This window comes from Legionella sp. JM-2024 (assembly GCF_055389095.1).
This window is the reverse complement of sequence record NZ_AP039388.1, coordinates 3,550,687-3,608,357: the sequence shown is the minus strand read 5'-3', so window position 1 is coordinate 3,608,357 and position 57,671 is coordinate 3,550,687. Positions and strand designations below refer to the sequence as shown.

The following is a 57,671-nucleotide window of genomic DNA, read 5'->3' as shown; positions in this document are numbered from 1 at the left end:
GAGTTGAAACGAGCAGATTGTGTTTTACTGGTTATCGATGTCAATAGTCTTGATCAAGAAAGTTCTTTAATCAATGAACTTCAATTAACAATACCAAAGCAAGTGCCCATAATTACTGTATATAACAAAATTGATACTATAAAAATCCCAGCGAAATGTAATGAACAAACAGTTTATCTGTCTGCAAAGTCTGGGGATGGAATTGATGGACTTAAAAAAGTAATAAAACAATTAGTTGGATATCAACCGACTGAAGGCCAATTTTTAGCTCGAAGGCGTCATCTACAGGCTCTAGATGAAGCAAAAGCCTTATTACAAACTGGCCAAACGCAATTAACAAATCACAAAGCAGGTGAATTATTAGCAGAAGATTTGCGTTTGGCTCATCAAATCTTATGCGAAATTACCGGTGAATTTACTTCAGATGATTTGCTAGGGAAGATTTTTTCCAGTTTTTGTATTGGCAAATAATAGACAATAGTCTCATTTTAATCACAAAACAATATGTAAAATAATAATACAAAAAAGCTTGTCAAAATACATATCAAGTGGTAACGTATTATTAAAAAACTTCCTGTATAATTTTTGTGAGTTATTGTTATGGTCTACTCAAGTCAAAGTGCTGCTTTTCGTAGGGACAAACAACAGTTTTTTTCTCAAATTCCTATGAAAGGAAAATTAGATTCCAAAATTACAATAATTAATGATCGAGTAGAAACCATAGATTACACATTTATATTACGTCATAAGCAAGATTTAGAAACCGAATTCACTCAAATGTTTACCGTATTGCAACAGCAAGAAGACGAAAATAAGGAAATCTTTTGGCTGTATTGCTATTACTGCGCTTCTTTACTGGAAGCTTTTTATAAAGCTTATTCACAAACTGGTAAACAAGCTGAATATGCCAAAATAAAACAAAAAATTAAAGATCGTTTAAATAATGTCAAAATGGACGAGCCAGAGTCTGGGTTTATTCAATCTTTGTACGACTCATTTCTTAGTGGATTTCGTAATTTAATCAGTTCTCCCTTTCATGTATCCAAGATCAGAGATTACGTAGCTTATTCCAATCTATGCCGTATCTACTGGGCATTTTGTCGATTGACTTTAACCAATGGGTTGACCTTGGCAAGAGATCTTAAAATTATTGATAAACTGGATGCTATTTTAGGAACCCATACTGATGTAGATAAAATTATTTCAGTTTTTCAGGCTCCTTCTGGGGTTATAAATTATTTCAGTGTAGGGTTCTTTTTGATTCGATTCATGATAGATGGTGGTATGTTATTAAGACACACCTTTTTCCCTACCGAATTAGAAAAAGGGGCAGAAAATGGTTGTGAAGTTCATCATATGGACTATTTACCAGGTCCTGCGAGCCTTGAAGCGTATAGGAACAGTTATATTCTAGTTCACGAAGACGATGAGGAAGAAGTAGCACTCTATTACATTCCAAGAAGTGGTAAAGCAGAAAAATTGAATATAAATGAAAATAACAAGTTAAAAGATGCTTTACTGAAAAAAATGAATAAGGATATATCCATTCGTTTAAATTCAGAAGAAGTGAAAGAGATAATAACCAAACAAACAGGACATATTCCAGAAGTTACTTCTGCCTGGGATCGGTTTAAACACGAGCTTTATAAGAGGCATTGTAATTTTGCAAATGATTTAGTTTGGGCTACGATCAATTTGCTTACCAATTTTAATTATCTTTTTCATATTTCAGGACCTGCTGCAGGTATAATTACTTCTGTCTTTTTAGGGTTCGACGTTTGCATGGCTTTATATAAATGCAACCTGGCGAAACAAGAGTATTTAGTTAAGAAAGCCCAGTATTTACAGGAAATTGAAGACTACAATAATCCGGAAAAATTTAAAAAAATGACTGCTGAACAGCGATTGTTGCATATAGAGATGTTAAATAAACAGCTTAGAGAACTTGAGATTAACTACAAAACTCAGGAAGCTACTTTCTATTTTGTTGCTGCGGCAGCGGCATTATTGATGATGGGATTTACTGCATCCATGTTAGTCAGTCCTCCTGTATTGGTTGTTGGTTGCTTTTTTGTATGTACCCTTGCTGTAGCGATGTATCTTTCTACAGGAGCTTATTCAAAATACATGGAAAAAAGTTTGTATTTAGAGGAAGCTCAATTAACTGGTAAAAATCTTCCTGTTGCTCTTAAGGAGTACGAAGCAGCTCGAAATGATTTTATTTTTACTATGGTAAAAAATACAGTTATGCCTATGGTGTTGATAACTACCTTCGCAATTTGTTGGCCTGCTGCTATTGTCTTAACTGCCATGTATGTTGGCTATGAAATTTTCCATGCTTATAATCAACACTCTGATGCTAAAGCGGCTAAACAACTTGCTTTAGCCGCTCCTTCAGAGGAAAAAGATGGGTATATGGCGTTAGCAACTACTCCAAATTAAACTTCAGGATACATTGCTTTAATGGCGGCGATGTCTTTTTCACTCAAATGAGTTCGCTGCCCTATCTCAACTCCATCAATTAAAGGTATGATGGTTGATTGGCCATTTTTAGAAAAAGCAAGTCGGCCATAATGCATAATAGATCCATAGTCGTATTCACCAATATCCTTCCCATCTGTTAAATGTTGATCAAAATTGAATTTATGATCTTCATCAATATTTTCCCAAACGATACGAATATATTGATTTCTATCAGCTCTTGATTGCTCATGCCACATACCCAAAGCATGTCCAATTTCATGTACAGTATTCATGGTAGTGCAACGTGGCGCCAAATTAATCTCTTGTTTTCCACCTTGGCGGCCAACGTAGGAAGAGCAGGTTGTGCCTTCAGCGGGAATAAAGGAAATATAATCGCGGTAGTCATAACGATTTTTAGAAGTTAATTCAACAAACTCGATATTAGTATTCTTTTGCCAATGATCAATGGCTTGAAGAATGGCTAATTTATTTATGAAGGGTAAGTTTTCGGAGATTTCATAAGGGATGACACCATTAGGCCAACGCGTTCCTCCCACTTTGGGTGTAATAACAGCCCCTTGGTTTTTAAGATTAGCTGCTTTCCCGATGAGAATATCACCTTCAACTACAGCAAATTCACCAATTTGTTCATAAGTAATGGTACGACTACCCATTACTGGATTAGATACTGTGATTTGATCCAGATTAATTGCATAGGAGGGAGATAAAAACAAAGCAGTACATAATAAACCTGCAGTTCCTAATTTGCTTTTCATAATAGTCCTTAAGTCTAAAAAATCGAAGACAGTTTATGGAAAGAGTTAGTAGATTTCCAGATATTTTTTATATCGATTATTCAGTTTTAATTAGGATAAAATTCTGTCGATTAGCTTTGTCAGTTGTGGTGACTGATGAACTTAAAAAGGATTGAAGTGCTATGATAGTGGTATGGTAATCATGGATCAACCGGGAATCACAGGGCGTTTAATGTAACGACTGAGTTTTTCCAAATTTCTTTTGTTGTTGCGAAATTTAGCGCAGGGAATTGATTCATAGTGGATAGGTAGATTTTACAATAGAACAAATTCAGCTTTTTTCATCTTTTTCCAATGCGTTATAAGGAGGGAATGGGTATTGCCTATACTTATTCTTAATTTAATCTGCTCAATTAACTAAGCACAGGCTACCTCTCTGGTTCCTTAATAGAAGTGAAGTAGTTCCACCCAGATCAGGTAAAAGATTTTACGTAATAATCTGAGAACAATTAGGTTGCTATTTTAATTGTGTTAGAAATATGAAAAACTGAGTTTTGTTTTATATATTAAGGCAATCTTTTTGTCATGAAATTAATTAATGAGAGATAGGATGACTCGAAGTCATTTGATTTTGGCTATTTTTGCAGGATTGGTCATAAGTATTGACAATATGATCAGCATCGCTGCATTTTCTTCACTAATTTATCAAGGTGCAATTGAGAGTTATATTCCGCTGGTTATTAATATATTAGCAATTTCAGTAATTATTATAAGCGTTAGTAACTTGCTTCTTTCTTCACCTCCCTATGCGATCGCTCAATTACAAGATGAGGCCGCAATTTTATATTCAGCAATGGCTTTAGTAATAATTAAATCACTGCCATCAGATTCTACAAGTCAGGCTACATTTATTACCGTCCTTTTTTTTCTTGGTATTACAACATTTTTAACCGGGTTGTCATTTTATTTTGTTGGAAAATTTAAGTTTGGAAACATTATTCGTTACCTGCCATATCCTGTGATTTGTGGGTTCATGGCTGCCACAGGTTGGTTAGTTTTATCAGGAACATTTGCATTACTGGTAGGGAAAACATTACAAGAAAATTGGTTTGTTTTTTTTCACAAAAAGGAATTAATGTTGTGGGGTCCTGGTTTTATTGCGGGATTAATAGTCTATATTTTTAAAGAAAAACTAGGTTATCGATATACTCTTCAGTTCGTATTTATTTTTCTTGTAATTTTATTTTATACCCTTTTTTATGTTTTTAATTTTGATTATCTGGTAGACCCAAATGAAGGCTACGTCTTAGGGCCTTTCAATCAAGGTCATATTGATTCGATTATGAAGCCTGAGATATTTCAAATGATTCATTATCCATTCTCGATGACTTTGTTGAATTATATGGGTTTGGTTATATTAGTGAGTTTTATTGCTTTATTATTAAACGCCAGTAGTTATGAGTTGTTTGCTAATAGGTCAATGGATTTAAATAAAGAGCTACGTATTGCAGGTGTTGGTAATATGTTGAGTGGATTGGCTGGTGGTACTGTTGGATATTTGTCTTTGTCCGCATCTTCTCTAGCTAAAGAGTATGGGGAATCTCGCATTATAGGAATTATGGCTTTTGTGCCTATGATACTTATTTTGTTGTTTGGTGCGGTGGTAGTTGAATGTTTCCCTAAAGTGGCCATCGGTTGTTATTTGTTTTATATAGCCATATGTTTTCTATCAGAATGGCTAATTAATACTTGGCGCTTATTAAATTTAAGTGAATATTTAATAGTTTTGTTGATATTAGTTATTGCTATTATCTTTAATATGATTACGGCGGTAGCTATAGGTACAGTTATTTCCATTTTTATTTTTGCTTTTCGCTATAGCAAAATAAATCCAGTTAAGTACTTATTTTCCGGGTCAGACTATAACTCCTCTTTTGAAAGAAATCCGATATCCCAAGCAATTTTATTGGAACAAGGAGATGAAATTCAGTTTTTGAAATTACAGGGATTTCTTTTCTTTGGCTCTATTTATAGGTTACTTCAATTAATAAAAGATATTAAAAAAGCTCGATATATCATTCTAGACTTTGAACTTGTACATAATATAGATTCTTCTCGTATTATTTTAATGAAAAATTTAAAACTATATGCAGAAAAAAATGGTCTTATGTTTGTGTTTTGTTCGTTGAAACCCGTTGTCTATCATGAATTAATGAAAACTAATTTATTACAGCCAGAAACAAATTGGGTTAATTTATTTAATGATCATGAATCGGCTTTGGAGTGGTGTGAAGAGCAAGTTTTAGTAAAATATGCCCAGAGTATGAATCTTGAGGATGCTGCAATTGAGCGCCAATTGCTTTATTTGGGGTTTTCTCTTGAATTAGTAGAATGGATAACTGAAAAAGCCGTAGTAAAATTGTATGGTTCGAATGATGAGATTTGTCATGAGGGAGATGAATCGATGAGTGTTTATTTTATTCATCGTGGCAAGGTTTCCGCTTTTGTTGGTGATAAACGTGTGCTTATCGTCGGTTCAGGAAACGTTTTAGGTGAAATTGCAATGTATACTCATAAAATTCGCACCGCAACATTAAAAACGAATGAAAAAACAATTATTTATGAAATTGACTTGAAATCTATAGAAGAGCTTTCAGAAAAAAAACCATTACTATTGGTTCAATTTCATATGTGCATGGCTAGAATTCTAGCGAATCGTCTGTCTGTTTTAAATAAACGAATAAAAGTGTTCGATTCTGCAGTTATTTTGCAATAACAACCTGGTTTTGCTTTTCAGCACCTATAGCAGTAATTTTTGCTTGCTTTTTAAGCTTGTTCCAACTGATTTAACTTAGCTTTATAAGCTACTACGCGTTTATCCATGACATAATGCCAGACTGGTGGAATTAACGCGATAATGATCATTCCCAAATAACCGGAGGGAAGTTGGGGGCTTTGTTCCATATGACGTAAAATTTGATAAGGTCGTGCGCCGTAGGCATGATGATCGGAATGCCGTTGCAAGTGGATTAACAACAGATTACTAAGCCAATGATTGGCGTTCCACGAATGATTGGGGTTTACTTTTTCATATTGGCCATTAGACAATTTTTTTCGTTCCAGTCCATAATGCTCAATATAATTGACGATTTCTAAAGTTATAATTGCAATAAATGATTGCAGTAAGAAAAAAGATAAAGCAATTAATCCTCCATAGCTTACACAAATTGCGCAAATTATTAATGGAAAAGTTATTATCCACCAGAAATGATTATGAAAACTCCATATAGAATAATTTTGACGCGATAAACGTTTTTCTTCTAAATGTAAAGCTGATTTAAAAGAGCCAAATAGTGTTTTGGGTAAAAATTGATATAAGTTTTGGCCTAGTTGTGCAGTAGCTGGATCATCAGGAGTTGCTACTCTAACATGATGGCCTTTAACATGTTCAATAAAAAAATGACCATAACAAACTGTAATTAATAAAATTTTACTCATTAGTTGTTGGAATTTACTGTTTTTATGCATCATTTCATGAGCAAAATTAATTCCTATTCCACCAGTAATAAGTCCTAAAGATAGAGTAAATCCAAACCACTCATTCCAAGTCAAATGTACTGTGCTAACAATATAGATGCCATAAGCAATCATCGCCATTTGAATCGGTACATAAGTACAAGTAATGCATTTGAAGAAGTTATCTTTTAAGAGCTCTCGCTCTTTTTCTTTTGTGGGGTTAACGGAATCGTGAATAAAACTGTCAATTAACGGAACAAAAGCAAAAATAATCAAGAAGGGTAAAAAACTAAACCAACCACCTAAATGCAAGGAAATAAATGGTAAAGGAAAAAGTAAATAAACCAACAAGAAACTATATTTCTTTAATATAGTCATATTATTATTCCAACAATGTATAGCATATGAACAATATAGTTTAAAATATGATATTCTTGCTTGGCATATGAGGACAAAAAAGAGTCATTTTCGGACATTATTACTGGAAAGAGCACCCAATTTAATCTTTTAAACCCCCTTTAATTTTAATGCCTCCTCATATAGTTCATTTTTATTGGCATTAGTCAGTTGGCATGCAATGGATACCGCTTGTTTTAAAGGTAATTCTTGAAGGAGTATCTTAAGTAATTCTTCATTGGGACGCTCCTTTTTTTCTGTTGGGCGGGGCGGGAAAATTAAAACAAACTCACCTTTTTTATGATCAGGATCTTTTAGTATCCAGTCTTTGATTTCGCGCACTTTGCCAGATACAAATCGCTCAAACGCTTTTGTTAATTCTTTTGCTAAAACAAGCTCACAATCCTGGCCGTAAATATCAGCAATATCGTTAAGACTGTCCAGGATTCTATGTGTTGATTCATAAAATACTAAGGTATAGGGTATTGAGCGTGATGATTCCAATTTATGTTTTCTGGCACTTTGTTTCGCTGGGAGAAAACCTAAAAAGACAAAGGCATCACAAGGTATGCCAGCGGCACTTAAAGCAGTAATTAAAGCACATGCACCAGGAATCGGAACCACTGGTATCTGATGCTGGTGAGCTAGCTTTACTAAAGGAAATCCTGGATCGCTGATTAAGGGCGTCCCCGCATCACTAATCAGTGCAATTGATTTACCATGGAGCAGTAGATCAACTATCTCCTGACTTTTGTCGCCTTCATTATGAGCATGCAATGAACTTAAGTTGTTTTTTATTCCTAAAGAAGTTAATAATTGTTTAGAATGGCGTGTGTCTTCTGCAAGTATTAAATTAACGTTTTTCAATGTATTTAATGCCCTGAAAGAAATATCCTCACGATTACCTATTGGAGTAGCAACTATGTAGAGGGTTCCTAAATCTGTTGCTAGAGTGTTTGTCATGGTTTATCCTCTTGCGAAAACGCATATTTGGCGAATTAACATGTTAATAAAACTATTTAAACTTCGCATGTTGTTATTATTGGCATCTATTTTATTGCTTTGCCAATGCACAAAAACAGTTAACTCAACCGAATCCATGGTTACAGTTAACAAGAAATTAAAAAATCCATACTCATTGCCTACTGCAACTTACTTGGCTATGGCAGGAAGTCAAGACGGCTATGATAAACAAAATTCATTAATTTCCGCTGCGGGTCGACTAATTACTGAAGGGCAGTGGAAACAAGGCACCGCTATTTTAGCACAGACTAAAGAATTAACTGCTGAACAAGTCAATGAAAAGAATCTTTTATTGGCAAAAGTTGACTTTATGCGGGATAAGCCTAGGGATGCTTTGGCTAAGTTAGCCAGGATTAAAGAGCCTGAGAAATTTTCATTATATAATCAAATCCAATTTCATGAGCAATTAGCTAAATCATTTCGTGCGATCGGAAGTTATTCTGAGTCGATTAGCGAACGAATTAAATTAGAATCATTAATACCAGATGACGAAGGCCAAGTAAGTAATCGACGAGCCTTGTGGCTAACTTTAACCAGTTTGCCGTATGCTGAATTGAACACTATGGCTATAGAAGCTGCGGATAACTCGGAGATGGAAGGCTGGTTAAAGTTAGCTGTTATTTCACGTAAATATAAAAATAACTCAAAGTCACTACTTGCTGCTTTAGATCAATGGCAGATGCATTTTAATGATCATCCAGCGAATCATATTTTGCCTAAGCCATTAGATAGCATAACAAATAAATTATTAACTCAACCCAAACAAGTCGCTTTATTGCTGCCATTGAGTGGTGCCTTGTCTGGCCCTGGTAACGCGATACGCGAAGGCTTTATGGCTGCCTATAAGGCAAATAATGGTGATGAGTCAACCAAAATTAAAGTTTATGATACCACCAAGGGTGAGATAATAGACACTTATCAAAAAGCAATTTCAGAAGGTGCTGACTACGTTGTTGGTCCTTTAACAAAAGTCCAGGTAGCTACAATAGCATCAATAGCGCATCCAGTCCCCACCCTGTTGTTAAATGATACCGATACAAGTACACAGAATAACTCTTATTCCTTAGGTTTATCTCCTGTGAGTGAAGCGATTCAGGTAGCGATAAAAGCAAGAAGCAAGGGTTACCGAAAAGCGCTGATTATTGCTCCTGATAATGATTGGGGTAATGATGTAACGAAAGCATTCACCAAGCAGTGGAAAGAAGACGGAGGGCTTGTTATTGATTCTCTTCAATACACGGACAAGGAAGATTTGAATAAAAGAATGAGGGATTTTTTACAAATCACTAACAGTCAGGATCGTGAGAAAAAATTAAAGCAAGTATTAGGTTTCAACTTTCAGTCTACCACTAGCCGAAGACAAGATTTTGATATGATATTTTTATTGGCTTATCCCACCAAGGCTCGCCAGATTATGCCTTTACTGAAATATTATTATGCTGGTGATGTGCCAGTGTTTGCCACCTCAACTGTTTATAGTGGTAGTGCTGACGCACTGAAAGATAAGGATTTGGATGGTATCATTTTTTGCGATATGCCTTGGGTATTTTCTCATCAAATGGGTACAAGAAATTGGCCTGAACAATTTAATAGTTATAATAGACTTTATGCTTTAGGCATGGACAGTTATGCCTTGGCTACTCAGTTGAACCAATTGATATTATTTCCGGCAGATGGATCTAATGATTCGACCGGAATTTTATATTTAAAACCTACTCAACAAGTGGCAAGGGTGCTTGAGTGGGGTCAATTTAAACAAGGTCTTGTACATTCATTGGGTGATACTGTTTAATTAGATTGAGTCAAAAGGTAATAATGAGCAAAGAAAAAGGAAAGTTTGCCGAACAAATAGCTTTAAATTACTTAAAGGAAAATGGCCTTGAATTAGTAGCTCAAAACTATCACTGTCGTTTGGGTGAAATTGATTTAATTATGCGTGAAGAACCTTATTTGGTTATTATTGAAGTTCGTTCTCGTTCAAATATTAGTTTTGGCGGAGGAGCCGCCAGCATTACTTATGAGAAGAGACAAAAAATAATTAAAGCAACCTCCCATTATATGATTAAATATCGCATAGAAGATAAATTTCCTATACGTTTTGATGTGATTTGTATTGATGGAAAATCGAGTAAGATTACTTGGTTAAAGAATGCATTTGATGCTGGATGCTAGAACATGTTGACATGGGGGTCGAGAGCTGAAAACCAAATGTCAACACACCTTAGAACATCATATGAAGAAAAGGTTTTGAAATGATTCAATTAGAAGAAAGAGTAAGACATCTCTTTGGTGTCACTATAGAAGCAAAAATATCAGCAGCTGACATGTTGTCAGACTCAATAGCTAAAGCAGGGCAATTATTGGTTAATTGTTTGCTAAACGATGGCAAAATATTTATTTGTGGTAGTGGGGGATCCAGTGCGAATTGTATGCATTTTGCCAGCTCCATGTTAAATCATTTTGAGGTGGAAAGGCCATCTTTGCCTGTTATTAATTTGAGTTCTGATGCTTCCTGTTTGAGCTCTTTTGCCAATGAGCATCATTTTGGCCAAGTGTTCGCCAGGCAAATTCAAGCATTAGGTCAGGAACAAGATGTATTACTTTTACTAACCACTTCGGGGAACTCCGATAGTATGTTGTATGCTCTTCACGCGGGGAATGAACGCGGCATGGATACTATCGCTTTAAGTGGCCGAGATGGAGGTGTTCTGGCAAATCATATGGGCCCAGAAGACATTGAAATAAGAGTATCTTCCGATAGTACGGCTTTGATTAGAGAGTTGCACTTGTTCATATTGCATTGTTTTTGTGATTTAATCGAGCAGTCTTTGTTTGGTCAAGTTTTAGGATAGAAAATGAAAATAAATTTAAAATGTAAATCTATCGCAGTGATGTTAATTGGTACTTTGTTAACTGGTTGTGTTGCTGTAGTTGTTGCTGGCGCAGCAGCCGGGATGGTTTACGATAGAAGAAGCGTAACAACTATGGAGGCCGATGCCCGATTATTTCATGTCATCCACAAAACCATAATTAAGGATCCTAAGTTTAGGGATTCTAGAATTCTCGTTACCAGTTTTAACCGAGTTGTACTGCTAGTTGGACAAACACCCACTGCCTCGTTACGAGTGTTAGCCGAACGTATTGCACAAAATGCACCCGGAGTAAAAAGAGTTTATGATGAAATAACGGTTGATAATCCTATCCCTCTTACCCAGCGAACCAAAGACAGTTGGATTACCAGTCAAGTTCGAAGTAATATGCTGACTAAAAAAGGCCTTGAGTCAGGTTCTATAAGAATAGTGACTGAAAATGGAGTTGTTTATCTAATGGGTATTGTTTCTGATGATCAATCATCACTAGCCGTTGATGTTGCCAGGCGAGTTAGTGGTGTAAGGAAAGTCGTTAAAATTTTCCAATATATTCGTTAACATGTTTAAACAAGGATGTTTTCTACTATTGCTTTCCTTCATGATGACCTGCTTATCAGGATGTCTTGGTGCTGTATGGACTGGAGCAACTTTAGCCTATGATAGGCACAATGTTTATAAAAAATTAGATGATTATAATTTAATAATTGCTCTGAACGATGCTTTGGCTGCCAATGGAACATTTAAGAACTCAGAGACTGTGTTAGATATTGCGGTATTTAATAAAGATATTTTAATTGCAGGGCATGTTCCATCCCAAGAGTTTTATGATGAACTCTTGCAGCGCCTGGACAAGATAAAAGGGTATAGGCGGTTGTTTAATCAAGTAACTGTTAATCAAAGACCCTCCAGTTCAATCCAGGACAGCTGGATTACTACGAAAATCCGTAGTCAAATTTTTGCAGACGCATCTATTGATCCTAACGCATTTAAGGTGGTGACTTCCGATCACATCGTTTATTTGATGGGAGATGTAAAGGCAGAACAAGCTGAGAAGGTTATTAAAATAGCACGATTTACTGATGGTGTTGAACGAGTAATAAAACTTATGAAGTATTATACGTATCAAACCCGGTCGAATATGGCCTGATCATAATCAGGCCAATAGCTGCACGTCCAATCCAGGAAGTGGCTAACCTGGGAGGATAAGTATACTGTATCAATGGAATCGACCTTTATCCAGTCGTTTTCGCGTTTTTCTTAAATTAAACTCGCGTAACAGCCCCGTAGAACCATTTACAATATTTTCTTCATCTTTGCCGTTGCTTTCATTAGAGGGGTGGGATCTACAATGTTGCCGATATGAATGATGGTTTTTGTTATGTTTGTGGTATAATCCGTCGCTATAGCGATTACTCATTTGTTTTTGCAGCCTGGCTGCTGTATGTTGCATTTTCTCTGACATTTTTTAATCCTTAGGCGAGGTTTATTAGAAGATTGCTTAACATTCTAGTAATGCTAAACCCTACAATATTATTATAGCTCGTAATTTGAATATCGACGTTGCTTATTATGATTGTTTAATTTATAATTCGCGCCGTGAATGTTAGGTGAATATGTGAACAAACAGCTAAATAAGCGTGGAATCACACGGTTGTGGCTGGTGCAGCTAGGAGTTACTCTAATCCTTGCTACACTTTGCGCAATTCTATTTAGTGCTAATGCAGCAAGTTCTGCATTACTCGGTGGGCTGGTGTGCATAATACCAAATGCTTATTTTGCTATTAAACTGTTTAAGCACCAAGGTGCAAGAGCTGCAAAGCAAATAGTTAATAGTTTTTATAAGGGTGAAGCACTAAAAATAATACTGTCCATGTTCCTGTTTGCATTAGTATTTGTATTATGTAGGATCACACCGGCAGCTTTTTTTGCATCATACATTTTGGTTCTTATGACGCATTGGCTTGCCCCATGGATTATTGTCAATAAACAGAATAGGCCAAAAAGTGACTGAAATGGTATCTAGCACAAACTATATCAAACATCATTTAACGTATCTTACCTATAACGTAAGTGATATGAAATTTGGTTCAAGCGGTGGTTTTTGGACTTTGAACCTGGACACAATCTTTTTTTCGATAAGTTTAGGGCTAATTATTTTAGCCATCATGTATTTTGGAGCAAGGAAAGTAACAACAGGTATTCCAGGAAAACTGCAAAATTTTGCTGAACTTATGCTCCAATTTGCTGATAATCAGGTTAAAGATTGTTTTCATGGCAAAAATAATTTAATAGGGCCTTTGGCATTAACCATATTTTTATGGGTATTCTTAATGAATTTTATGGATATCTTGCCAGTGGATGTTCTGCCTATGCTTGCTCAGTTGGCAGGCGTACATTACCTAAAAGTTGTGCCAACTAATGATTTAAATTTAACGTTCGGTTTATCAATTTCAGTTTTTTTACTGATAATATTCTATAGCTTAAAAATAAAAGGCGTTAAAGGTTTTGTTAAAGAACTGACCTTGCAACCTTTTAACCATCCTCTTTTCATTCCATTTAATCTATTGTTGGAATTAGTGGGGTTGATTGCTAAGCCAATTTCACTGGCATTGCGACTTTTTGGTAATTTATATGCTGGCGAATTAATATTTATTTTGATAGCCTTACTAACCTTAAATGCTACAACATCATCACTGATTGGTACTATGACACTAGGAACAGCTCAATTCCTTCTGGCGTTGGCTTGGTCCATTTTTCATATTCTGGTGATAACCTTGCAAGCATTTATTTTTATGGTGCTGACTATAGTCTACTTAAGTTTGGCGCACGAAGAACATTAATCGATTTAATTATCATCATCCATTGTAAAGGGGATAAATATGCAAGCTGCTGAGTTAATAGCACAAGTTCAAAGTATGACCGTTATTGCGGTTGCACTGTTAATAGGTTTGGGTGCGTTAGGCACTGCAATAGGATTTGGTTTGCTAGGTGGCAAATTTCTCGAGGGTTCAGCTCGTCAGCCAGAAATGGTACCCATGCTACAAGTTAAAATGTTTATTGTAGCAGGTCTATTGGATGCGGTAACCATGATTGGGGTTGGTATTGCACTGTTCTTTACCTTTGCTAACCCTTTCTTAAGCAGCCTGGGTTCTTGATAACACATAATTAGGGCGCAAAGCGCCCTCATTGTTACAGGAGATTATATTTTGGATATTAATTTGACATTAATAGTTCAAATGTTAGTGTTTGCTGCATTTGTTCTATTCACAATGAAATTAGTTTGGCCACCATTAGCCAAAGCCTTGGAAGAAAGGCAAGATAAAATTGCAGATGGTCTGGCTGCTGCAGAAAGAGGACGTAAAGAATTAGAATTGGCGCAGCATCGCGTAAAGGACGAATTAAAACAAGCTAAAGCTCAATCTGCTGATATTATTGATAAAGCCAATAAAAGAGCATCTCAAATTATTGAAGAAGCAAAAGAAGCGGCAAAGCGTGAAGCTCAAGTTCAGGCAAAACTTGCACAAGAACAAATTGCCCAACAAGTAAACCACGCCAAAGAAGAACTTAGAAAACAAGTTGCAAAATTGGCTATTACTGGCGCAGAGAAAATTTTAATGCGCGAAGTAGATGCAAAAGCAAATAGCGAGCTGTTAGATAACTTAATAGAAGAGATTTAAAATGTCTGATAGTACTACTATAGCCAGACCCTATGCTAAGGCAATATTCGAACATGCCTTGGCTGAAAATAAACTGAGTCAATGGTCCGATTATCTTACTATACTGGCTGAATCCGTATCGACGCCTGAAATTTCTCAGTTTATTGCAAATCCTGCATCAACAGATGAACAACAAATTGAACTTTTAATAGCTGTGTGTGGAACAAAACTTAAAGAAAGTGATTCTTTAAACAATTTGATCAAACTTCTAGCAATAAACAAAAGATTAATGTTGTTGCCGGAAATTAAAGCACTTTATGAGGTACATAGAGCGGAGCAAGAAAAAATACTGGAAGTTGATGTGGTCAGTTATTCTGAATTGACATCAGCACAACAAAAACGGTTAAGTGAATCTTTAAGTCAAAGATTAGCACGTAAGGTTTCATTAAAAATAAGTATTGATCCTACCTTGCTTGGCGGAGCGTTAATTAGAGCAGGCGATTTAGTTATCGATGGTTCAGTTCGCGGTAAGCTTAACATGCTTAGTACCAGCTTGGCCGCTTAATTTAGAGGATAGTTTTCATGTCAGAACAAGTAGCGTTAAATCCTTCCGAAATCAGTGAATTAATCAGAAAGAAAATAGATCAATTTAGTGTGGTATCTGAAGCACGAAATGAAGGTACTATCGTCAGCTTAAAAGACGGTATCGTGCGTCTGCATGGTCTTGCTGATGCTATGGCAGGTGAAATGATTGAGTTTCCTGGTGGGGTATATGGCTTGGCACTTAACCTGGAGAGGGACTCAGTTGGTGCAGTAATTCTAGGGGATTCTTCCACATTGGCAGAGGGTCAAAAAGGAAAATGTACTGGACGTATTCTTGAAGTGCCTGTTGGAAGAGGTTTATTAGGTCGTGTTGTTGATGCTCTGGGTAACCCTATTGATGGGAAAGGCCCAATAGAATCTTCAGGCATGTCACCAATAGAAAAAGTGGCTCCAGGTGTAATTACTCGTAAATCAGTAGACCAGCCAGTCCAAACTGGATTAAAAGCCATTGATGCCATGATCCCAATCGGACGAGGTCAACGTGAACTTATTATTGGCGATCGTCAAACTGGAAAAACGGCTATTGCAATTGACGCCATTATTAACCAAAAAGGCACAGGTGTTAAGTGTGTGTATGTAGCTATTGGACAAAAAGCTTCTTCAGTTGCCTCAATTGTAAGAAAACTAGAAGAGCATGGTGCCTTGGAACATACTATCGTCGTAGTTGCTGGAGCTTCCGATTCAGCTGCTCTTCAATTCATTGCCCCCTATGCAGGTTGTACTATGGGTGAGTACTTCATGGAACGAGGAGAAGATGCTCTTATAGTATATGACGACTTAACAAAACAGGCGTGGGCTTATAGACAAATTTCCCTACTTCTACGTCGTCCACCAGGTCGTGAAGCGTATCCTGGAGATATATTCTATTTACATTCTCGCTTGCTGGAGAGAGCTGCAAGAATTAATGCTGATGAAGTAGAAAAACTCACTAATGGTGAAGTGAAGGGTAAAACCGGATCACTGACTGCCATGCCTATTATCGAAACACAGGCAGGAGATGTGTCAGCGTTCGTACCAACAAACGTCATTTCTATTACCGATGGTCAGATTTTCCTTGATGTGGATTTATTTAACTCAGGAGTCAGGCCAGCAATCAACTCAGGGTTATCTGTTTCACGGGTTGGTGGTGCTGCTCAAACCAAAATCATGAAAAAATTGGGAGGCGGAACCCGTCTGGCCCTTGCTCAATTCCGAGAATTAGAAGCTTTCTCACAATTTGCTTCAGATCTTGATGATGCGACTCGCAAACAGCTGGAGCGTGGTCAGCGTATTACTGAATTGATGAAACAAAAACAATACTCACCTCTTACTGTAGCTGAAATGGCTGTCAGCTTATTTGTGGTCGAAAAAGGGTATTTGGATGATGTTCCGGTAAATGAAGTCAGTTCATTTGAAACGTCGCTGCATGATTATATGCGCAGTACACATGCTGCTTTGTTGCATGCGATTAATGAGGCAGGTGCCTACGATAATGACATTGAAGCAAAACTGAAAAAAGCAGTAGATGAATTCAAAAGTACTGGAAGTTGGTAAGTGACTATATCCAGGAAATAATTTCCTGAGATATAAAGGCCATTATCACTATTAATAATGGCCTGCAAATCAAATAAAGGCGAAATGAAATATGGCTGGAGCAAAAGAAATCCGTTCGAAAATTTCGAGTATTAATAAAACTCGAAAAATAACTCGGGCTATGGAAATGGTGGCTGCAAGCAAAATGCGTAAAACGCAAGAAAGAATGCGGGCATCTAAACCATATGCGAATAAAATCTATGAAGTCATAAAACATATTGCTCGAGCAAATTCTGAATACAGACACCCATTTATGAATGAGCGAGAAATTAAGCGCAAGGGCATTATTGTAGTAACTACGGACAGAGGACTTTGTGGCGGTTTAAATTCAAATTTATTTCGTGAGACCATTCGTACTATTCGTAATTGGCAAGAACAAGGTAAAGAGGTTGATATCGCGGTTATTGGAAGAAAGGGGCAAGCTTTCTTTAAACGTATAGGTGGCAATATATTAGGTTCTATAGATCACCTTGGTGATACACCAAGCATTAATGATTTTATTGGTGTTGTGAAGATAATGATCGATTCATATTATAGCGGAACCATCGATTCTTTACATATTGTGTATAATGAGTTCATTAACACAATGACACAAAAACCATCTGTAAAACAATTATTGCCATTACCAAAATCAGAAGAAGACACAAAAATAATGGGGCATCATTGGGATTATATCTACGAGCCCGAAGCAAAAGAACTGTTGGATGAAATTTTAGAGCGATATATTGAATTACAAGTGTATCAAGCTGTCGTTGAGAACATTGCTTGTGAACAAGCTGCAAAAATGATTGCAATGAAAAGTGCAACGGACAATGCTGGTGATTTAATTAAAGAATTTCAATTGGCTTATAACAAAGCCCGACAAGCAGCCATTACTCAAGAGTTGGCAGAAATTGTCGGTGGCGCAGCCGCTTTATAAAGAGGGTATATAATGAGCTTAGGAACTGTAGTAGAAGTAATAGGTGCGGTCGTTGACGTAGAGTTTCCTCGTGATAGCGTGCCTAAAGTCAATGATGCATTGAAACTCGTTGATAGTGACTTGGTCTTTGAAGTGCAACAGCAGCTTGGAGATGGAGTTGTACGAACTATTGCTATGGGTACAACCGATGGTCTAAAGCGAGGGTTAAAGGCTAAAAATACTGGTCATCCAATTCAAGTGCCAGTAGGAAAGAAAACATTAGGCCGGATTATGGATGTACTCGGTCGTCCAGTTGACGACGCCGGACCTATCGAGGCAGAGGAGAGCTGGGCTATTCATCGTAAGGCCCCAAGTTACGAAGAGCAGGCAGGCAGTCAGGAATTGTTGGAAACTGGTATTAAAGTGATTGACTTGCTGTGTCCTTTTGCCAAGGGCGGAAAAGTAGGCTTATTCGGTGGTGCTGGGGTAGGTAAGACCGTTAATATGATGGAGTTAATCCGTAACATCGCGATTGAACATAGCGGGTACTCAGTATTTGCAGGTGTTGGTGAGCGTACCCGTGAAGGAAATGACTTCTATCATGAGATGAAAGATTCTAACGTATTGGATAAAGTATCACTCGTTTATGGTCAAATGAATGAGCCACCAGGAAACCGCTTACGCGTTGCGCTAACTGGTCTCACTATGGCAGAAAAATTCCGGGATGAAGGTCGAGATGTCCTTTTGTTTATTGACAATATTTATCGTTACACCCTGGCTGGGGTTGAGGTGTCTGCGCTATTAGGCCGTATGCCTTCTGCTGTGGGATATCAACCAACATTGGCTGAAGAAATGGGTATGCTGCAAGAGCGTATCACATCAACCAAAACAGGTTCAATTACCTCGATTCAAGCGGTATACGTACCTGCGGATGACTTGACCGACCCATCACCAGCGACTACTTTTGCGCATTTAGATGCAACAGTTGTATTGTCGCGCCAAATCGCAGAGCTAGGTATTTATCCGGCCGTAGATCCACTAGACTCGACTTCTCGTCAACTTGATCCTTTGATAGTAGGCCAGGAACATTACGACACCGCCCGCCGTGTACAACAAACTTTGCAGCGATATAAAGAATTAAAAGATATTATTGCAATTCTTGGTATGGATGAATTATCAGAAGAAGATAAGCGAGTAGTAACCCGAGCTCGTAAAATTCAAAGATTTTTATCACAGCCATTTTTTGTTGCAGAAGTCTTTACTGGTTCTCCTGGTAAATATGTATCACTTAAAGATACTATTAAAGGTTTCCAAGGTATTCTTGCTGGTGAATATGATGATTTGCCTGAACAGGCATTTTATATGGTTGGAAGCATTGAGGAAGCTGTAGCAAAAGCTAAAACCTTATGAGGCAAGATAATATGAGTATAACAACGCACTTGGATATTGTTAGTGCAGAGCATGAGATTTTCTCTGGTTTGGTTGAGATGGTCGTTGCCACTGGAGAACTGGGTGAGATCGGGATCACCCCAGGCCATGCTCCATTACTAACTGTACTAAGACCAGGTGAAGTTCGGATCACTTTACATGGTGGTACGCAAGAAATATATTATGTGCAAGGTGGAATGCTTGAGGTTCAACCTCATTGTGTAACAATTCTTGCTGACGTAGCTGAACGTGCGGATCATTTGGATGAAGCTGCTGCCCTTGCAGCTAAGGCAAGAGCTGAGGCTGCAATAGCTAGCAAAGGTGGCGATATAGATTATTCTGTAGCTGCAGCAGAGCTTGCCAGAGCTGTTGCTCAAATACGAGCAATCCAAAAGACCAGAAAAAAGATTAAATAATTTTGTCAACTTTTTGAACGTTAAACCTGAGTTGATCATATCGATTAAGAGGATCATCCCTTCCTTATATTGCGTGGAATCTTCTAAACACAGAAGCTCCGCGCAGCTCAATTAGCTGTGAAATGCACCTGTAATCTAAAACAGACCTCGATTACATGATGAAATATTATTTATCCTATTTCCTGAGAACATTATTCTTGAAATTTGTTAGTTATTAACAACAAGTTAATGTAGTTATTCCATGATTCATTCACATAGTTATCCACAGGTTGAAGTGACACTAAAAATCGATTTATTGATAAATTGATTTAAAAATCAATATGTTATTAATAGTCTATTAAAATAGCGTAAAAAATATGTAAAGTTATACACAGAATATAGAATGATTATAATTCTAACATCATGAATATTCTGTTAAAATTGTTTTGCTTTATCCCATCCGATTGCTCTAGGATGATGGATAGTAATTAATACAGAATGAAAACACATAAAATGAAAGAAGTAACTGAAAAAAGACCCCTTACAGAATTTACAGAAAAAGCTTATCTTGATTACTCAATGTATGTCATTTTAGATAGGGCATTACCTAATATTGCAGATGGGCTTAAACCCGTTCAGCGAAGAATTGTTTATGCCATGTCAGAATTGGGCCTAAAAGCGACAGCAAAATATAAAAAATCAGCACGAACTGTCGGGGATGTTTTGGGTAAATTTCACCCGCATGGTGATAGTGCTTGCTACGAGGCCATGGTGTTAATGGCACAACCCTTTTCTTACCGTTATCCATTTGTTGATGGACAAGGAAATTGGGGATCTCCCGATGATCCTAAATCATTTGCTGCGATGAGATACACAGAAGCGAGATTATCACCCTACGCTGAAGTGTTACTTGGAGAGCTATTGCAGGGAACAGTTGATTGGATAGATAATTTTGATGGCACATTACAAGAGCCTGCTTTATTACCAGCTCGTTTACCTAATATTTTATTGAATGGAGCAACCGGTATTGCAGTGGGTATGGCCACTGATATTCTGCCACACAATCTCACCGAAGTTGCAAATGCCTGTATTTACTTATTAGACAACCCGCAAGCAGATTTGACAGCAATCTGTGAACGAATCAAAGGGCCTGATTTTCCAACTGAGGCGGAAATTATTACCCCAACTGAAGTACTCAGGAATATATATGAATCGGGTAGTGGTTCAATTAAGATGCGGGCAATTTACACTCAAGAAAAACAAAATATTGTAATAACAGCTCTACCTTATCAAGTATCAGGAGCAAAGATTATTGAGCAGATTGCAATGCAAATGCAACAGAAAAAATTACCTATGGTGGAGGATTTACGTGATGAATCCGATCATGAACATCCTACTCGTCTGGTAATTATCCCACGATCAAACCGGATCGATATCGAAAGTTTAATGTCTCATTTGTTTGCTACTACAGATCTGGAGCGCAGCTACCGAGTAAACTTTAATATGATAGGGTTGGATGGTAAGCCAAGAGTTAAAGGGTTACTAACAATATTGACTGAGTGGTTACAGTTCAGGTTAGCCACAGTGAAAAAGCGTCTTCAGTTTAGACTAGAGAAAGTGCTTGAGCGCATTCATATTCTTGAAGGGTTGCTAATCGCCTATTTGAATATAGATGAAGTTATTGCAATTATTAGAGAGCATGAACATCCGAAACAAGGATTAATTTCACGGTTCAATTTGACTGAACGGCAGGCAGAAGCAATATTGGAAATGAAACTACGTCATTTAGCCAAATTGGAAGAGATTAAATTGCGTGGGGAATTGGATGAGCTAAGTGATGAGCGAGATAATTTACAAAAAACGCTTGCTAGCGATTTACTTCTAAAAGAATTGATTAAAGAAGAGATTATTAGAGATCGAAATGATTTTGGGGATTTGCGTCGTTCTCCCCTTATTGCAAGAGAAGATTCGCAGGCATTAAAAGAAGAGGATATTTTACCCAACGAGCCCATTACGGTTGTTTTATCAAAGAATGGATGGGTCAGAGCAGCCAAAGGTCATGATGTGGATGGCAAAGAACTGGGTTATAAGGCTGGCGACGAGTTCAAAGCGCAAACATTGGCGCGTACTAATCAGCAAATTCTGTTTTTTGATGGTGAAGGAAAAGTCTATTCACTTCCAGGACACGTATTACCTTCCGCACGCGGTCAGGGTGAACCCTTAACTGGAAAATTAAATCCGGCTGAAGGAATATTATTTGAAGCGATAGCTGGAGGAGAGCCAGAACAAAAAGTATTACTGGCTACAGATGCGGGTTATGGCTTTATCGCCAGGCTCGAAGATTTATATGTTAAAAATCGTAATGGAAAAGCTTGCATTAAATTAGCTGAAAATAGTCATATATTGCCGCCAAGAATACTACCAAATCGAGATGAGCTATTTGTTGCATGTGCTACTAGCGTAGGGCGCTTACTTATTTTTTCACTCGAAGACTTGCCGGAGTTATCACGCGGAAAGGGAAATAAATTGATTGGCATTCCTTCCAGCAAAGCTATATTGCGTGAAGAATACGTTGTTGATATACAAGTACTATCCTCACAGGACTCACTTATTGTCCATGCAGGTAAACGGCACTTTACCTTAAAGGGAGATGATTTGATTCATTACAGAGGTGAAAGAGGAAGACGAGGAAATCGGTTACCTAGAGGTTTACAAAATGTTACTCAATTACAAGTAACAGGTTCAGAACAAAGTAACAACTAGATCGCTTATGTTTCCCGTGAAACAGTAGGTTTTAGCTAGAGTTATTCTTCAAGAATTTTTCTAAAGAGTTCCTTTGTTTCGTCTGATAAATTAGTCAAGGTTAAGGTAGCTAAGGCCAAGGTTTTATATAATTTGTTGACTTCACGATCCTTAATTGCTTGTAAATGAAGTGAAACTGTCTTTGTATCTCCTCTGGATAAAGGTCCAGTTAGTACTTCTGCAATCCTGCCATGTTGACTCAAGTTTATAATATTACTCTGCATTAGATTACATATCATATTTCGAGAATGTTGCTGATCGATCCCCGCTTTTAAAAGCAATTCTTCACTGTATGAGGCTAAGGTAACCAAGTAATTAGAAGCAATTGTTGCGGCAGCATGATAAATTGCTTTCGCTTCCGATTGAATTGCAATAACATTTGCGCCCAGTTGTTCAAAAGTACCTTTAAGCCAGGTGCAGGCTTCAGAATCTCCTTCCATAACACAATTCACATGCATAAATGCATTGGCGTCTATACAGTCGGATCTAAAGGCCTTTAAAGGGTGCAAACTGGCAATATAGCAGCCTTGCTTTTTCAATGGCTCCAATATACTTGAACTGAACACACCACTACAGTGGAATACTAAACTTCCCGGCTTTAATATTTTTTGAGTACTTAATGTGGCTACTACGTCTGAAATAAAGTCGTCCTTGCAGGTTATCCAGGTAATATCCACCTTTGGAAGGTTGGATAAATTTGGAGTGGCATTTCCTAATCCGATTTCATTACATGCGTTACTGGCGCTTGCCCAATTTGTGTTACAAATAGAATTTAAAGTGGCAATTTGATTAATAGACAATGCTAGGCCTATGTTTTTACCCAGACGCCCTGCACCAATAATATTGAAATTCATAGAGAGATAAGAGATCTGTACCAGATTCTCTTCTATTATAATGAAAAATTTTTTATTGTCTTGTTAAATTATCAACCTGAACTCATCAAATATTGGCAGTTCGATGAGTTCAGTCCAAATGAAAATGAGTATAAATTATCATTCTAGTTATAAAAACAGAAAATTTTATCGTAATTTATATTTTCTGGTTGTTTTTTTTTCGAATTTATAGCAGGATGAAATTTCCACCAAAAATCAGGATGATATTATGAAAAAACGGATTGTTTCATTATTTGTCATTACAACAGTTGCTTCATCGGTAAACGCTGCTACCCAAACGATGGTTTGGGGTGAGCCAACGAAGGCATTACCTCAATTCAAGCAAGCCCATCCTTTTAAAAAACAAGGCTTAATACAAGCGGTAAGAGGACAGCAAAGTGATTATAAACTGGTGTTACAAAATAACTCAAATGGATCGACCAAGCATGCTCGCTATCAGATAACTTATAAAGGGATACCAGTTTGGGGTTACCAAGTCATTTTTCACTCGAAAGATGGCATTAAAGAGACTGTAACTGGCATGAATATTACTGGAATAGAAAAAGATATCAATTCTATAAAAGGAAAATTCAGCGCAGATGATATAGAACAAAAGATTCTTGGCACAGTTGCTGATCCTGTTAAGTTTAAAAACACGGAAAAGGTTATTTACATAGACCAAGACGATAAAGCTCATTTAGCTTACCATTTGTCTTATTATTCCAATAGTGAAAAAAAACATATTAAAGCGCCTAATTATCTCATTGATGCTAATAATGGTGAAATCCTGAAGCAATGGGATGAGGTGCGTCATGAAAAAATAGGTCAGGGTTTAGGTGGTAATGCCTTCCCTCTTCCATATCGCCAAGGAATGTTTCAGCATGGTGAAGCTTTACCAGGACTTCCTTCTCTTGGGAAATTTGATGTTAATATTAAGGACGGTGTATGTCGTGTTGAAAACGAATCAATAAAAGTTATGAATTTGGAAAATTACAATGTAGGCTATGAGTTGTTCCCAATTACTACATTTGCCGAGTCTATTCTAAATTTAAGCGCTTTTTCTTATCCATGTGATGAAACCAATCTATTTTTAAATTACGCAGACGGTAGAACAGGACCAGTGAATTATGCTTTCTCTCCAGTAAACGATACTATGTATTTCGCTCAACAAACATTGGATATGTATCAGAAAGTGTATGGGGTTAATCAACCAATAGGGGATGATTTGCCGATACGAGCTTATACACATCTTGGTGACATGGACAACGCCTTCGCAGTGCCAACTATCAGTATTAATGGGGTGATCTTGGCGCATCAGCAAATCGTTATCGGTAATGGCGATGAGTTTTTAACTGCTCCTGCTCAAACTGTATTAGGTCATGAATTATCTCACAATTTTACCGCATTGCATGCCGGATTAATGTATGAGGGCCAATCTGGAGGCATTAATGAATCTTTTTCTGACATGGCAGCAATTGCATTACTGGATTATTTGCGCAAAGATTATCCATGGTATTGGGATGGTGAAGATTGGACAATTGGACGAGAAGCTGTAAAAAGTGGCCAGCCTATTCGCTATTTAGATGATCCAACCAAAGATGGAATGTCTATAGGACACGCCAGTGCCTATACTGATGAATTGGATGTGCATATAACTAGTGGGGTATTTAATAAAGCATTTTATTTGCTAGCGCATAAATCCGGCTGGTCTATACAAAAAGCATTCCAGCTGATGGTCGATGCGAATATGAATTACTGGTCTCCCATTGCATATTATGATTTTGCTGCGTGCGGTGTGATTCAAGCGGCCATAGATAGACGCTGGGATAAAGCACCTGTTATTGAAGCGTTTGCTGAAGTAGGTGTCGTTTGCCCAATGCATAAAAGTTAATGCTATAGCAGGTTAAATAACGTGAGGTAACTCTTATTAAACTCAATTTTATAGGGATTACTTATGTTACTCTATTCAAAAATCCTGCATTGGCACGAAGAATGTTTCTAAGCATTAGGATCTTACTACCCACCTTCTAACAAGCGCGGCTCCATTTAAATAATAGCCTGACCTGCGATTGTTAGAAGGTGGATGGGATAAAATATTTCAAGGCATATGCTGTCAAAACCTCCCTCAAATATAGGGCTGCTAAGCCTTTAAAAAGAGAACACGACAATAAATTCTAATTTTTTTAAAAAAACTCCCCTTTTCATTACAAAATTGGTTATAATATTTACATTTTGTAGTTTTGATAATATTAAATAATGTTAAAAATAACCAGGTTTGGCATAAGAAAATAGTCTTATTTTCTAACTCACTTTAAAAAGGGTTAATTTATTAAATGAACAAGAGGTTAACTTCCAATGAGTAATACAGCCCAGGAATTGGTAAAACAATACAAGCTTCGTTTGTCTTCTGCGATGGAAAAGGACCTACTGTCAGAAAAAAGCGGATTAAAGAAAGAGCTTGAAACAGTTCCATTTAGTTCCGATGAAAGACTGTATAAAAGTATTTTGCAAATGGTAATCGTATTTTATGAAGAAAATACGTTGGATCAAAATCGCCACTTACTACAAGAGCATGAGTTAATTAGGCAGTTAAGCACTTTGATGTGGGATGATACTCAAATAAAATTAATTCCTTTTTTAATTCAGAAAAGATTCAGTATAAATCAAGTTAAAGAGTTGTTATTTCAAGAGTCTTATTATCGATCGATCTTTAATCTTGTTGAGTTTGGATTCACTCAAGACATACCCGAGTTATTAGCGGATCAAGAAAAGAAAGAACAATTAAAATTTATTAATAATTTAACAGATGATAATTGTAGAAAATTATGTCTTATATTCTGGGTTAAAGGAAACTTATCGATTAAAGAAATACAAGAAGTTGTTAAAGCCTCTAATGAATATCCTCTGTTAGCTGAAACATTGATAGCATTGGATAAAACGAAAACAATTTCTGTCAAACAATTAAAAAAACTTGCTTTGGATCCTCAAAAGCATCAACAGGAATCTATCTTATATCACTACGCTACACAGTTTCAAACATACGGTTTGCGTAAATCTGAATTATCCAAATTGAATTTAGATGATCTTAGTGCATTAAGCAGATCCTTTAAGTTATTAAAAGAGACTGGAATTACTAGTGATGCAGCCTATCGTTTGGTGCTAAAAAATAATGAAAAAGGACAACTACTTCGTTTGCTTTTGCCTCAACTTGCTAAAATTGAGTCTCGCTCTCACAGAGAGGTGTTAATTAACCTTCTGTATACAGGGGTTCAGAAGGGGGTAGTTACTCAAGGTAAGGCTCTTTTGCAAATTACTGATCCTGATTTGTTAGTTTTAGCCAGAAAATTACGAGAGCGTTTCATTTGCGTTCAACAATTGCAAGATCTGGGTTTTAGGAAAGACATCATTTCATTTGCTGGCGAAGAAAACAATGTAGGGGCTAGCCGTTTTAGGTATGTCATCATGAGAGTAGAAGAAAAATGTAAGGACATACATGAAAAATTGCTAAAGTCTTCTATTGATAGAGATAAGGTTGGAAACTGGCAAAATGCTGATGAAAAATATCGGCAAACGCTTTATAGCATTGCCTACGATGGAATAACAAAAACAGGAGTCGATTTGCATCTTAAGATGAAGAATGCAGAGAAGGAAATATTAAGGATTGTTGATCCTGAAGTAAAATCATTGATTCATAAAGTTTTAATAGCTATAGCGAATATCGTCATAACGGCCCTTACTTTAGGGTTTGCCAATGATTTAAAAGAAAGCAACACGGGTAATTATTGGTTTTTTAATCAAACTCGATCCGGCGAGGTCATTAGAGCCTTAAATAAAGAGGTTTTAACCGTCATTGATTCACCAGATCCAATGACAACTCCATAATACTGCTATGGCGAGTTGACGGCTCAACTTTAAAACAGCATATAATATTCATGCCACATTGTTGTTGGTCTTTATCTGTAGTGCATTGGCTTTATCGATGCAGCTGTCAACACGTGCCCAATGACCAATTCAATGTAGTCCAAAATTGGTTAAATGCCATGACCCATCTGTGGGTAATATGATACAAAATATTTCCAAATATCATTTTTAAATCATCTTGAGTGCATTATGTGTGGTTCGTGCGAAGTAAAGTATTATTTTGTATGAAAATTACACTTGAACTTATTGATTATTTCTGCGTAATATGAGGCATAGGAAGGATTGATCAGATTTAAGGGATTTGATATATGGGTTTGCCCAAAAGAGCACTTAAGGAAAGCCAACTACAATTCTTAACAGCAGGGACTGCAGTTAATGATGGCTCTCATAAAATATACAAGGTCAGTTTTATAGAAAATGGCGTAATAAAAAACGCTTTTTATAAAAAATTAGAACCTAAAAATCATTATCCAGAACTTTTAGCAAAATTAAGTGTTGCTGCCTCTTTTTTTAAAAGAATGTTTCAGGGGAGCAGATCAGCTGAAGAACGCTTGGTGTTTGACGATGAAGATAGATTGATAGGTACCTTATCTATTGGTGTAGAAGGATTCAAAAGTTTTATTTTCTCTGATGAGCCAGTTCCAGAAGATAGTATTACTAAAGAACAGGTAATTCCCAGTACAAAGACCCTAATTGAAAAAAATTTTATAGAAATCCTTCTGGGAAGATGGTTCCTTGATGATGATGATGGCCATGGCCATAATATGGGGCTGAAAGGAGATATCGATTTTGATATGTTTTGGTATTGGTTGACTATTCTTATGAAAGAACCAAGGCCAGTAATAGGTATTCCTAAAAAAAGAGTTAATTTAACTGTCCGGGATTGGGAAGGGTTTCCCAATGTCAAAGATTCAAAACCCTATCATTGGCCAACGTACAAACATCCTGGCCAGGAAACCATACCCACTGTTTTGCCTGTACAAGAAAAATTGGTTAAGTTAGTTATCCCCAAAATGTATCCGGATCCGTCTCAATTTGAGCAACTGGCGCACGAGCCGATTGCTCAGGAACAAAAATTCGCTGCCGCATTGAAAATTTTGTTAACTTTTCAACCAGATATGGTAAGGAAGCGCCTGACAGAACTGTTTGGTGATATGACACTGAACTATACTTCCCTGGATGAAACGGATGTGACTCTGCGAACTTTGTATGAGAAAGAATACCCGCATTTGTTTAATGAAGAAAATAATGTGAAACCATTCATCGACTTCATAATGAATGTATATCAAATGCATTATGATAATTTATACCGCGTGGTTGTTTTTTATATGGGGTGCGAAAATAATGGTTATGGAGTGCCTTTGCCTTCAACTTGTTCTGCACTTTACCACAAACCATCGTTCTATAAAAATATTGTTGAATGGGCAAAGACACAGAATAACACCATCTTCAATAAGGATGACACTAGTCTAAAATTTGATGAGGAAGAGTTGCAAAGGCGATATCATCAAATTTGGCGAGACGCTTATGCGCCGACGTTCAAAGAGTTACTGCATGACTCATATACATTGACTAATAAATTATTACAGCAGGTTTCTACCTTTAGCATTATTCTTAATGAAGTGGAAGGGAAAAAAACTACCGATGATACTTTAACTAATGCCTGGGAATTATTTGGCACTATGCCTGAGTTATCACTCGATAAAATTACTCCGTTGATTAGTGTAGATAGAGACAGCAAACTAAGAGCGGCCTTGATATTGCTTGTTGAATTCACAGGTAGATTTCATGAGATAGCCAAGGCGTATTATGAGAAGAATAGAAAGGATTTAACTGAGGAAGACAATATTGAATTCTCTGGGCAATTGCTGCAATTATACAACACTTATAATTTGAAAATTCGTCAAAGTTTAGCCCATACAAGCACTCTGGCCAGCGAATTTAATCGAATTGCTGTTGGGCTAAAACAATACACAGAACAGGCAAATTTCCAATTACATTTAACTACCACAGACGAGCAAATGAAGGAATCGACCGTTGCTACGACTCCCAAAGACGTATTGCCACACACACATGAAGATGTCATTAGGCAATTTAATGACTATTTATTTCTTTGGGCGAAGAATTCAAGACCGGAAGATCTAACCCATTATATTAATGAAATAATCGATAAGCATTATGCTCCAACCATAGAGTATTTATCAAAACGACATAGAGCCCAGCCTGTTAAAGATTATTTGCTGGCCAGTATGAATGAAAGCGGTGATAATAGGCTGGCTTATATTTTAAGTTCAGGGGATGATGATACGGGTGCTTTAAATACTTTGATTGTTCAGCATCTAACGCCCTATATGCTACAAACTTATCCTTTGCAAAGCATTCGTAATGCGGTTAAAGAAGGTAATTTTGATACTGACATAGGGATTTTTACTAAAGCAGCTGTAGATTTTGCCAAGCATGACAGGCGTTTTGTACATTTATATAATTTGGAAGGGATGTCGTTATTTTATAAAACCATGTATACCTGGCTTGAGACACTACCTCCAACTCAATTTAATGGATTGGTAGAGTCCGCATTAAAAGAATATGAAAGTAAACTATGGTGGTCACAATCTAGAAGAACAGAAGTAGAAGTTTATTGCAAGAAATATTCACAACACAAAAGTATCGCGATGACTTTTTTAAATGGGAAAGAGTCCTCCTCCTTAAATGATATTTTATTTGATAAAATAATCACGGCGATCCAAAAAGACATAAACAAAAACAAAGAAAAACTAAAAATTCCAGGATACAGGTTATTTCTGTGCTACAACCCCAAAGAACATAGAGCGGATTTTTTTAAAGAAATAAAAACTTATGCTGAACCCCTGTCACATAGGCAAGAAACAACTCAGGATTCCAATTTGAGCTTAATAGTTTGAATTTAAGTTTATATCGATTGGCCTTTATCTTCCTGTGACAAGATGCCCTGCTTTAGGATATTATTCCTCTTTTCCAGGTTTTGAGTAAGAAGTATGTTTTACGATGTACTAAAAACATTTCCCCAATACATTATTCCGAAACAGAGTATAACTTCTTTAGCAGGATATTTTGCTAACGTTAAAAATCCTCGCGTTAAAAATTTCTTAATTCGGAGCTTTATTCATAAATTCGATGTAGATATGAGTGAAGCATTAATTGAAGATCCTATGGCCTATGATTGTTTTAATGATTTTTTTATTCGTCATTTAAAACCCGAGTGTCGCCCTCTCGCTCAGGCTGATATTATTTGTCCGGTTGATGGCTGTGTCAGCGAAATAGGTAAGATAGGGCGGGGACAGTTGCTACAGGCTAAAGGCAAATATTATTCAGTACAAGAGCTTTTAGCTTGTGAGGAGCAATTAGCAGAACAATTTGTACATGGACAATTTGCAACCTTGTACCTGTCGCCTAAAGATTATCATAGGGTACATATGCCAACCGATGCGGAATTAATTTCAATGAATTATATTCCTGGCACCCTGTTTTCGGTTCAACCAGCTACTACACGTGTTGTTCCTAAATTGTTTGCTCGAAATGAAAGGCTCGCTGTTTTTTTTAAAACCAAAATTGGTCCAATGGTGATGGTTATGGTCGGAGCTACGATTGTAGGTGCCATTGGAACCAGTTGGCATGGTGATGTCAAAAGATCAAAAAAAATGGAACGTTTTGATTATAGCAAGAGCTCTGATCTAAAAATTATGTCTCAGGGAAATGAAATGGGTTATTTTAAACTGGGATCTACAGTTGTTCTATTGTTTGCCAATGGAGAAAAAATGCAATGGGATAAAGGTTTGTTGGCTGGTAGTAAGATTCAATTAGGTCAACCAATGGGAACTCTTACTTAATTTATTAGATGGTACCGAGAAGAGGACTCGAACCTCCACGGGGTTGCCCCCACTAGCACCTGAAGCTAGCGTGTCTACCAATTCCACCACCTCGGCATTGGGCGTTAAGGTACGCAAATTATGGTGTTCTGTCAATAGACCTTCTGTACTAAATCAGAAGCATAGGCAGATCACTTTATTGATGGGAATACGGAAAGCCGGCTTTTAATATCCTCTCTCTTACACCTTGCCACTCACTGATATCAGGAGGTAATTCGATGGCTATGCAAATGGCATCTGATGTATCGGCAAGCCTTAGTTGGTAATACAAGTCATAGGCACATTTTTCAGGGTTCGTTCCCATCTGATGGAAAAGGTTATTTTCTACACTGGAGGGTTGTTTATTTGCTATAACATAAACAATACCTTTTCTTTTTTGACAAAATTGGGAAAGGGCTTCATATTGATCAAAATAATACAATGTTTTTTGTGGCTGATAATGGCTGTCTAATTTACCTGGTACACGAATTGAGTTTTTTTGAGTTGTACGGTCTATGGCAATGGCGTCAGCAATTGCTTTTTCATCTATTACCCCATGACGTAAAATTTGATATGAATCAGGGTTTGTTGCATCTACAATCGTTGACTCAATTCCTACACGACATCGACCACCATCCAAGATAGTTAACTCTTTATCACTAAATGATTGTTTAACGTGTAAAGCAGTTGTTGGGCTAATTTTACCAAAAGGATTGGCAGATGGTGCCACTACAGGCGTATTTAATCTTAGTAACAATTTTTGTGTTAAAGGATGGTCTGGGCATCTTATTGCTATTGTAGACTGGCCGCCTGTAATGAGTGGATTGATTTTATCTTTTTTACAACGGAAGACGAGAGTGAGCGGCCCTGGCCAAAATTTGGAAATTAATTGATGCACATATTCGGGTATCTCTTCAACAAGAGCATTTAGACTCCAATTGGAAGCGATATGAACTATCAAAGGATGATTCAAAGGTCTATTTTTCATTTCAAACACAGATCTAATCGCTGAGTCATTATTTATTGGTGCCGCCAATCCATAAACAGTTTCTGTTGGGATTGCTACCGGTTTCCCTTGTTGTAAATCATGAATCGCCCGATTTAGATTGGTGGTAATTATGGACATATAATGGGCTCGATAAAAATAATTATGTATTAAGGTTTTCCTTTCTATTTTTAAAGGCTGAATTTAATAATGGCCTTCAGAAATAATTTTGTGAAGAATATTCAGATCTAATAATATTATGTTAAATTGTTAATACGAAACAATCCAGTGCTGCACTCCACTGAGATCCCGGATTGCTTCATTGCCCTTGAAATAAATGTTATTGTTCCCAATCATATACCGCGAAATGCTGAGTCAATAAAGACATTCTAACAAGCTATAATCGGCTTATTATAAAACATACGGCTCATATTGTGGAGTCCACATGGTTTCATTTATCGATTTATTGATTACATCATCACTCATTGGGACTATATGACCCTCTTTGATACCCTGTAAAATCACAGCCATGGCTATATGTTTGCTTACATCCCTAATTGAAGTTAATTCCGGGAGTAATCGGCCTACTCCAGTTTTAACGGCAGGTGCTAACTCACTTAATGCAATGGCCGCAGACATCATCATTGAGTCAGTTACTCTTTTCGCGTGTCCAGCAACAACTCCAAGGCCGACTCCCGGGAAAATGTAAGAGTTATTGCATTGAGCTATGTCAATTGTACGACCATTAATAGTAACGGGATCAAAGGGGCTTCCGGTTGCAATTAATGCTTTTCCAGCAGTCCAATTTAATAAATCATGGGGTGTTGCTTCTGCTCGAGATGTAGGGTTTGATAAAGGAAAAATAATGGGTCGTTCACAATAGCTAGCCATATTTTTAACCATAGATTCATTAAATTGATTTGGTTGGCCAGAGACACCAAGGAGTATGGTTGGTTGAGCATTGTGAATGACGTCGGCTAATGTAATTTCCCCCGCCTTTTGTAATTTCCAGCCTTTGAGATCTCCATAGGATCTGGCAAAGTTTTTTTGAAATGGCAATAGATCTTTCATCTCATTATGTAAAAGCCCATATCTGTCAACTAAATAAAAACGCGATCTGGCTTCAACTTCAGTAAGTCCTTGATTCATCATGGCGTGCACCAATTGCTCACTGATTCCACAACCTGCTGATCCGGCCCCCAATAAGGCAATCCGATGTTCCTTTAAAGGAATATTTGCAACACGAGTTGCAGCAAGTATGGCTGCAACAGCTACGGAAGCAGTTCCTTGGATATCATCATTAAAAGTACACAATTGATCTTTATACCGTTCCAATAAAGGATAGGCGTGTTGCTGAGCAAAATCTTCAAATTGTAATAATACATGGGGCATATGTCGTTTTATACTTTGAACAAATTGATCAACAAAATCGTCGTAGTCTTTGCCTGAAATTCGATTATGCCTCCACCCAATGTATTCTGGATCATCTAATCGTTCTTGATTATTTGTACCGACATCAAGAACGATAGGTAAGGTATTGGCTGGATGTATACCTCCACAACTGGTATATAGTGATAATTTACCAATAGGAATACCTAATCCCCCCGCACCTTGGTCACCAAGTCCTAATATCCGTTCTCCATCAGTAACAACAATAACTTTAATCGAGCGAGAGGAGGCAATATGTTGAATAATGTCGTCTAGTTTATCTCGCTGGGGATAACTTAGGAATAGTCCCCTTGGCTGTCTATATATATGGGAAAACATTTCACATGCTTGTCCCACAACTGGTGTATAAATAATAGGTAAAATATCGACCAGATTATCGATTATAAAACGATAAAAAAGGATTTCATTTCTATCCTGTAAGGCACGTAAATAAATGTGCTTTTCTAAAGGCGTGTCCTTAGCACTATAAGCATCAAGGCAGCGAACAACTTGTTGTTCAAGGGTTTCAATAGTGGTTGGTATTAAACCATGCAAGTTCAATTCATCTCTTTCTTTGAGGGTAAAAGCGGTGCCTTTGGAGAGCAAGGAATCTCGTAATAAATCCATTCCTTTTTTTGTTACTTTGATTGTCATTGGAACGCTCCTTGTGATTATTTTCAGCTACGAATTTTAGATTGTAGTTTGATTTTTATTGTAATTCTTATATAGCTTCAAGTTTAGTCGATTTTTTTACAATTTGTGTTTATATCCAAGAAACTCCAAAACCTGGCATTTTTGGAGTTTCTTGGGTATAGATCTCGTTTTTGCCTTTTATTTATTGTCGACATAGAATGATTTAAATTGAAATATTAGGAAAATTTGCCGTGTTACTCAAATTGATGGAAAAATTAATGGATGGGTATTTTGCAATTATTCCTAGATTAAAACCACAATCCGAGAATATTAATGGTGCGTTAATGATAGCTCATCGAGGAGCTCACAATAATGCTAAGGGTATAATAGAAAATACCCTGGATGCTTTCCAAATAGCAAAAGATGCTGGGGTTTGGGGAATTGAATTGGATGTACAAGTTACTAAGGATAAGGTATTTGTTATTAATCATGACCCTACCCTAAATCGGTTATGGAATAAGGATGTTGTCATTGCTGATCTGAATTTTAATGAACTGCGTGCATTGGAACCCAGGATTCCATCTCTTGCCGAAGTGGTTAGTGAATATGGCGGCAATATGCATTTGTTTATTGAGTTAAAAACAGCAGTTGAAAACGAGGAGATGTTAGTACAAATCTTACAAAATCTGACGCCATGCAAGGATTATCATTTATTGAGTTTACATGAACTTACTTTTAGAAAATTGTCACATTTTCCAAAACAATCTTTATTGCTTGTTGCGGTGCACAATAATGTTAAGGAGTTTTGCAAATTAAGTGTCAGAGAGAATTATGGGGGAGTATTGGGTAATTATTTATTATTAACTGATAAGGTAATCAATTATTTACAAGAAGCAAATCAACATTTTGGAGTTGGTTTTGTCGATTCCAGGAACAGTCTCTATAGGGAATTAAGCAGAGGAATCAAGTGGATATTTACTAATCAAGCAGTCAAAATCAGTCAGTATTTACATGATTTAAAAAATAGAACTTAGCTAATGTATTATAAAGGGAAGATCCTTTGTAAATGCCTTCATTCTTTTTGACAATTTCATAATCATCACATAGTCTTAAATTAACAATTTAATTTTCATTATTGATAGCCCTTATGAAGGAATTTAACATGGAAGTTAAGGCTAGGATATTTTAGGGGTGATGGCAGGGGGTATAATGACACTAAAAATTACATTTTTAGGTTCTGGATCGTCCTTTGCTATTGGACCCGAAAACTATCAATCTAACGTTCTTTTAGAGGTAGAAAACGATAATTTCTTAATTGATGCGGGAACAGATATCAAGTACTCATTGCGGGATCAAGGGCTGAGTTATAAGGATATAAAAAATATTTATATCAGTCATTTACATTATGATCATTGTGGGGGATTAGAATGGTTTGCGTTAGTAACTTATTTTGATCCTGATTACTCCAATAAGCTTCGTTTAATTGCCTCTGATAAAATTATTACCGAGTTATGGGATAAGAGTTTGTCAGGCGGCTTAAGTACCTTGCCACATGTAAGAGCAGATCTTAATGTTTTTTTTGATGTAAAAACAATAAAACAATATGAAGAGTTTGTTTGGCAATCAATAAAATTTAAATTGGTACAAACAGTCCACTATTATAGTGAATATGAACTAATGCCAAGTTTTGGTTTGATATTTAACTATAATAAATCACGCATCTTTTATACATCGGATACACAAAGTTGCCCCTCCCAGTTAATATCCTTTTATGAAGAATCAGATATTATTTTTCATGATTGCGAAACTACAGAATTTAAAAGTGGTGTGCATGCTCATTATTCGGAGCTTGTTAAACTGCCTCCTCATCTAAAGAAAAAAATGTGGTTATATCATTACAATCCAGGGAAATTGCCCAATGCCAAAAAAGACGGTTTTTTAGGTTTTGTTGTCAAAGGACAAAGCTTTTTGTTCTGATTTAGTTCGGGAAAATTGTTTTTAGAGGATTGCTAAACATTTCGAGTTTAGAAAGAAGTCTATTTTCGTCTTGGTTCCGAGTGTTATCACGAATAATGAATGATATATCCAAGAAACTCCAACGGGTTGAAAATAGCATTTTGGAGTTTCTTGGGTTATACATCTTGGAGCCAGTGATTTTTAATTAAATCTATTGAGTTGATATTTCCTTGTGCTATTGCTTGGTAAATTGATTAATAGTCAGAGTTAATCGTTTTACCAGCTCATCGATTTCATCTTCATTAATAATAAGGGGAGGTAACAGCCTCACTACAGTTTCAGCTGTAATATTAAACAAGATTTGATTCTCTAGACCTAAAGCACGTATGTCGTTTGCAGGTCTGTCCAACTCTATCCCTATCATGTAACCTTTGCCACGTATGGCTTTTACATTGGGATGTTCTCCCAGATTACTAATTAGTTTATCCATTAGTAAGGCACTGTTTTTAGTTACTCTTTCACACAGTTTATCTCGTTCAATGACATTTAAAACAGTTAAGGCTGTTGCACAAGCCAAGGGATTCCCACCAAAAGTTGAACCATGATTTCCTGGCTTGAATAAATTATTGGCTCGTTTACTCATTAAACAGGCTCCAATTGGCATGCCGTTTCCAAGTCCTTTTGCTGTAGTAAGAATATCGGGTTGTATATCATAATGCATACAAGAATAAAGCTTACCTGTCCTGCCATTACCTGTTTGTATTTCATCCAAAATTAACATCCAGTCATTCTGCTCACAAAGCTTTGCTAATGCGCGCATGTAGCCTTCTTCAGCTGGATAGATTCCACCTTCGCCTTGAATAGGTTCTATCATGACTGCGACAACATCCTCTCTGTTCGCGGCAATTGTATGAATGGCATCAAGATCATTGAAGGGTGCGCGAATAAATCCTGGAACCAAGGGTTCAAATCCAGCCTGAACCTTACGACTGCCTGATGCCGTTAATGTGGCCATAGTACGGCCATGAAATGCTCTTTCCATTACTATAATAGAAGGAGTTTCAATTCCTTTTTTATGTCCAAATAGACGAGTTAGTTTGATCGCAGCCTCATTGGCTTCTGCTCCAGAATTGGCAAAAAAAACTTGTTCCATTTTTGCCATGGAAGTGAGCTTGGCAGCTAATAATTCTTGCTCCTTAATATGAAAAGCATTAGAGGTGTGCATTAATTTCGCTGCTTGTTCTTGTATGGTACGAGTGACATCAGGGTGTGCATGACCTAATCCACAAACTGCTATCCCGCTTAACCCATCAAGGTATTTTTTTCCTTGTTCATCATACAGCCATACTCCTTCACCGTGCGAGAAGGTTACAGGCATTGGGCTGTAACTTGTAATTAAAGTCATGATGTCTCCCTAAACATATTAGTATCGGCAATGGATTGCTATAAATATATTTTGTTCTATGTAATTCTATTTCAGGTTGCTGCTTACAAAATCCCAATTCACTAATGACCAAAAAGCTTCAATATAATCAGGACGTCTATTTCGGTAATCGATGTAATAAGCATGTTCCCATACATCACAGGTTAATAAGGCTGTTAGTCCATCAGTCATTGGAGTGGCTGCATTGCTTGTGCTAATAATTTTTAAAGCATCTGATTTATCTTGGACTAGCCATGCCCAACCTGAGCCAAACGTAGTTGCAGCAGTTTGAGTAAATTGTTCTTTAAATGCAGCAAAAGAGCCAAAATATTTATTAATTGCCTCAGCTAGTTTACCTTTTGGTTCGCCGCCTCCATTTGGACTCATGCTGTGCCAATAAAAAGTATGGTTCCAAACTTGTGCTGCATTGTTAAAAATGCCTCCTTTTGCTTTCATGATAATTTCTTCTAGCGTCATGGATTCAAATTCTGTCCCGGGAATTAACTTATTTAAGTTGGTAACGTAAGCATTATGGTGCTTGCCGTAATGGTATTCCAATGTTTCTTTAGAAATGTGAGGGGCAAGTGCGTCTAAGGCATAAGGCAATTGGGGCAGGGTAAATGTCATATCAATCTCCAAGATTAAAAAATGTTTAGTTTAGCAGGATAAGTATGATATTCAATGTGCTATGACCGAAGAGACCATTTAATATTTTCAGCCTTGGTTAGGGTTTCGGTAAGGCCTGAGGTCATTGTCTAGTGATCTTCAAAAATCATGAGTGATTTTGGAGAGGTTCGGATGGTTTTGTTTCTGTTCATAAAGCACTCTATTTTTGGCAAAATAATAGCCAGGATCATGCTGTTGCATGGCCATTGTGGGTATTTATAGGTCATTTAGTATCATATTAGTATTTTATTGGTTGCTAAGGTGAGGTAAAATAGAATTAGAAAGGATAGATTGATAGGATTATCGTAATAGAATCATTAGTTGCGACCTTGTTTGGTTTTCGCCATAATTGGGTTGTTATATTTAAAATATATTAAGGTGCATACGTGGATACTTTAGAAAAAATTAAAAAGCAAATTGCTGATAATGCAATAATGCTCTATATGAAAGGCACTCCAAAGATGCCGCAATGTGGGTTTTCTGCCCGTGCAGTTCAGTGCATTGAAGCCTGTGGGGTAGATTTTGCCTACGTTGATATCCTCGCGAATCCTGATATTCGTCAGGTTCTACCGCAATTTTCCGATTGGCCCACTTTTCCTCAACTTTATGTAAAGGGTGAATTAATTGGGGGATCTGATATTATTGCTGAAATGTTTCAGCAAGGCGAATTAGAGACCATGTTACGTGATGCGGTAGCCGCATAGTTTTAATAACAATTGTGAGATTTATTCACCCCCTGATAATGGAGATTATAGAATGAGTGTATTAGTTGGACGCAAAGCACCTGATTTTACTGTAGCTGCGGTAATGGGAGACGGTGAAATTGTTGATAAATTCAATTTACATGATCATCTAAAAGGCAAATATGGATTAGTATTTTTTTATCCTTTGGATTTTACTTTTGTATGCCCTTCCGAATTGATTGCTCTTGATCATCGGATTGAAGAATTTAAAAGACGTAATGTTGAAGTGGTTGCTGTATCTATTGATTCACACTTTACCCATAATGCTTATAGGAATACTCCTGTGAAAAGCGGTGGAATAGGCCAGGTTCGATTTACTATGGCTGCCGATATGACTCATAGCATTTGTCAATCTTATGGTGTGGAGCATCCTGTTGCCGGTGTGGCCTTCCGAGGCGCTTTTGTCATCGATACGAATGGTATGGTTCGTTCACAAATCGTCAATGACTTGCCAATAGGAAGAAACATTGATGAGATTCTTCGTATAATAGACGCCGTTCAATACTTTGAAGAAAATGGCGAGGTTTGCCCAGCAGGCTGGAAAAAAGGACAAGCAGGGATGAAAGCATCTCCAAAAGGCGTTGCTGAATACTTGTCTGAACATTCTGATTCATTATAAGAGACAAGAACGGTTTGTTGTTTTATAGCTCCCCGTATTAGCGAAGATAATACGGGGATAATGCCCTCATCAATTTCCTGGATTACGGACTTACCTAATCCAGGTGCCGTCAAATTTTTAGTATTACAGGCACATCATTCGCCATTTGTTTACCATGAAGCAAAATAAATCAGCTGTTTTTTCTGCATCATAAATGGCAGAGTGCGCCTCATGGCTGTCAAAAGATAATCCGGCAGATTGGGCTGCTTTAGCCAATACTGTTTCCCCAAAAATTAGACCCGCCAGGGTTGCTGTATCAAAACAGGTGAAGGCGTGAAATGGTGATTTTATGCCTGTTCTATTAATGGCTGCTTTAATAAATAATAAATCAAACCAGGCGTTATGTCCTACCAATACTGCTCTTTGGCAACGATTTTTTTTAAGTGAATCATAGATGGGTTTGAATAATCGCTCAAGGGCGATTTGCTCATCTACTGCAAAACGAAGCGGTTGGTAGGGGTCTATTTGATTGAACTCCAGTGATTTTTGGTCTAATTCTGCGTCGGGAAACGGTAAAATATGTTCAAAGTAGCTTTCCCCCCTTTTTAGAAAGCCGTGCTCATCCATATCTAATAAGACTATGCACATTTCTAAGAGAGCATTTTTTTGAGGATCAATCCCTGCTGTCTCAACATCAACAACAATGGGTAAAAAACCACGAAATCGATTTTTAATGGTATTACATAGAATATTATTACGAGCGACCATTAATACTCCATTCTATGGTGTCCCCGGCAGCGATAGGTACAACATAAGTTGATCCAAATGGCATAGAGTCGGGGATAGTTTGAGGTGATTTAATCAGTTCTATTTGCTGCGAGTTAATAGGTAATTGATAGAATTCAGCACCAAAACGACTTAGAAAATCGTTGAGATGTTTTAGATTTTTATGCTCATCAAAGACTTGTGCATATAGTGCTACTGCAAATGGAGCTGAATAAATTCCTGCACAGCCACAGGCATTTTCTTTTGTGTGGATGGCATGAGGAGCGCTATCGGTACCAGCGAAAAATTTTGGATTTCCACTAATAGCTGCAAGTTGTAAAGCCTTTTGATCCTTTTCATGCTTTAAAACAGGTAAGCAATAATAATGAGGCTTAATACCTCCAACAAGGAGTTTATTACGATTGTAAAGCAAATGATGGGGAGTAATTGTTGCCGCAAGGTTCGCTGGAGCTTGAGTAATATAATCTACTGCAGCCTTAGACGAGACATGTTCCAGTACAATTCTTAGTTTCGGGAAGTTTGTGGCAATAGGCTTTAGGTATTCATCTATAAATAATGCCTCGCGCTCGAAAATATCACTATGAGTTACCTCACCATGAATTTGCAAAACCAAATTATTGCTTTGGAGCACTTCAAAAAGAGGATAGAGTTCCTTTAAAGATTTAGCTCCTTCTTCCGCATTTGTAGTAGCGCCGGCTGGATAAAGTTTTCCACCAAGTACATAAGGTAGTGATGTGGCTCGTTGTAATTCTTCTGCATTGACTGACTCATTTAAATAAAAAGTCATATAAGGCATAAAGGAATATTGTTGAGGGATAGCGGAAACTATTCTGTTTCTATAACTCTCAATGGCTGACAAGGTCGTTAAGGCAGGCTTTAGGTTAGGCATAACTAAAGCGCGAGCAAAATGTTGAGCAGATGCTTGAACAGTGTGATGTAGAAATTCACCGTCCCTGAGATGGAGATGCCAATCGTCAGGTCGGTTAATTACTAGAGTTTGCATAATAAAGATTCCCACATGATTGCCGATAAAAAAGGATAACATGAATTGCCAATTGGGATGAGCAAAAAATGGCGTCAGCGTATTTATTATGCAAAAAAATAAAAATTATTACGTTAGGTTATTTGTTTATTTCAACTTCAGCTTTTGCTGTTCCACATATACAGTATGCCAGTCCAATGGGAGAAGAAAATTGGCGCATGTCAGGTAATCCTGTTCGATGTGGTTTATCTTTGACTATTCCAAATTATGGTATTGGATACTTTGAGCAATACGCAACAAAATCTCCGCACTTTATTTTGCGTAAATGGGACCAAGTACAAAGAGCGCTGCCTGCCCAGGTCATTGCAACCCCACCCGTATGGAAACCATTACTGCCCAAGTCTTACATGGTAGCTCGAACGTTTATAAAACCAGGCGAGTATGGATTATTTTTAAATCGAAGACCTGCTTTAAAGTTATTAACCTTTCTATCGCAAGGATACCAGGCGAATTTTAATTATTTATCTGAAGAAGGATTTCGTATTACTGTCACTCTTTCTCCTATCCATTTTCAAAAGGTCTATTCGCAGTATCAACGTTGCCTTGGTGGTCTATTATCTTTTACTTATGAGGATGTGAAAGAAAGTACTTTTCACTTTGGAGTGGATGGTAAATTATTATCTGATGCCGATAAAGCGCAGTTGCGTCGAATAGCCCAATATGTAGGCGCTGACATACAAATTGACGTTATAAAAATTGTTGGTTATGCAGATGATACAGGGCGCAAAGGATATAATAATGCTATTTCACAATACAGAGCAGAAGCTGTAAAAAATTATTTAATCTGGCTAGGTGTTCCTCAAAGAAAATTGACGATCACTTGGGTTGGGGCACTTCAACCTGTTGCTAGAAATGATACGGATGAGGGTAGAGCGGCCAATAGACGTGTTGTTGTAACTTTGATAAAAAAATGAGTTTTTTGGCACAGATAGCGTTTTTCTTATGATTGAATTTCATAAGGGCAAATTAACCCACTTGGAAACAATGGCTCCTTGATTGGGTGTCGATAAATGTGGTAAAAAAATGACGACGATGTACAAATTTAGTTGTATCAGCATGAAAATATTCGAATTTTTAATAAATTGTCTTGACTTATTTAAAATCACTGCAGATACTCTTATCGTTGCATGCTTCGAACCTAAGCGACGATGCGTGCTATTGACAACTCCAAATGGTGAGTTATCAATAAAATGGAAACTCAATAATAAACAAGTGGAGACAAGGCATGTTTAGTTTGAAAAAAACAGCAGTGGCAGTACTCGCCTTAGGAAGCGGTGCCGTGTTTGCTGGAACCATGGGACCAGTTTGCACCCCGGGTAATGTAACTGTTCCTTGCGAAAGAACTGCATGGGATATTGGTATTACTGCACTTTATTTGCAACCAATTTATGACGCTGATTGGGCTTATGATGCCTTTACCCAGGTGGGTCCTTGGCAGATTTGGCACGATGCTGATCATGAGTGGGATTGGGGCTTCAAATTAGAAGGTTCTTACCACTTTAACACAGGTAATGATATCAATGTGAACTGGTATCACTTTGATAACGACAGTTATCACGGGATTGATTTCGCTAACTGGCATATACACGAAAACAAATGGGATGCTGTTAACGCTGAATTAGGTCAATTCGTGGATTTTAGTGCTAACAAAAAAATGCGTTTCCATGGCGGTGTTCAATACGCACGAATTGAGGCTGATGCGAACCATTATTTCAATAACTTCTTCTTTAATGGATTCAATTCTAAATTCAACGGCTTTGGTCCTCGTACTGGTTTAGATATGAACTACGTGTTTGGAAATGGCTTGGGAATATATGCTAAAGCAGCAGCCGCTATTCTAGTTGGCACCAGCGATTTCTACGATGGAGTTAACCTGATATCTGGCTCTAAAAATGCTATCGTTCCTGAGTTGGAAGCTAAATTAGGTGCTGATTACACTTATGCAATGGCTCAAGGTGACTTGACGTTAGATGTCGGTTACATGTGGTTTAACTACTTTAACGCTTTACACAATACTGGAACCTTCGCTGGGTTTGAGACAGACTTCTCCGCCCATGGTCCATACATTGGTTTGAAGTATGTTGGTAATGTGTAATTTGTTAACTTTATAAGAAATTTCAGCAATACTGTTGACTTTCTGGAAGTCCAGCTGGATAATTTATCCAGGTACGCTCTCGATTAGAGCGAAGAATGCGTACTGTTGCTGATATGCTAAATTAGTAACGAACGGAAATTAATAATAAAAAAAGTGGAGATAAGCATGTTAAATTTGAAAAAAACAGCGGTAGCTGTTCTTGCTTTAGGAAGCAGTGCAGTGTTCGCTGGTACTATGGGACCAGTTTGCACCCCAGGTAATGTAACTGTTCCTTGCGAAAGAACTGCATGGGATATTGGTATTACTGCACTTTACTTGCAACCAATTTATGACGCTGATTGGGGCTACAATGGTTTTACTCAAGTAGGTCCTTGGCAGCATTTTCACGATGTTGACCATGAGTGGGATTGGGGCTTCAAATTAGAAGGTTCTTACCACTTCAACACCGGTAATGACATCAATGTGAACTGGTATCACTTTGATAATGACAGCGATCACTGGGTTGACTTTTTTAACTACCACAGATACAACAACAAATGGGATGCTGTTAACGCTGAACTAGGTCAATTCGTAGATTTCAGTGCTAACAAGAAAATGCGTTTCCATGGCGGTGTTCAATATGCACGAATTGAAGCTGATGTGAACCATTATTTCAATAATTTCTTCTTTAATGATGGATTCAACTCTAAATTCAATGGCTTTGGTCCTCGCACTGGTATAGATATGAACTATGTGTTTGGCAATGGCTTTGGCATTTATGCTAAAGGTGCTGCTGCTATTCTGGTTGGTACCAGCGATTTCTACGATGGATTTAACTTCATATCTGGTTCTAAGAATGCCATCGTTCCTGAGTTGGAAGCTAAACTAGGTGCAGATTACACTTACGCAATGGCTCAAGGTGACTTGACGTTAGATGTTGGTTACATGTGGTTTAACTACTTTAACGCTTTACACAATACAGCTACTCTCGGACTTGAAACTGACTTCGCAGCTTCTGGTCCATACATTGGCTTGAAGTATGTTGGTAATGTGTAATTTTATAAGTAATTAAGTTCTTTTAGAGCCCATCATTTTTGTGATGGGCTTTTTTTTTGAAATGGAGTCCATATGTTGAAAAAGACAAGTTTAGCCCTAATAGGATTAGTGGCAAGTAGTTATGTGTCAGCAGGTACTATGGGTCCTGTTTGCACGCCAGGTAATGTAACTGTTCCCTGTGAATTAAAACGTTGGGACTTAGGCGTCCAGGCACTGTATTTAAAATCAGTTTATGATGCTGATAGAGCCTATAAACAAGTTCAATTACTGCCTGCAAGGTTTGATGATTATCAAGATTGGGATTGGGGATATCGACTGGAAGGTTCCTACCACTTTAATACTGGCAATGATGTTACAATCAATTGGACTCACTATAGTGATTTTGTTAGTCCTGGGGGTCTTATTGGACGAGTCGATGTATTTCCGATAAATTTCCCACATCAATTCACTGGAATATATAAAAATAGACTGGATCAAGTGAATCTAGTGATGGGTCAACATGCTGACTTCGGTTTGGTTAAGGACATGCGTTTCTATGGTGGATTACAGTATGCCAATATTGAAGTTGATGATACCAATTATTATACACTGCCATTTCCTGTCTTAGGTTCAGTTCACTTATTTGATAATACGGATTTTAGAGGGGTAGGACCTGTTTGGGGTATTGATTATTCTTATGATTTAACCAGTTCATTGAGTGTTACGGCGAATGGCGAAGCGTCTATTTTGTACGGAACAGGTCGATATAATCTTGGATACGTTGCATTCCCTGCTGGCCCTAACGGAGCAGTTGTCCGATCGATTTATGCCAGCAAGAAATCAATAGTTCCAAGTTTGGAAGCTAAACTTGGATTAAATTATGCCTATAATATGGCGCAAGGAGTATTAAACGTAGAAGGTGGCTATCAAGTTCTAAATTATTTTAATGCGCTACAATCTCAATTCCTGCAAAATATTGGAAATCCTATAGCAAATAGTGATTATGGGCTATATGGGCCATATTTTGGTGTAAAATATATTGGTAATGCATAAATAAAATGCCTATAGTAAACGCCCGCTCCTCAAAGACGGGCGTATTTCCCTGAAAGATTCATGGTACTAAAAATATCTCATAATCCTGTGCTCACTCAACAGAAAAAGTCAAAAAATATACATAATAGACCATTCTAAGTCTAAGAGATCAAATATCTAATTATTTGATTTATATGTACAAATAATAAATGCGTATAAATAAGTCAATTTATTTTAAATTAGATCTGAATGATCCTATAGCCAGCCAGTATTTACCGCGCTATAATCCCTAGGCTATCCGTTTAGGATGTAAAAATAATAAACAGGAGTACCCGCATGAAGTATAAGAAATTTATTTTGGCCCTAGCTTGTTTTTCATCGCCATTATATGCGGATCAAGATCAACAACTGAAAAGTGAAATTCAACGATTACAGCATCAAGCAGAAGATTTACAAGCACAATTAGACAGACTACAGCAACAATTAGCAGCGCATAAAGGTTCGCTTCAAAATCATAAACACAAAGTCATTGTGAAGCAATCTCAAACGCAGACGAAATCATCTACTAATCCAACACGTATTAAAAGAGAAAAATATCACCCTTCCCATGTCGTCGTTCATGCACCTGAAGCACACCCCGAGTCGATTAGTTTTTATCCAACAGCATTGATTGCTGATAATCGAGTAGTAACCTACATTGCGGGGACACCTGTAGTAAGTTCACCCTACCTTGGAGATAGACCGGCATTTGATGGCTCTGATTATATAGTAAACATATCCAGTATTAACCGAGACATCCGTTTAATGCAACAACGCCGCCGCTTATACAGAGCATATCAAAAAATAGGCTACCCTATTCCTAATATGCCTATTATTTCATTAAGTGGAAAAGCAGAGCCGGCTGCAACACTTAATAATCCTTTCAGGTCAACTAATGCTGATGGAGACATTACTTTAGGCTCCAGTGAACTCGATGTAGCAGCTGCATTGAATGAAAATGTGGAGGCATACATTGCAATTGCTTACGACGAAAGCCCTCCTGCAATCGGTCCCCGAGTTAATAATTCGGCATTTAATTTAAATATGGGATTTGTCAATATAGGTAATTTGGATAAAAGCCCACTTTATTTTACTGCTGGTCAAGTGTATGTGCCCTTTGGTCGTTATTCCAGTTCAATGATTAGTGCACCAGTAACAATGAATTTGGCAAGAACTAAAACAAGACCTGTTATTTTTGGATATAAGTCACAAGCAGATACAGGGCCCTTTGCGGCTGTTTACGGTTATAGAAGTGATACCACATTGGGTAGGTCAGGAGTTGGTGGTGTCAATTGGGGTTACATCTTCGGAGCTAATAATATAAATGGAGAGATCGGGGCAAGCTTTATAAGCTCTATTGATGATGCCGGTGGTATGCAAAGTACGGGTTCTGATGTTGGTACAACGTTTGGTGGTTTTGGTTCTATAACGAATGGTAATGAAAACGTCCGAAAAACAAAAGCAGTTGATGTGCATGGTAATGTTGGCTATGACCGTTACAATCTCACCGGAGAATGGGTTGGTGCTATACAAAGCTTTAGACCTCAAGATTTAAGTTTTAACGGACGTGGTGCAAGACCACAGGCAGCCCAGGCAGAATTAGGTATGACTTTCAGAGCTTTTAATAGGCCAGCGTCTATTGGAGTTGGTTATCAATGGACAAAGGAAGCATTGGCTTTAAATCTACCAAAACGTCGTTACCTCGGAGTGTTTAATATTTCAATTTGGAAAGATACTGTAGAGAGTATTGAGTATAGGCACGATATTGACTATGGTCTTACTCAGTTTGCTAACGGAGCTGCCCCTTTGGGACTGGTAAATCTTCCGACGCTAGGTACTGGGAAATCAGCTGATACAGTATCGGCCCAGATCGGTGTTTATTTCTAAAGTAGCGTTATTCGTCAATTCAGCTTGTGACAATTTTTTCATGTTACAAGCTGATATTAATTTAACTATGCTAAATTAATCTTTCAGTTGCCCCTCCCCGTATCTTTTTCAAGTTGTGCTATCTTTTACTTTATAGCAACCTAAAAGGATTTGAGCATGCATAAGTATCATACTATGCAAGGGGAACTCTCTGAGCGATGCGATTCAAAACTGGTAATATTACAAAAAATACAACCTCTAATAATACTTATCATCCTATTTTTCATCTGTATTCATGGTGTTTATGCTGCAAAAGTTGTAGAGCTGAATATTAAAGGAGCTATTAGTCCAGCTACCGTTGATTATCTGGAAAGAAGCATAAAGAAATCCCAGGATGCTGACTTAATAGTAATTTTGATCGATACTCCAGGCGGACTATATGACTCAACACGAAATATTATTCAGTTATTTCTACTTTCTAATGTTCCCATCATTACCTATGTAAGCCCAACTGGGGCAAGGGCTGCGAGTGCGGGAACTTATTTAATGTATGCCAGTACATTAGCAGCAATGGCACCTGGTACCCAAATGGGTGCAGCAAGCCCAGTCAGTCTTGGTGCAGGGTTTACTGACGGTGAAAAGGACACACAAAAAAAATCTACCATGGAGAATAAAATTACTCACGACGCAGTGGCTACTATAAGGTCACTGGCACAATTAAGAGGAAGGGATCCAGATTTTGCTCAAAGGGCTGTTACCGAAGGCAAATCTATCACAGCCAATGAAGCACTAAAGAAGGGTGTCATTAATTATATTGCAAAAAATAGAAATGATTTATTGTCGCAGGTACATGGAGTAAAAGTCAGTCAAAATAATAAAACAATAACTATTAATGCCAATAACCCAGAGGTTGAGGTAATAAATCCAGATTGGCGCACCCGGTTTTTATCTGTTATCACAAATCCCACAGTGGCTTATTTGTTGTTACTGCTTGGAATCTATGGAATTTTCTTTGAATTGGTAAATCCTGGATATGTTTTGCCTGGAGTGATAGGGGCTGTTTCAATGCTCTTTGCCTTATACGCGCTGCAATTATTACCTATAAATTATGCTGGTCTTGGCTTAATAATTTTAGGAGTCATATTCGTCATAGCGGAGGCATTTACTCCGAGTTTTGGGGCTTTAGGTGTAGGAGGAACGGTTGCTTTTGTGTTGGGTTCCATAATGTTGATGAATACAGAGCATATCGCCTTTCAGATAGCATGGTCCGCAATTTGGGCTATGGCGGTGTTGAATGTTTTGATATTTGTATTGATTTTGGGAATGTTAATTAAATCTCGAAAGCAGGCAGTAAAGCACGGTCTGGAGATATTGGTGGGAGCGACAGGAAGATCCTTAGGAGAAATTAATTTGGAAGGCCAGGCCGTGATAAAGGGTGAAATTTGGAGTGTTCATTCCAGATCCCCGATTGCAGCGAATAAATGTATTAAAGTAACTCAAGCAACTGGATTATTGTTGGAAGTTGAAGAAGATAAATCAGTTTACTAATAGATTGCGCTGATCGACGTGGCGAGAATTTAAGGAGAACGAGATGGGACCATTTTTGGTAGTGTTACTAATAGTAATAGGCTTACTGCTCATTTCAATGTTCAAAGTCTTTAGGGAATATGAACGTGGTGTTGTTTTTATGCTAGGACGGTTTTGGCGTGTAAAAGGTCCTGGATTGATAATCATTATTCCTGTTATTCAGCAAGTAGTACGTGTTGATTTGCGAACTATAGTCATGGATGTTCCTAGCCAAGATGTGATATCAAGAGATAACGTGTCGGTGCGTGTAAATGCTGTGGTGTATTTTCGCGTAGTAGTCCCGGAAAATGCGATCATCCAGGTAGAAAATTATTTTGAAGCAACCAGTCAATTGGCACAAACTACCTTACGTTCTGTATTGGGTCAGCATGAACTGGATGATATGTTAGCAGAGCGTGAACAATTGAATAGTGATGTACAAAAAATTCTTGATGCCCAAACAGAAAGTTGGGGAATTAAAGTTTCAAATGTGGAAATCAAGAAAGTGGATTTGGACGAGAGTATGATCAGAGCAATTGCGAAACAAGCCGAGGCAGAAAGGGATAGGCGGGCGAAAGTAATCCATGCCGAGGGGGAGCTGCAAGCCTCAGAAAAACTATTACAAGCTTCCCAAGTATTAGCTCAACAACCACAGGCCATGCAGTTAAGGTATCTACAAACGTTAGCTACTATAGCGGTTAACAACAATTCTACTATTGTTTTCCCTATGCCAATGGAGTTTGGCGATATATTAAGTTCCCTGGCTGGTAAGAAAAAATAGTTGTTCCTGGGGCACTGACATCAAGGTAAGGAAATTTTTGATGTCAGTGTAACCTAAATTATTAACCCTTAAAATAGAAACTCTCTGGCTGACTTCATCGAGGTTGTAGCAATTTTATTCTTCGCTTCACTAAAACGAACTTTCGTTTCTCTCGTTTTTGTGATAGAAATCTCTTCTTTTTAAGAAGAAAAGAGGAATATCGTGTCAATTAAATCAGACAGATGGATAGAAAAGATGGCTCTCGAACATGGGATGATTTCTCCATTTCAGACAGGCCAAGTGCGAGAAAGCCAAAATGGTCGGATTATTTCCTATGGCGTGTCCAGTTATGGGTATGATGTTCGCTGTTCTAATGAATTCAAGATTTTTACGAATATTAATTCGGCAATAGTAGATCCCAAGGCTTTTGATGAAAATAGCTTTGTGGATGTGCAGTCTGACGTCTGCATCATTCCGCCAAACTCATTTGCATTGGCACGGACAGTAGAATATTTTCGCATACCGCGTAATGTATTAACTATATGCTTAGGTAAATCTACTTATGCTCGTTGCGGGATTATAGTTAATGTTACCCCTTTGGAACCTGAATGGGAGGGTCATGTTACTCTTGAATTTTCCAACACGACTACACTGCCAGCCAAAATTTATGCCTATGAAGGTGTGGCACAAATGCTCTTTTTAGAGGCTAATGAAGTGTGTGCAGTCTCTTATCGTGATAGAAACGGAAAATATCAAGGCCAAACGGGAGTTACATTGCCACGCACCTAGTGCCAACTCCCAAATTGACTATTGATGAGGCACTAGAATGATTTTTAATCGTCTTCCGAGAGAGGGAACTTGTCTCGCGATGAATTGACGCGCTCACGCAATTCTTTCCCAGGTTTGAAGTGAGGGCTATATTTGGCCTCAGTCACCACTTTTTCCCCGGTTTTAGGATTATGCGCATTTCGTGGAGGTCGGTAATGAAGAGAAAAGCTACCGAAACCACGAATTTCTATCCTTTGACCGTTAATGAGAGCGTCACTCATTAATTCCAGTATTCTATTAATACCATCAGCTACTTGCTTTTCAGTAAGATGCGTCATTCGAGCAGCGATGTGTTCAATGAGTTCGGATTTGATCATATACCCACCTCGTTTTGTCGCGTATTCTAATAGACCGATTACATTCTCATTTGTTTTTAGCTTGGTTATCAGTGTTTCTGGAGATTCAGTTACTTTATATAAACTTGGCTCCTTGAAACATTTTTATCCGGCTCTAAAACAAAATTCATGAGTTATGTAAAGGGTCTAATGTCTGCTACCAAGACACATCAGGTGCTGACAATTTCCCATTTGATTTTATAAGTATAGTTCGGGTAAAAAATTATTCAATGTTTTCAAGCTGGTTAGTAAAAATTAGTTTTCTCTTGTATGAATAAACGCAAAAATCACCCCCCAACTCATTTGTATTTTAGTGCGAGTGATTAACTTGAAATGACTTGACAGCAAAGTTTTGCTGGTAGTAATGACTGTCATTAATTTGGGTAAGCTGTTAAGCCGGTTGCTCAGTGCCTCCCAGGTCGAACCAAATAAGGCACTGGAATTGATAAATACCAAAGTTGCTTCCGATAAATCAACGGTCAGAAAATCACCCAAAATAAATGCAATTTTTTTGCTGGTCTCAGCATATTCCTCTATGGTTGCCAGTTTCTGGATATGTTCGCAAGCACTTTGTTGCAATTCAGGAAACAGCTCGACACCTACACTTTTATGGACAGGGTACACCATAGCACAAGCGATAACAGCCTTACCAGTTCCTGAGCCCAGATCATAAAAAACGGTATTGTGGTCAATATTGACTAATGATAACAATGCAATGAAAGGTAAAAATTCAATTTCCCCATACACATAGTCTATCGCATCTCGTTTCTTCCTCGCCTGCTGTGAAATCAGGAAGCCATTAGTATTGTTATATAGTTTCTCAAAGACTTGAGCATGGTGAGTTAAGTGTAACGATCTCATCCATTGTTTGATGCGTAGTTCTTTTCTTATCTTGTGAATACACAGCAAAAATATAATGATAAACAGGAATAGGCATAAAAGTCCTTGCTTTGATAGTACCAAATCAAGCCCAGTATTAGCCATGCTGTAAACCATCTTTATTTAATATTTTTTCTTTTTCTTTTTGACTTAATATTGGCCAGGCTTGAAGAAGAACTTTACCGGCCTGACGCTCACTCATCGCCTGATGATGCATCTCCCATGGCAACTCATCGTTGAGATAAACTACGATAACAAATGCTGTTAGAATGGTTATAAACACAGCAAAAAGACCAAGTCTGAATTGAAACATGTTAAGAAGTTTATTACTTTTATTTATTGCGTCGTTAGCAACTTGTTCAACATGGTCACAGCTTTCACTGGCTATACGGTGAAAGTGATGAACATCATATTTGGACAGTTGAACTGCAATAGTTTGAGCGGATTGAGAAGTGTGTTTTTCGATTTTATCAATACAGTGATCTGTTAAGTTCGTGATTTTTTCTTGTTGTTGTTGGCAAATTTGAGTAAATTGATTACAGGTTTTTTCTAAACAATATAGATGAGTTTCGCCTTGAGCTAATGCTTTTTCAGCCGTCATTTTGAAATGGGTCGCTCCTGATTGAGAAATGAGGTTTTGAATTGAAGTTAATTCATTTTGCAGGGATTGAGCCAATTGTTGAAATCGTGCGGCTTGTTGTTCAATTTCATCACGCCACTCCATCATTTTTGTTTCAGCCAACTCAAAATAGGCAATAAACTCACCCGTATGTCGCAGTAATTCTTTAACGCGAACCAAATCATCTTCCTGATAATGTTCCATGCGTTCTCCTTACCAAATCCCTAGCTGGAGAATTTCCCATTTGATGTATTGAAAATTCTTGGATGTTTCACTTTGGATTTAGAATTATGGCGTTACTTACCATTTTATATCCATAATGATATTTTTGGAACGGCAATTTTTGTCTGTGAAAACTCTCTTATGAGTTCACACGTTATTTTTTAATCTTGAGTGTTGTTCCAATATTGAAAAATTATCGCTCTGAAGTATTTCTACAAAATTCATTGAGGTACACTTTCACCAAATCTGGTCACTTTATTTTTGTTCAATGTCGAACCTTACCCATGTTGATTAAATCTGGTAAAAAGAATACGGATGGTTTTTGAAAGAAAGCAGTTTCTTGAGTGAGTCTGGACTTAAATTATTGGTAAGGTACTAATCTATGCTAAAAAGGAAAGGTCAAGAAAAAATTAGGTCAAAACCATTAATTTGATGTTTAGGTGATTTCATCGCATAAAAATTGGTAAATATTAGTATAGTGACAATTAACAATAAAGTTGGCATTATTTATGCTTTAGCTAAAGTATTCAGCAGTTCGCTTCTTTTATTATTAAAATTAGAAGAGATTTTTAGTCATCATTTTGTCAAACATAAATTGATGCCATCGAATGAATAATAAATTGCAGTTTAACTATATTAAAACCATACTGTTGTTATTAGGAACGCGTTAGTAGCAAAAATTTCATTAAATTGTAAAAACTTTGTTAATATTTCCTTAATCTTGATTGATTAGAATTGAAGATATAAGGTGGGATGGGAGAACATTATGCCAAGAGCTGGGTTCTTTAAAACAGAAAATAATAGTAATAGTTCGCAAATACAACATAGTTTTATTAATGTGGGAGGGGAGCAATTTCATGCCACAGCAGTTGCTTTAATTGATTATTTAAAGAGATCTCCCCGTGTTAACGATGATACTTTGAGAAAAATACTGGAACGATTCTATTTTCATTTTCCTAAATATATTCCCAATCAACCTTATTTGACTCCTTCTGAGCGTATGGGTATGTTGATTAATGGGACACGTAAGTCTGAAATTGTCGAATGTTTTGCCCACGTACTACGAGAGCTGACTCTGGATCAGATTTATGCTAATCCCCTAAATCATCGAGAAGTTTTTAATGGTTTGGATCGAGACACACCCAAATCATTTTTACGTCAAATGTCTACCCCTCTCCCCGCCAGCGCTTTAAGAGCACTTTCACAAGCAATAGGTATAAATATTACTTTATCCTTTGTTGAACATGATAAGGAATTAAGAAAGTGTGAAGTGTATTCGGGAGACACATTTAATGCATCAAAATCCGGGATAACCATTCAGGTTCAGCAAGAAAACTATTATTTTCCTGCTGTAAAGAATAAAACAGATTTTGTTTATGTAGGGCAATTAGCTGTCAGCCCACCTAAGCCAGTTGAAAGTGTAAATCCAAATGGGGATGGCACTATCGCTGATATAATTGATTTGATAGCAGCAGACAACAAAAAGCTATTACAGATCTATAAGCAATGGCGTCAGAACTTATTAACTATGCTCCAAGTGAGTGAAATTACAACTGAAATGTTGCTCTCACTTTACATTAGATTTTTACCCCAATCTAATGGGCGCATTGTTGATATGACCAAATTCTTTTCTGATCTATCAATGGATTCTAATAAACCAATTGTTACTAACTCTATTGAAGACAGGAATGTTATTGGTGAGTCATTAGCCTCTGCCCTCGCCAGATGGATTAGTACTGGACTCGTCGATGCTGATCTGTTGTTTGATCATCTGGAAAAACGCTCTTCTCCAGTTTCTATGTCCGTTAATTAAGGTAGGTTGACAATCCAACCAGGTTTTAAATAGTGAATTGTCAACAATCCCATGATTTTAAAGAAAGCCGTTTTCCTTCATCCATTCATCATTTGCAAATTTAGACATGTAATTACGAATAGAATCCGGCAAAATGACCAGGCATTTTTGCCCTTTACTCAAGGACTTGGCTGCTTGCAATGCAGCCCACATTGCAGCCCCGCTTGAGCCACCGATTAATAGACCCTCTTCACGAATTAGCCGCCTTGCTGTATGGAAAGAATCAGCATCAGTTATTTTTATGTAGGAATCAATCAAGTTGTTGTCTAACACATCAGGGAAGAAATCATAGCCTATACCTTCTACATGATAAGATTTTACTTCTGTGCCACCGCCAAGGATTGAGCCTACAGGATCCACTCCTATGATCTTAATGGAAGGATTAAATTCTTTGAGCCGCTTCGCTATGCCGCTAATGGTACCTCCAGTTCCTACCCCCGCGACAACCATATGCAAATCTTTACCGAAATCGTCAATAATTTCCTGAGCTGTTCCGAAATAATGAGCATTAGGATTATTAGGATTGGCATATTGATCGAGAATATGAGAATTAGGAATTTCAGCTTGTAATTTTTTAGCCAGAGAAATATGGCTGTCTGGATCATCATAAGCTGCTTCAGTAGGAGTCCTATAAATAACGGCTCCCAAACGCTCAAGAACTGATTGTTTTTCCTGACTCATTTTTTCAGGCATGGTAATGACTACTTTATAACCCAGTACTGCGCCAGCCAGTGCCAAGCCTATGCCTGTATTTCCTGAAGTAGGCTCGATTAAGGTGTCGCCTGGTTTAATTCGGCCTTCTTTTTCAGCTTTGATTATCATTTCATAGCCAATACGGTCTTTTACCGAACCCCCCGGGTTAAAGAATTCACATTTGGCATAAAGCTCGCAATCCAGATCTTTTGCAAGCCGATTAATTTTTATTATGGGAGTATGACCTATGGTTGCCAAGATGTTAGGGTAAATCATTGTAGTCCTTTGTCATTATGAAATGACTTGATTATAAGCGCATAAAGATAATTATCAAAATGGTAGCACTTATTTAGTCAAGTTATTTTTTCCTTAGCAGTTAAGCAATATTTATACAACAACTTCCAGATCAAAAAAAGCTGAATTAGTGTTTGTTCCTTTTAGTTCTATTGTAGTTCGGGGGTGAGGGGGTTCATCTCCTGTTGCTTTTAAGACTACCGCACATTCTTCATTTGGATTCAATACCTCACAAATTGATGGTTGGATTACATTTGTCCAATCACCAGGTATAAATGCCATGATATGAAATGCCGGGTTAGCAGACGTGTTTTTTATAACTATAAAGCCTTCACTTTGAGCCATAATACTTAAAGTAATAAAACACTCTGCTAACAGTGAGTTATGACAAGATACTAATCCGGTCTTTCCTGACATAGATATAGCTTTAATTTCCAGTGATGCTTTTCCCTGACCTTGAAAGTTGCTTTGACTAAAAGCTTGCGCAGTTAGTAGGCTTAACAACGAGAAGGTCAAAAGAAGTCCTTTGCTTAATCGAAATATTTTCATGATCTATCCGTAGTTTATTTAATAGGAAAATCCAAAAGCAAAAATATTAATAAAAATATCAATTTTTTGGGAAAATAAATTTGTAACGATAGCTATATGCAGTTAGTTAGTCAATGCCCGATTCTAGGAAAATCATAAGAAATAGTATGATTCAGCGAGTCTCTCATGATTCTTTGACTTATGTCGATTGCCCTGAGAGCGGTTATAGAGGCACAGTTAAGGTAATTGCAAATATTAGAATGATTGCAATGTGTAATAAAATCAATACCAAGAGACGTAGTATTTCACGATTGCCTAGTTATTTATTTTGGTATATGCTTTTTTATTTTTGAATTGATACAGGATGTTTTAGTATGCAAATTAATGTATTACATAAGTGGTACCGATTAGTTGTAATGGCTTCCATATTTGGATTGACTGGTTGCCCAGCACCCCAAGAAACTCCTAAAACAACAGTGACATCTACCCCAACTTCAGTAAATGCAGCAAATCAAAATAATACCCAGACGACCAATACGAGTAATAATGGGACTGTTACTCCTCCTGCCCCTCCGGCTCCTCCTGGCCCGCCTGCAGCAACGATAGAAATTACTACTTGTCTTTGATGCTTAAAATTTTATCTTATGTAATTTTTAATTTTGTAAAGGAATATAATGAAAACCAGAATTTTTTTGTTGTTCTTCTTATTTGTTACCTCCATCAGTTATTCACAAAATAATTTAATAACGTCTAATGAAGGATTAAAAAATAAACAGGAACTGCAACAATTGGTTGAGCAGTATCTAAAGCCTGAAGGAGTATTCAACACGTCCTACGATGAATTTGACTTTTCGTCGAATCAAGGTATTTTTTTTAATAACTATTCTGGTCATACCAATTATACTTCTGTTGGTGGCGACTACTTAAAATTTTACAACTTCTATTGGGGATTTAATGGGTACAATCTATCAACCAATATGAATGTGTCATCACTACTGTCTAACAATCTAAACCAAGGGCAGAATATAATTGATGATAATGGATTTTATTTTCATGTAATGAAGCAAATTTATTCCCCTGTTTTTATAGATGTTTTTGCAACCTATGCTCGGGACAGATATAAGCTCGTTAATACAGTTAGTGGGGGTGGTCTTCCGGCTCCTCTAACAGGTTTTTCCAAATATTATGGTAAAGATAATTCAATTGGCGCTCGTACTTTTTTTGGTTATCCTTATAAAAAATTATTCTTGCAAGGTTATTTGACCTATTTTTATAGTCAATTTTACCAACCAAATTACCTTGTTGTTTATCCAAATCAAAACGTGATTGTTCCCGAGCTAACCACTAAAATTGGAACTACGATTGAGCATGCCAGGCTCTACTATCAGGTAAGTGAGCGTTTCTCCCCATTTGTGAGTGGAAGTTTAATTCAGTTGTTAAGTCGCTCATTTAACAGGCCGATAATCGATCCGGCTGTGACAGCTGTTTCTGCACTGCCTGAAGTTCTTTTATCGAAAAGTGGATACAGTGTTGGAGCTGGTGTGGATCTTAAATACAAAAATTTACATTTGACTCCGGTTTATGTTTATTCGGCACGTGGCTCAACTTACACAGATAATTACGTAGGGATTACGATTGAATTAAGTGGGATAGCTTAATTAATTTACTTAAATCACTTACAGTTGGGCTGATCTGCTATTGGAACAGTGGTTATTTGTGGATTTTTACATTATAT

52 protein-coding genes, 1 tRNA gene and 2 pseudogenes (1 of these 55 running past the window's edge) are annotated in these 57,671 nt (G+C 37.3%); 38 read left to right on the top strand and 17 right to left on the bottom strand.

Going from position 1 to position 57,671, the window contains the following annotated elements; genetic code table 11:
- Window positions 1-471, top strand: partial view of a tRNA uridine-5-carboxymethylaminomethyl(34) synthesis GTPase MnmE gene (gene mnmE, locus ACZ5EK_RS15795; protein ID WP_464430691.1) — the end only. It extends 870 nt beyond the left edge of the window; 471 of the gene's 1,341 nt are visible here — the last part of the coding sequence; the start codon falls outside the window, past its left edge; the stop codon is at window positions 469-471.
- Between the two features lie 129 nt (window positions 472-600).
- Complete coding sequence (locus ACZ5EK_RS15790; RefSeq protein ID WP_464430689.1) at window positions 601-2,442, top strand: hypothetical protein; 1,842 nt, start codon at window positions 601-603, stop codon at window positions 2,440-2,442.
- Here ACZ5EK_RS15790 and legP read toward each other — a convergent pair.
- On the bottom strand, window positions 2,439-3,239 hold the full coding sequence (legP, locus tag ACZ5EK_RS15785; RefSeq protein WP_464430687.1) for a Dot/Icm T4SS effector Zinc-dependent metalloprotease LegP: 801 nt from the start codon (window positions 3,237-3,239) through the stop codon (window positions 2,439-2,441). The genes ACZ5EK_RS15790 and legP overlap by 4 nt on opposite strands.
- Window positions 3,240-3,828: 589 nt before the next feature.
- Here legP and ACZ5EK_RS15780 point away from each other — a divergent pair.
- Window positions 3,829-5,994 carry a SulP family inorganic anion transporter gene (locus tag ACZ5EK_RS15780; RefSeq protein ID WP_464430685.1) on the top strand — a complete coding sequence of 722 codons (2,166 nt, stop codon included), beginning with the start codon at window positions 3,829-3,831 and terminating at the stop codon, window positions 5,992-5,994.
- Window positions 5,995-6,044: 50 nt separating this feature from the next.
- Here ACZ5EK_RS15780 and ACZ5EK_RS15775 read toward each other — a convergent pair whose 3' ends face one another.
- On the bottom strand, window positions 6,045-7,112 hold the full coding sequence (locus ACZ5EK_RS15775; protein ID WP_464430684.1) for an alkane 1-monooxygenase: 1,068 nt from the start codon (window positions 7,110-7,112) through the stop codon (window positions 6,045-6,047).
- A 129-nt stretch (window positions 7,113-7,241) separates the two neighbouring features.
- Window positions 7,242-8,093: a 16S rRNA (cytidine(1402)-2'-O)-methyltransferase gene (gene rsmI / locus ACZ5EK_RS15770; RefSeq protein ID WP_464430682.1), complete on the bottom strand. Its 852-nt coding sequence runs from the start codon at window positions 8,091-8,093 to the stop codon at window positions 7,242-7,244.
- A gap of 40 nt (window positions 8,094-8,133) precedes the next feature.
- Between rsmI and ACZ5EK_RS15765 the strand changes: the two genes are divergently transcribed.
- The 5 genes from ACZ5EK_RS15765 to ACZ5EK_RS15745 all read left to right on the top strand — a co-directional run bounded on the left by ACZ5EK_RS15765 (window position 8,134) and on the right by ACZ5EK_RS15745 (window position 12,170).
- Window positions 8,134-9,945 carry a penicillin-binding protein activator gene (locus ACZ5EK_RS15765; protein ID WP_464430679.1) on the top strand — a complete coding sequence of 604 codons (1,812 nt, stop codon included), beginning with the start codon at window positions 8,134-8,136 and terminating at the stop codon, window positions 9,943-9,945.
- A 23-nt stretch (window positions 9,946-9,968) separates the two neighbouring features.
- Window positions 9,969-10,325: a YraN family protein gene (locus ACZ5EK_RS15760; RefSeq protein WP_464430678.1), complete on the top strand. Its 357-nt coding sequence runs from the start codon at window positions 9,969-9,971 to the stop codon at window positions 10,323-10,325.
- 80 nt (window positions 10,326-10,405) lie between these two features.
- Window positions 10,406-11,005: a D-sedoheptulose-7-phosphate isomerase gene (locus ACZ5EK_RS15755; RefSeq protein WP_464430677.1), complete on the top strand. Its 600-nt coding sequence runs from the start codon at window positions 10,406-10,408 to the stop codon at window positions 11,003-11,005.
- A gap of 3 nt (window positions 11,006-11,008) precedes the next feature.
- The gene (locus ACZ5EK_RS15750; RefSeq protein WP_464430676.1) at window positions 11,009-11,581 is read left to right on the top strand and encodes a BON domain-containing protein; all 573 of its coding nucleotides are present in this window, start codon (window positions 11,009-11,011) and stop codon (window positions 11,579-11,581) included.
- Between the two features lies 1 nt (window position 11,582).
- Complete coding sequence (locus ACZ5EK_RS15745; RefSeq protein WP_464430674.1) at window positions 11,583-12,170, top strand: BON domain-containing protein; 588 nt, start codon at window positions 11,583-11,585, stop codon at window positions 12,168-12,170.
- Window positions 12,171-12,239: 69 nt separating this feature from the next.
- Here ACZ5EK_RS15745 and ACZ5EK_RS15740 read toward each other — a convergent pair whose 3' ends face one another.
- Window positions 12,240-12,485: a hypothetical protein gene (locus ACZ5EK_RS15740; protein WP_464425843.1), complete on the bottom strand. Its 246-nt coding sequence runs from the start codon at window positions 12,483-12,485 to the stop codon at window positions 12,240-12,242.
- Window positions 12,486-12,638: 153 nt separating this feature from the next.
- Between ACZ5EK_RS15740 and ACZ5EK_RS15735 the strand changes: the two genes are divergently transcribed.
- From ACZ5EK_RS15735 to parC, 10 genes are all read left to right on the top strand, one after another.
- Window positions 12,639-13,034, top strand: coding sequence for an ATP synthase subunit I (locus ACZ5EK_RS15735; RefSeq protein WP_464430672.1), 396 nt, complete (start codon window positions 12,639-12,641; stop codon window positions 13,032-13,034).
- Window position 13,035: 1 nt separating this feature from the next.
- Complete coding sequence (gene atpB, locus ACZ5EK_RS15730; protein WP_464430671.1) at window positions 13,036-13,863, top strand: F0F1 ATP synthase subunit A; 828 nt, start codon at window positions 13,036-13,038, stop codon at window positions 13,861-13,863.
- Between the two features lie 39 nt (window positions 13,864-13,902).
- Window positions 13,903-14,178, top strand: coding sequence for a F0F1 ATP synthase subunit C (atpE, locus tag ACZ5EK_RS15725; protein WP_010948671.1), 276 nt, complete (start codon window positions 13,903-13,905; stop codon window positions 14,176-14,178).
- Between the two features lie 51 nt (window positions 14,179-14,229).
- Window positions 14,230-14,700 carry a F0F1 ATP synthase subunit B gene (locus ACZ5EK_RS15720; protein WP_464425837.1) on the top strand — a complete coding sequence of 157 codons (471 nt, stop codon included), beginning with the start codon at window positions 14,230-14,232 and terminating at the stop codon, window positions 14,698-14,700.
- 1 nt (window position 14,701) lies between these two features.
- Entirely contained in the window at window positions 14,702-15,244 is a 543-nt protein-coding gene (locus tag ACZ5EK_RS15715; protein WP_464430670.1) for a F0F1 ATP synthase subunit delta, read from the top strand.
- Between the two features lie 17 nt (window positions 15,245-15,261).
- Window positions 15,262-16,815 (top strand): F0F1 ATP synthase subunit alpha, encoded by a 1,554-nt coding sequence (gene atpA / locus ACZ5EK_RS15710; protein ID WP_464430668.1) that lies wholly within the window; start codon window positions 15,262-15,264, stop codon window positions 16,813-16,815.
- Window positions 16,816-16,906: 91 nt separating this feature from the next.
- Window positions 16,907-17,773 carry a F0F1 ATP synthase subunit gamma gene (gene atpG, locus ACZ5EK_RS15705; protein WP_464430667.1) on the top strand — a complete coding sequence of 289 codons (867 nt, stop codon included), beginning with the start codon at window positions 16,907-16,909 and terminating at the stop codon, window positions 17,771-17,773.
- 12 nt (window positions 17,774-17,785) lie between these two features.
- Window positions 17,786-19,162, top strand: coding sequence for a F0F1 ATP synthase subunit beta (atpD, locus tag ACZ5EK_RS15700; protein WP_464430665.1), 1,377 nt, complete (start codon window positions 17,786-17,788; stop codon window positions 19,160-19,162).
- 11 nt (window positions 19,163-19,173) lie between these two features.
- Window positions 19,174-19,596, top strand: coding sequence for a F0F1 ATP synthase subunit epsilon (locus ACZ5EK_RS15695; protein ID WP_464430664.1), 423 nt, complete (start codon window positions 19,174-19,176; stop codon window positions 19,594-19,596).
- 492 nt (window positions 19,597-20,088) lie between these two features.
- A complete protein-coding gene (parC, locus tag ACZ5EK_RS15690) occupies window positions 20,089-22,338 on the top strand; it encodes a DNA topoisomerase IV subunit A (protein WP_464430662.1) in 2,250 nt (749 codons plus the stop codon).
- A gap of 41 nt (window positions 22,339-22,379) precedes the next feature.
- Here the strand turns inward: parC and ACZ5EK_RS15685 are convergent, their stop codons facing one another.
- Window positions 22,380-23,231 carry a Rossmann-like and DUF2520 domain-containing protein gene (locus ACZ5EK_RS15685; RefSeq protein WP_464430661.1) on the bottom strand — a complete coding sequence of 284 codons (852 nt, stop codon included), beginning with the start codon at window positions 23,229-23,231 and terminating at the stop codon, window positions 22,380-22,382.
- Window positions 23,232-23,478: 247 nt separating this feature from the next.
- Here ACZ5EK_RS15685 and ACZ5EK_RS15680 point away from each other — a divergent pair, with 247 nt between their 5' ends.
- The 4 genes from ACZ5EK_RS15680 (at window position 23,479) to asd (ending at window position 31,036) form a co-directional block, all read left to right on the top strand.
- Window positions 23,479-25,140, top strand: coding sequence for a M4 family metallopeptidase (locus ACZ5EK_RS15680; protein WP_464430660.1), 1,662 nt, complete (start codon window positions 23,479-23,481; stop codon window positions 25,138-25,140).
- Window positions 25,141-25,604: 464 nt separating this feature from the next.
- Window positions 25,605-27,131 (top strand): hypothetical protein, encoded by a 1,527-nt coding sequence (locus ACZ5EK_RS15675; RefSeq protein ID WP_464430658.1) that lies wholly within the window; start codon window positions 25,605-25,607, stop codon window positions 27,129-27,131.
- 347 nt (window positions 27,132-27,478) lie between these two features.
- On the top strand, window positions 27,479-30,091 hold the full coding sequence (locus ACZ5EK_RS15670) for a hypothetical protein (RefSeq protein WP_464430657.1): 2,613 nt from the start codon (window positions 27,479-27,481) through the stop codon (window positions 30,089-30,091).
- A gap of 93 nt (window positions 30,092-30,184) precedes the next feature.
- Window positions 30,185-31,036 carry an archaetidylserine decarboxylase gene (asd, locus tag ACZ5EK_RS15665; RefSeq protein ID WP_464430655.1) on the top strand — a complete coding sequence of 284 codons (852 nt, stop codon included), beginning with the start codon at window positions 30,185-30,187 and terminating at the stop codon, window positions 31,034-31,036.
- A 9-nt stretch (window positions 31,037-31,045) separates the two neighbouring features.
- On the opposite strand, the gene ACZ5EK_RS15660 is transcribed toward asd, so the two are convergent.
- The 3 genes from ACZ5EK_RS15660 to ACZ5EK_RS15650 form a co-directional block, all read right to left on the bottom strand.
- A tRNA-Leu gene (locus ACZ5EK_RS15660) sits at window positions 31,046-31,132 on the bottom strand.
- 79 nt (window positions 31,133-31,211) lie between these two features.
- Complete coding sequence (locus ACZ5EK_RS15655) at window positions 31,212-32,180, bottom strand: L-threonylcarbamoyladenylate synthase (RefSeq protein WP_464430653.1); 969 nt, start codon at window positions 32,178-32,180, stop codon at window positions 31,212-31,214.
- A gap of 270 nt (window positions 32,181-32,450) precedes the next feature.
- Window positions 32,451-34,121: an NAD-dependent malic enzyme gene (locus ACZ5EK_RS15650; RefSeq protein ID WP_464430652.1), complete on the bottom strand. Its 1,671-nt coding sequence runs from the start codon at window positions 34,119-34,121 to the stop codon at window positions 32,451-32,453.
- Window positions 34,122-34,351: 230 nt separating this feature from the next.
- Here ACZ5EK_RS15650 and ACZ5EK_RS15645 point away from each other — a divergent pair, with 230 nt between their 5' ends.
- Together ACZ5EK_RS15645 and ACZ5EK_RS15640 are read left to right on the top strand one after the other, a co-directional pair.
- Window positions 34,352-35,134 (top strand): glycerophosphodiester phosphodiesterase, encoded by a 783-nt coding sequence (locus ACZ5EK_RS15645; RefSeq protein WP_464430651.1) that lies wholly within the window; start codon window positions 34,352-34,354, stop codon window positions 35,132-35,134.
- Window positions 35,135-35,309: 175 nt separating this feature from the next.
- A complete protein-coding gene (locus tag ACZ5EK_RS15640) occupies window positions 35,310-36,077 on the top strand; it encodes an MBL fold metallo-hydrolase (RefSeq protein WP_464430650.1) in 768 nt (255 codons plus the stop codon).
- A gap of 214 nt (window positions 36,078-36,291) precedes the next feature.
- On the opposite strand, the gene ACZ5EK_RS15635 is transcribed toward ACZ5EK_RS15640, so the two are convergent.
- Window positions 36,292-37,461 carry an acetylornithine/succinylornithine family transaminase gene (locus ACZ5EK_RS15635; protein ID WP_464430649.1) on the bottom strand — a complete coding sequence of 390 codons (1,170 nt, stop codon included), beginning with the start codon at window positions 37,459-37,461 and terminating at the stop codon, window positions 36,292-36,294.
- A 66-nt stretch (window positions 37,462-37,527) separates the two neighbouring features.
- The gene (gene sodB / locus ACZ5EK_RS15630; RefSeq protein ID WP_464430647.1) at window positions 37,528-38,106 is read right to left on the bottom strand and encodes a superoxide dismutase [Fe]; all 579 of its coding nucleotides are present in this window, start codon (window positions 38,104-38,106) and stop codon (window positions 37,528-37,530) included.
- Between the two features lie 425 nt (window positions 38,107-38,531).
- Between sodB and grxD the strand changes: the two genes are divergently transcribed.
- Both grxD and ACZ5EK_RS15620 read left to right on the top strand, forming a co-directional pair.
- Window positions 38,532-38,849, top strand: coding sequence for a Grx4 family monothiol glutaredoxin (grxD, locus tag ACZ5EK_RS15625; RefSeq protein ID WP_464430645.1), 318 nt, complete (start codon window positions 38,532-38,534; stop codon window positions 38,847-38,849).
- 52 nt (window positions 38,850-38,901) lie between these two features.
- On the top strand, window positions 38,902-39,507 hold the full coding sequence (locus tag ACZ5EK_RS15620; protein ID WP_464430644.1) for a peroxiredoxin: 606 nt from the start codon (window positions 38,902-38,904) through the stop codon (window positions 39,505-39,507).
- 123 nt (window positions 39,508-39,630) lie between these two features.
- Here the strand turns inward: ACZ5EK_RS15620 and rnt are convergent, their stop codons facing one another.
- A complete protein-coding gene (gene rnt / locus ACZ5EK_RS15615) occupies window positions 39,631-40,254 on the bottom strand; it encodes a ribonuclease T (RefSeq protein WP_464430643.1) in 624 nt (207 codons plus the stop codon).
- A complete protein-coding gene (gene pyrC, locus ACZ5EK_RS15610) occupies window positions 40,241-41,275 on the bottom strand; it encodes a dihydroorotase (RefSeq protein ID WP_464430641.1) in 1,035 nt (344 codons plus the stop codon). The genes rnt and pyrC overlap by 14 nt, the downstream gene beginning before the upstream one ends.
- 68 nt (window positions 41,276-41,343) lie before the next feature.
- Here pyrC and ACZ5EK_RS15605 point away from each other — a divergent pair, with 68 nt between their 5' ends.
- The 9 genes and pseudogenes from ACZ5EK_RS15605 to dcd all read left to right on the top strand — a co-directional run bounded on the left by ACZ5EK_RS15605 (window position 41,344) and on the right by dcd (window position 50,475).
- A complete protein-coding gene (locus ACZ5EK_RS15605; RefSeq protein WP_464430640.1) occupies window positions 41,344-42,228 on the top strand; it encodes a flagellar protein MotY in 885 nt (294 codons plus the stop codon).
- Between the two features lie 311 nt (window positions 42,229-42,539).
- Window positions 42,540-43,409, top strand: a complete 870-nt coding sequence (locus tag ACZ5EK_RS15600; RefSeq protein ID WP_464425806.1) for an Lpg1974 family pore-forming outer membrane protein — start codon at window positions 42,540-42,542, stop codon at window positions 43,407-43,409.
- Window positions 43,410-43,574: 165 nt separating this feature from the next.
- Entirely contained in the window at window positions 43,575-44,444 is an 870-nt protein-coding gene (locus ACZ5EK_RS15595) for an Lpg1974 family pore-forming outer membrane protein (protein ID WP_464430639.1), read from the top strand.
- Window positions 44,445-44,516: 72 nt separating this feature from the next.
- Complete coding sequence (locus tag ACZ5EK_RS15590) at window positions 44,517-45,476, top strand: Lpg1974 family pore-forming outer membrane protein (RefSeq protein WP_464430638.1); 960 nt, start codon at window positions 44,517-44,519, stop codon at window positions 45,474-45,476.
- Between the two features lie 315 nt (window positions 45,477-45,791).
- Window positions 45,792-45,972: pseudogene (locus ACZ5EK_RS15585) on the top strand (hypothetical protein); the annotation flags it as partial.
- 68 nt (window positions 45,973-46,040) lie between these two features.
- A pseudogene (locus ACZ5EK_RS15580) lies at window positions 46,041-47,381 on the top strand (LbtU family siderophore porin); the annotation flags it as partial.
- Window positions 47,382-47,537: 156 nt separating this feature from the next.
- The gene (locus ACZ5EK_RS15575) at window positions 47,538-48,908 is read left to right on the top strand and encodes an NfeD family protein (protein WP_464430637.1); all 1,371 of its coding nucleotides are present in this window, start codon (window positions 47,538-47,540) and stop codon (window positions 48,906-48,908) included.
- A 43-nt stretch (window positions 48,909-48,951) separates the two neighbouring features.
- Window positions 48,952-49,707 carry a slipin family protein gene (locus ACZ5EK_RS15570; RefSeq protein WP_464430636.1) on the top strand — a complete coding sequence of 252 codons (756 nt, stop codon included), beginning with the start codon at window positions 48,952-48,954 and terminating at the stop codon, window positions 49,705-49,707.
- A gap of 201 nt (window positions 49,708-49,908) precedes the next feature.
- Entirely contained in the window at window positions 49,909-50,475 is a 567-nt protein-coding gene (gene dcd / locus ACZ5EK_RS15565) for a dCTP deaminase (RefSeq protein WP_464430635.1), read from the top strand.
- Window positions 50,476-50,519: 44 nt separating this feature from the next.
- Here the strand turns inward: dcd and ACZ5EK_RS15560 are convergent, their stop codons facing one another.
- The 3 genes from ACZ5EK_RS15560 to ACZ5EK_RS15550 all read right to left on the bottom strand — a co-directional run bounded on the left by ACZ5EK_RS15560 (window position 50,520) and on the right by ACZ5EK_RS15550 (window position 52,551).
- Window positions 50,520-50,831 carry an integration host factor subunit beta gene (locus ACZ5EK_RS15560; RefSeq protein ID WP_464430633.1) on the bottom strand — a complete coding sequence of 104 codons (312 nt, stop codon included), beginning with the start codon at window positions 50,829-50,831 and terminating at the stop codon, window positions 50,520-50,522.
- Between the two features lie 273 nt (window positions 50,832-51,104).
- Window positions 51,105-51,833: a methyltransferase gene (locus ACZ5EK_RS15555; RefSeq protein WP_464430632.1), complete on the bottom strand. Its 729-nt coding sequence runs from the start codon at window positions 51,831-51,833 to the stop codon at window positions 51,105-51,107.
- Window positions 51,826-52,551 carry a hypothetical protein gene (locus tag ACZ5EK_RS15550; RefSeq protein WP_464430631.1) on the bottom strand — a complete coding sequence of 242 codons (726 nt, stop codon included), beginning with the start codon at window positions 52,549-52,551 and terminating at the stop codon, window positions 51,826-51,828. The genes ACZ5EK_RS15555 and ACZ5EK_RS15550 overlap by 8 nt, the downstream gene beginning before the upstream one ends.
- Before the next feature lie 784 nt (window positions 52,552-53,335).
- Between ACZ5EK_RS15550 and ACZ5EK_RS15545 the strand changes: the two genes are divergently transcribed.
- Window positions 53,336-54,382, top strand: a complete 1,047-nt coding sequence (locus tag ACZ5EK_RS15545; protein ID WP_464430630.1) for a hypothetical protein — start codon at window positions 53,336-53,338, stop codon at window positions 54,380-54,382.
- A gap of 57 nt (window positions 54,383-54,439) precedes the next feature.
- Here ACZ5EK_RS15545 and ACZ5EK_RS15540 read toward each other — a convergent pair whose 3' ends face one another.
- Together ACZ5EK_RS15540 and ACZ5EK_RS15535 are read right to left on the bottom strand one after the other, a co-directional pair.
- Window positions 54,440-55,390 (bottom strand): pyridoxal-phosphate dependent enzyme, encoded by a 951-nt coding sequence (locus ACZ5EK_RS15540; protein ID WP_464430629.1) that lies wholly within the window; start codon window positions 55,388-55,390, stop codon window positions 54,440-54,442.
- Between the two features lie 111 nt (window positions 55,391-55,501).
- Entirely contained in the window at window positions 55,502-55,957 is a 456-nt protein-coding gene (locus ACZ5EK_RS15535; protein ID WP_464430627.1) for a hypothetical protein, read from the bottom strand.
- A gap of 353 nt (window positions 55,958-56,310) precedes the next feature.
- Here ACZ5EK_RS15535 and ACZ5EK_RS15530 point away from each other — a divergent pair, with 353 nt between their 5' ends.
- Together ACZ5EK_RS15530 and ACZ5EK_RS15525 are read left to right on the top strand one after the other, a co-directional pair.
- Window positions 56,311-56,562, top strand: a complete 252-nt coding sequence (locus tag ACZ5EK_RS15530) for a hypothetical protein (protein ID WP_464430626.1) — start codon at window positions 56,311-56,313, stop codon at window positions 56,560-56,562.
- Between the two features lie 48 nt (window positions 56,563-56,610).
- Window positions 56,611-57,594, top strand: a complete 984-nt coding sequence (locus ACZ5EK_RS15525; protein ID WP_464430624.1) for an autotransporter outer membrane beta-barrel domain-containing protein — start codon at window positions 56,611-56,613, stop codon at window positions 57,592-57,594.
- The last annotated feature ends 77 nt before the right edge of the window (window positions 57,595-57,671 follow it).

Excerpts from the sequence above, each read along its gene's own strand:
- ACZ5EK_RS15790 (WP_464430689.1), top strand. The coding sequence starts at position 601 with ATGGTCTACTCAAGTCAAAGTGCTGCTTTTCGTAGGGACAAACAACAG.
- legP (WP_464430687.1), bottom strand. The coding sequence starts at position 3,239 with ATGAAAAGCAAATTAGGAACTGCAGGTTTATTATGTACTGCTTTGTTT.
- ACZ5EK_RS15780 (WP_464430685.1), top strand. The coding sequence starts at position 3,829 with ATGACTCGAAGTCATTTGATTTTGGCTATTTTTGCAGGATTGGTCATA.
- ACZ5EK_RS15775 (WP_464430684.1), bottom strand. The coding sequence starts at position 7,112 with ATGACTATATTAAAGAAATATAGTTTCTTGTTGGTTTATTTACTTTTT.
- rsmI (WP_464430682.1), bottom strand. The coding sequence starts at position 8,093 with ATGACAAACACTCTAGCAACAGATTTAGGAACCCTCTACATAGTTGCT.
- ACZ5EK_RS15765 (WP_464430679.1), top strand. The coding sequence starts at position 8,134 with ATGTTAATAAAACTATTTAAACTTCGCATGTTGTTATTATTGGCATCT.
- ACZ5EK_RS15760 (WP_464430678.1), top strand. The coding sequence starts at position 9,969 with ATGAGCAAAGAAAAAGGAAAGTTTGCCGAACAAATAGCTTTAAATTAC.
- ACZ5EK_RS15755 (WP_464430677.1), top strand. The coding sequence starts at position 10,406 with ATGATTCAATTAGAAGAAAGAGTAAGACATCTCTTTGGTGTCACTATA.
- ACZ5EK_RS15750 (WP_464430676.1), top strand. The coding sequence starts at position 11,009 with ATGAAAATAAATTTAAAATGTAAATCTATCGCAGTGATGTTAATTGGT.
- ACZ5EK_RS15745 (WP_464430674.1), top strand. The coding sequence starts at position 11,583 with ATGTTTAAACAAGGATGTTTTCTACTATTGCTTTCCTTCATGATGACC.
- ACZ5EK_RS15740 (WP_464425843.1), bottom strand. The coding sequence starts at position 12,485 with ATGTCAGAGAAAATGCAACATACAGCAGCCAGGCTGCAAAAACAAATG.
- atpB (WP_464430671.1), top strand. The coding sequence starts at position 13,036 with ATGGTATCTAGCACAAACTATATCAAACATCATTTAACGTATCTTACC.
- atpE (WP_010948671.1), top strand. The coding sequence starts at position 13,903 with ATGCAAGCTGCTGAGTTAATAGCACAAGTTCAAAGTATGACCGTTATT.
- ACZ5EK_RS15715 (WP_464430670.1), top strand. The coding sequence starts at position 14,702 with ATGTCTGATAGTACTACTATAGCCAGACCCTATGCTAAGGCAATATTC.
- atpA (WP_464430668.1), top strand. The coding sequence starts at position 15,262 with ATGTCAGAACAAGTAGCGTTAAATCCTTCCGAAATCAGTGAATTAATC.
- atpG (WP_464430667.1), top strand. The coding sequence starts at position 16,907 with ATGGCTGGAGCAAAAGAAATCCGTTCGAAAATTTCGAGTATTAATAAA.
- atpD (WP_464430665.1), top strand. The coding sequence starts at position 17,786 with ATGAGCTTAGGAACTGTAGTAGAAGTAATAGGTGCGGTCGTTGACGTA.
- ACZ5EK_RS15695 (WP_464430664.1), top strand. The coding sequence starts at position 19,174 with ATGAGTATAACAACGCACTTGGATATTGTTAGTGCAGAGCATGAGATT.
- parC (WP_464430662.1), top strand. The coding sequence starts at position 20,089 with ATGAAAGAAGTAACTGAAAAAAGACCCCTTACAGAATTTACAGAAAAA.
- ACZ5EK_RS15685 (WP_464430661.1), bottom strand. The coding sequence starts at position 23,231 with ATGAATTTCAATATTATTGGTGCAGGGCGTCTGGGTAAAAACATAGGC.
- ACZ5EK_RS15680 (WP_464430660.1), top strand. The coding sequence starts at position 23,479 with ATGAAAAAACGGATTGTTTCATTATTTGTCATTACAACAGTTGCTTCA.
- ACZ5EK_RS15675 (WP_464430658.1), top strand. The coding sequence starts at position 25,605 with ATGAGTAATACAGCCCAGGAATTGGTAAAACAATACAAGCTTCGTTTG.
- ACZ5EK_RS15670 (WP_464430657.1), top strand. The coding sequence starts at position 27,479 with ATGGGTTTGCCCAAAAGAGCACTTAAGGAAAGCCAACTACAATTCTTA.
- asd (WP_464430655.1), top strand. The coding sequence starts at position 30,185 with ATGTTTTACGATGTACTAAAAACATTTCCCCAATACATTATTCCGAAA.
- ACZ5EK_RS15655 (WP_464430653.1), bottom strand. The coding sequence starts at position 32,180 with ATGTCCATAATTACCACCAATCTAAATCGGGCGATTCATGATTTACAA.
- ACZ5EK_RS15650 (WP_464430652.1), bottom strand. The coding sequence starts at position 34,121 with ATGACAATCAAAGTAACAAAAAAAGGAATGGATTTATTACGAGATTCC.
- ACZ5EK_RS15640 (WP_464430650.1), top strand. The coding sequence starts at position 35,310 with ATGACACTAAAAATTACATTTTTAGGTTCTGGATCGTCCTTTGCTATT.
- ACZ5EK_RS15635 (WP_464430649.1), bottom strand. The coding sequence starts at position 37,461 with ATGACTTTAATTACAAGTTACAGCCCAATGCCTGTAACCTTCTCGCAC.
- sodB (WP_464430647.1), bottom strand. The coding sequence starts at position 38,106 with ATGACATTTACCCTGCCCCAATTGCCTTATGCCTTAGACGCACTTGCC.
- ACZ5EK_RS15620 (WP_464430644.1), top strand. The coding sequence starts at position 38,902 with ATGAGTGTATTAGTTGGACGCAAAGCACCTGATTTTACTGTAGCTGCG.
- rnt (WP_464430643.1), bottom strand. The coding sequence starts at position 40,254 with ATGGTCGCTCGTAATAATATTCTATGTAATACCATTAAAAATCGATTT.
- pyrC (WP_464430641.1), bottom strand. The coding sequence starts at position 41,275 with ATGCAAACTCTAGTAATTAACCGACCTGACGATTGGCATCTCCATCTC.
- ACZ5EK_RS15605 (WP_464430640.1), top strand. The coding sequence starts at position 41,344 with ATGGCGTCAGCGTATTTATTATGCAAAAAAATAAAAATTATTACGTTA.
- ACZ5EK_RS15600 (WP_464425806.1), top strand. The coding sequence starts at position 42,540 with ATGTTTAGTTTGAAAAAAACAGCAGTGGCAGTACTCGCCTTAGGAAGC.
- ACZ5EK_RS15595 (WP_464430639.1), top strand. The coding sequence starts at position 43,575 with ATGTTAAATTTGAAAAAAACAGCGGTAGCTGTTCTTGCTTTAGGAAGC.
- ACZ5EK_RS15590 (WP_464430638.1), top strand. The coding sequence starts at position 44,517 with ATGTTGAAAAAGACAAGTTTAGCCCTAATAGGATTAGTGGCAAGTAGT.
- ACZ5EK_RS15575 (WP_464430637.1), top strand. The coding sequence starts at position 47,538 with ATGCATAAGTATCATACTATGCAAGGGGAACTCTCTGAGCGATGCGAT.
- ACZ5EK_RS15570 (WP_464430636.1), top strand. The coding sequence starts at position 48,952 with ATGGGACCATTTTTGGTAGTGTTACTAATAGTAATAGGCTTACTGCTC.
- ACZ5EK_RS15560 (WP_464430633.1), bottom strand. The coding sequence starts at position 50,831 with ATGATCAAATCCGAACTCATTGAACACATCGCTGCTCGAATGACGCAT.
- ACZ5EK_RS15555 (WP_464430632.1), bottom strand. The coding sequence starts at position 51,833 with ATGGCTAATACTGGGCTTGATTTGGTACTATCAAAGCAAGGACTTTTA.
- ACZ5EK_RS15550 (WP_464430631.1), bottom strand. The coding sequence starts at position 52,551 with ATGGAACATTATCAGGAAGATGATTTGGTTCGCGTTAAAGAATTACTG.
- ACZ5EK_RS15545 (WP_464430630.1), top strand. The coding sequence starts at position 53,336 with ATGCCAAGAGCTGGGTTCTTTAAAACAGAAAATAATAGTAATAGTTCG.
- ACZ5EK_RS15540 (WP_464430629.1), bottom strand. The coding sequence starts at position 55,390 with ATGATTTACCCTAACATCTTGGCAACCATAGGTCATACTCCCATAATA.
- ACZ5EK_RS15535 (WP_464430627.1), bottom strand. The coding sequence starts at position 55,957 with ATGAAAATATTTCGATTAAGCAAAGGACTTCTTTTGACCTTCTCGTTG.
- ACZ5EK_RS15530 (WP_464430626.1), top strand. The coding sequence starts at position 56,311 with ATGCAAATTAATGTATTACATAAGTGGTACCGATTAGTTGTAATGGCT.
- ACZ5EK_RS15525 (WP_464430624.1), top strand. The coding sequence starts at position 56,611 with ATGAAAACCAGAATTTTTTTGTTGTTCTTCTTATTTGTTACCTCCATC.